Consider the following 57,671-nt stretch of genomic DNA (forward strand, 5'->3'; position numbering starts at 1 on the left):
CCCCCTTAAATATTTTAGTAATTTAAGGAAAGGATATGATTTTTAATTTTTGGTACCACACTTGTTTAAAAAACCATAGTACACCCTCTATTTTACACTATTTTTTTTTAAAAAAATAGCATAACCATATATTTTTTTTAATTTAGCATTTAATTTTAGCGAGTATATATGTTTTTTCCTAATCTTCTATTACTATTAGACAGGAAACACAACAAGACCTCCACTATATCGAGGAGGCCTTGAATCAGCTAGGTTATTTAGTAAAAGACTAGAAGATTTTCTTTTCCCAATCGTCTTCTGTACGGCGAGGGTAGAAAAATTCAGACTTGTCAGGAGCTTCCATCATCTCCATCAAAGGTAGCATATCATAGGCCAGATCCAAGTTTGGAATCTGGTCTTTTTGAATCCAAGAAACTTCTCCCTCTTCTGAAGAGCGAAGGGTACCAGAGAACTCAGTCGCCTTATAACAAACGACAATATAGCGCCCACCTGTATCTAGTGGCCAATTTTTAATACCGACAAGTTGAGGATTTTGGATAGTCAACCCTGTTTCTTCATAGATTTCACGAATGACAGACTCTGCGAAAGACTCGCCATTTTCTACATGGCCTCCTGGAAAGGCATAACCAGACCAGCGATTGGTTTCAGGGGCGCGATACTGCATCACCACGCGCTGGGTTTCGAGGTCTTCTATTAGACAAATGTTTGTTAAAATTGTTAATTGTGCTCGAGACATACATAGACTCACTTTCTAATTTATTACATTTTCAGACTTGTACCAGTGACATTATCTTCTACTTTTTAAAATTATTTAGAATAGAATACCATCCGTTTTTCCCTTATAGGCTTTCCAAGTTCAAGTATTTTTTCTTGACCATCAAAAGTGAAACCCATTTTTTGATAGAAAGCAATGGCTCACTTATTATCTTTCAATACCCATAAGAAAATTTCAGAAAAATGATTAAGAGCAGTCAAAGCTACTTTCACTAACTTTTGTGCGATTCCTTTTCCATAATAGTCTTTTAAAACATATAAAGCAATAATTTCACCAGCTTGAATAGTCTCATCACGAAAGTTACCATAACTGATAAAACCAACTATCTTCACACCATCCATCGCAATCCATGTATTTTCTGGATACTTTTGACTGAAGAATCGACACCTTTCTAATGTCATTGTCTCCTGAAATTCTGCAGGCAAAAGGTCATCATAAGCCTCTCTCCACGTTTGCCAGTGAACAAGGGATTTACCTTCTATCTCTTCAGGAGTTTCCATTGATTTGATAACAACCGTCATTTATTTTCTTCTCCTTAATCCAACGCCTTGACTTCCTTTGCTACTTTTTGTAGAAATTTTTGTCTTGTTGAACTTGTATTTACTTCACGGCCTAACTCTCCTAAGATTGAAACCCTCTTTGTTTTTATGCCACAATGATTCAATACAGCATTCTTTAATACTGATATTCCATAACTATCTGGAATGTTAATCGGACCTGAAAATACTTTGTACCACCAAGTTGGTGCCATGGAGGTTGCATAGATACTAGCTGTTTTTCCTTTTAGTAACTTTTTGAACTGTTTACCTCTCAAGTAATTCAAAATAAAGCTTCCTTGATTGTTGACAGAGTATGCAATGCCTGGCGTAAAAACACGATCAATCCAGCCCTTCAATAGACTAGGCATACTACTCCACCAAATAGGATAAACAAAAATGAAATGATCTGCCCACTGGATTAATTCTTGAGAGCGTAAAATAAACGGATCGTCCTCCATCCTTTGTCGATAACCATAACGTAAAACAGGATCAAACTCTTCCTCATTAAGATTAATCATTTCAAGTTCATGTCTCTTTGAGTCTATATTTTCTACAATCGTTTGAAAAATTGCTTGGCAGTAACTTTCTTTATCAGGATGTCCATTGATAACTAAAATATTCATAAAATTCCCCTAATCCAAGGCCTTGACTTCCAACATCATATCACGAATCTGAGCTGCTAGTTCAAAGTCAAGCACTTCGACGGCTTCTTGCATTTGTTTCTCTAGTTTCTTGACCAGCTCTTTGCGCTCTTGTTTGTTAAGGCTATTGATATCGACTTCCTTGTCCTCTTCCTTAGCAACTGCCTTGGTCACGGCAATCAGGTCACGGATTTCTTTCTTGATTGTCTGAGGCACAATACCATGTTCTTCATTATAGGCCATCTGGATCTTCCGACGGCGGGCAGTTTCATCAATGGCACGTTGCATAGACTGGGTAACCGTATCCGCATACATGATGACATGGCCTTCGCTATTACGGGCAGCGCGGCCAATGGTTTGGATAAGGCCACGTTCATTACGAAGGAAACCTTCCTTGTCAGCATCGAGAATCGCTACGAGGCTCACTTCAGGAACGTCAATCCCTTCACGGAGCAGGTTGATTCCGACCAAGACATCAAAGACACCCAAGCGCAGGTCACGAATTATCTCCGTCCGTTCCAAAGTCTTGATATCTGAGTGCATGTACTTGACCTTGATGCCCATTTCTTTGAAGTAGTCAGTCAAATCTTCGGCCATTTTCTTGGTCAAGGTTGTAATAAAGGTTCGTTCGTTCTTTTCAACACGAGCATTGATTTCACCTAGGAGGTCATCAATCTGTCCCATAGTCGGACGGACTTCCACCTCAGGATCCAAAAGACCTGTCGGACGAATGATTTGCTCAATCACTGTCTCGGTCTGTTCATTTTCATAGTCACCAGGTGTTGCTGAAACGTAAACAATCTGATGCACATGGCTTTCAAACTCTTCACGACGGAGAGGTCGATTGTCCAAAGCTGATGGCAAACGGAAACCATAATTAACCAGCATTTCCTTACGCGAACGGTCCCCATTGTACATGCCCTTGATCTGCCCCATAGTCATGTGACTCTCGTCAATCATAATCAAAAAATCATCTGGGAAGAAGTCGAGAAGCGTATAAGGAGGCTCTCCTTCGCTCCGTCCATCCATATGACGTGAATAGTTTTCAACCCCATTTGTATAGCCCATCTCACGCAGCATTTCGATATCGTACTCTGTCCGTTGTTTCAAGCGCTGGGCTTCAAGCAGTTTGCCTTCCTTTTCAAAGATAGCTAGTTGCTCTTCTAATTCTGCTTGAATCTTGGCAATGGCAACTTCCATATGGTCGTCATTGGTCACAAAGTGAGTGGCCGGGAAAATCGCCAAATGATCCACTTCTCCCAACACCTGACCTGTCAGAGCCTCCACTTCACGAATACGGTCAATTTCGTCTCCAAAAAATTCTACTCGAAAAGCGTGTTCATCACGGGAAGCTGGGAAAATCTCCACTACATCTCCACGAACGCGAAATCTTCCGCGTTGGAAATCAATATCATTACGTTCAAACTGGATATCAACCAGGTCATTCAAGAGTTTATCACGAGAAATCTCTAGACCAGGACGGAGACTAACGACACTATCAGCATATTCCTTGGGCGAACCCAAACCATAGATACAAGAGACTGAAGCCACGACAATAACATCATTGCGCTCCAAAAGGGCTGAAGTCGCTGAGTGGCGGAGCTTATCAATCTCGTCATTGACAGAACTGTCCTTTTCAATATAGGTGTCGCTAGAAGGGACATAAGCTTCTGGCTGGTAATAATCATAGTAAGACACAAAGTACTCAACGGCATTTTCAGGAAAAAACTCCTTAAACTCCCCATAGAGCTGGCCTGCTAGAGTTTTATTGTGGGCAATAACCAGAGTTGGTTTATTGACTTTGGAAATGACTTGACTCATGGTATAGGTCTTCCCTGTACCAGTCGCCCCCATCAGAATCTGAGCTTTTTCTCCCCCCTCGATATTATCAACCAACTGCTCAATAGCTTGAGGTTGGTCTCCTGAAGGTTGATATTTTGATACTAGTTTAAATTGATTGTCTGTAATGCGATTGATCATAAGAATCCTCTCTCGATGTGCTATTCCTATTTTAGCATATTTGTAGCATTTTCACGAAGAAAAGGACGGACCCAAGTCACATCCTTTCATTTTCTTTCTTTAATTGGTAAGCGAGATAGACAATCAGCAGTAGTAAAACCAGACTTGTCATGATAGAACCTTCAATCCCAAAAGATCCTCCTGATAACCAGCCTTGATCGCCTTGTGGTAAAAAGGTCATCAGAGACGTTCCTGATGGTTGACCACTAACTAATACTCCAAAGAGGTTGCCCTGTGCGAAATTCCAAGCTCCATGAATACCTGCAATACCCCAAACTGTATCTGTTTTGAGGAGGTAAAGTGACATGGCAACTCCGAATAAAAAGAGATTCACTAGAGATAAAGGTGTAAGACCAGAATTCCCAGCATGAAGCAAAGTAAAGAATAGGCTAGATATAAGAACAGCAAGTTTTAGATTGGTTCTTGAGGCCAATTGAGGAAGGAGCCAAGTACGGGCCACCACTTCTTCTGCTGTCCCCTGTAAAATCCAAAATGGAATGGTAAAAATGACAAAGGCAAGCGAATAAGGATCCAAGTTAATGGACTCAAAACGATATTGCCCTAAAGCTACTAAACCTAACAAGGTCAGAAGAAAAAGTGCCAGGCCTAGACCAAATCCCTTAAGGAGATTGCTTAGGAAATTCTCTCTATAAAATCCCAAGGTTCGAATAGGTCTTTTCTCAACTTTTCTAGTCCATCTGAACACAGTGTTGAGAATAAAACCAAAGGCCAGTAAATCTAAAATTAAATGAAAGTCACTTGTTTTATCCATCAAGCTCTGATGCAAGGTCTGTAAGTAGCTTGCAAGATTTTGACCAGCCTCTCCAAAATTTCTAAAAAGTCCGATGAGAGCTAACAAACTAATACCATACAGAGTAAAAGCCACAAACTCTCCTATGAAGACAAAAGCAAAGGCTAACAAGGGGCTTGTGTAAATGTTTAAACTCATTTTTGAAGCTTGGCAGTCTTTAAATATTCTTTTGTTCTTCATATCCCCGTCCTCTTTTCTTCCATTATATACTATTATTATAGCACTTTATAGTAGCAATTCAAGAAAGAAAAGAAAAAATCAATGTTATATTTTCTGACACAAAAAATATAAAAATTTGCCTTTTTTTACTTTTTCTGATATAATGGGAGAATATTCGGAAAAGGAGACTAAAAATGAAGAAAAAATTTCTAGCATTTTTGCTAATTTTATTCCCAATTTTCTCATTAGGTATTGCCAAAGCTGAAACGATTAAGATTGTTTCTGATACCGCCTATGCACCTTTTGAGTTTAAAGATTCAGATCAAACTTATAAAGGAATTGATGTTGATATTATTAACAAAGTCGCTGAGATTAAAGGATGGAACATTCAAATGTCCTATCCTGGATTTGACGCAGCGGTCAATGCGGTTCAAGCTGGTCAAGCTGACGCTATCATGGCAGGGATGACAAAGACTAAAGAACGTGAAAAAGTCTTCACCATGTCTGATACTTACTATGATACAAAAGTTGTCATTGCAACTACAAAGGCACACAAGATTAGTCAGTACGACCAATTGTCTGGTAAAACTGTTGGTGTTAAAAACGGAACAGCCGCTCAACGTTTCCTAGAAACGATTAAAGATAAATACGGCTTTACTATTAAAACATTTGACACTGGTGATTTGATGAACAACAGCTTAAGTGCTGGTTCAATTGATGCCATGATGGATGATAAACCTGTTATCGAGTATGCCATTAACCAAGGTCAAGACCTCCATATTGAAATGGATGGTGAAGCTGTAGGGAGTTTTGCTTTCGGTGTTAAAAAAGGAAGCAAATACGAGCACCTAGTTACTGAATTTAACCAAGCCTTGGCTGAAATGAAAAAAGATGGTAGTCTTGATAAAATCATCAAGAAATGGACTGCTCCATCATCTTCAGCAGTGCCAACTACAACTACTCTAGCAGGCTTAAAAGCCATTCCTGTTAAAGCTAAATACATCATTGCCAGCGATTCTTCTTTTGCACCTTTTGTTTTCCAAAATTCAAGCAACCAATACACTGGTATTGATATGGAATTGATTAAGGCAATCGCTAAAGACCAAGGTTTTGAAATTGAAATCATCAACCCTGGTTTCGATGCTGCTATTAACGCTGTCCAAGCTGGTCAAGCAGATGGTATCATTGCTGGTATGTCTGTCACAGATGCTCGTAAGGCTACTTTTGATTTCTCAGATTCATACTACACTGCAAACACAATCCTCGGCGTCAAAGAATCAAGTACCATTGCTTCTTATGAAGATTTGAAAGGGAAGACGGTCGGTGTTAAAAACGGAACTGCTTCTCAAACCTTCCTAACAGAAAATCAAAGCAAATACGGTTATCAAATTAAAACCTTCGCTGATGGTTCATCAATGTATGACAGTTTAAACACTGGTGCCATTGATGCTGTTATGGATGATGAACCTGTTCTCAAATATTCTATCAGCCAAGGTCAAAAATTGAAAACACCAATCCCTGGAAGTCCAATTGGAGAAACATCCTTTGCCGTTAAAAAAGGCACAAATCCAGAATTGATTGAAATGTTCAATAACGGACTTGCAAACCTTAAAGCAAACGGTGAATTCCAAAAGATTCTTGACAAATACCTAGCTAGCGAATCTTCAACTACTCCAACAAGCACTGTTGACGAAACAACTATCTGGGGCTTGCTTCAAAACAACTACAAACAACTCCTTAGTGGTCTTGGTATCACTCTTGCTCTAGCTCTTATCTCATTTGCTATTGCCATTGTCATCGGGATTATCTTCGGTATGTTTAGCGTTAGCCCATACAAATCTCTCCGTGTCATCTCTGAAATTTTCGTTGATGTCATTCGTGGTATCCCATTGATGATTCTTGCAGCCTTCATCTTCTGGGGAATTCCAAACTTCATCGAGTCCATCACAGGCCAACAAAGTCCAATTAACGACTTCGTAGCTGGTACTATTGCCCTATCGCTCAATGCAGCTGCTTATATCGCTGAGATTGTTCGTGGTGGTATTCAAGCCGTTCCAGTTGGACAAATGGAAGCCAGCCGCAGCTTGGGTATCTCTTATGGAAAAACCATGCGTAAGATTATCTTGCCACAAGCAACTAAATTGATGTTGCCAAACTTTGTCAACCAATTCGTTATCGCTCTTAAAGATACAACCATCGTTTCTGCTATCGGTTTGGTTGAACTCTTCCAAACTGGTAAGATTATCATTGCCCGTAACTACCAAAGTTTCAAGATGTATGCAATCCTTGCTATCTTCTATCTTGTAATTATCACGCTTTTGACTAAACTAGCGAAACGCTTAGAAAAGAGGATTCATTAATGGCAAAATTAAAAATTGATGTAACTGATTTACACAAAAGCTACGGAAAAAATGAAGTCCTAAAAGGAATTACGACTAAATTCTATGAAGGAGATGTTGTTTGTATCATCGGCCCTTCGGGTTCTGGTAAGTCAACCTTCCTCCGTAGCCTCAATCTTTTAGAAGAAGTCACTAGTGGTCACATCACTGTGAACGGTTATGACTTAACTGATAAAACAACCAACGTTGACCACGTCCGTGAAAATATCGGAATGGTGTTCCAACACTTCAACCTCTTCCCACATATGTCTGTTTTAGACAACATCACTTTTGCTCCTATTGAGCACAAGTTAATGATTAAGGAAGAAGCTGAGAAATTGGGAATGGAGTTGCTTGAAAAGGTTGGACTAGCAGATAAAGCTAATGCCAACCCAGATAGCCTATCAGGTGGTCAAAAACAACGTGTGGCCATCGCTCGTGGACTTGCAATGAATCCAGACATCATGCTCTTTGATGAACCAACTTCTGCCCTTGACCCTGAAATGGTCGGAGACGTACTAAACGTTATGAAAGACTTGGCTAAACAAGGCATGACCATGATTATCGTAACCCATGAGATGGGATTTGCCCGTCAGGTTGCCGACCGCGTTATCTTTACTGCAGATGGCGAGTTCCTAGAAGACGGAACACCTGACCAAATCTTTGATAACCCTCAGCACCCTCGTCTGAAAGATTTCTTGGACAAGGTCTTAAACGTTTAAACTTAAACTGTAAGGATTTCCTTGCAGTTTTTTTCTATCTCGTATTGGATTTTTTGATTTTTCGGAAAATTATGTTAGAATTAAGTTTATGAAATGAGATTTCCTCATACCTAGCATGACTAGGAATAAAAATAGAAATTAGGTAGCTAGATGTCATCTAAGGTTATTGTTACAATTTTCGGTGCGAGTGGAGACCTGGCTAAACGCAAGCTCTACCCTTCCCTTTTTAGACTATATAAATCCGGCAATCTTTCCGAGCACTTTGCCGTTATTGGAACTGCTCGTCGTCCTTGGAGCAAGGAATATTTTGAATCTGTTGTAGTCGAATCTATCCTTGATTTGGCAGATAGTACCGAACAGGCTCAAAAGTTCGCTAGTCACTTCTACTATCAAAGCCATGATGTCAATGATACAGAGCACTACATCGCTTTACGTCAATTGCAGGATGAACTAAATGACAAGTACCAAGCTGAACACAACAAGCTCTTCTTCTTGTCTATGGCTCCTCAATTCTTTGGAACCATTGCCAAGCACCTCAAGTCTGAAAACATTGTAGATGGTAAAGGTTTTGAACGCCTAATCGTTGAGAAACCATTTGGTACAGATTACGCAACTGCAAGCAAATTAAATGACGAACTCCTAGCGACATTTGATGAAGAACAAATTTTCCGTATCGACCATTATCTTGGTAAGGAAATGATCCAAAGCATCTTTGCAGTTCGCTTTGCAAACCTGATTTTTGAAAACGTTTGGAACAAAGACTTTATCGACAATGTTCAAATTACCTTTGCGGAGCGCTTGGGTGTAGAAGAACGTGGTGGCTACTATGATGAATCTGGTGCCCTCCGTGACATGGTACAGAACCATACACTACAACTGCTTTCTCTCCTTGCTATGGACAAGCCAGCAAGCTTCACAAAGGACGAGATTCGTGCTGAAAAGATTAAGGTCTTTAAAAATCTCTATCATCCAACCGATGAAGAACTTAAAGAACACTTTATCCGTGGCCAATACCGCTCTGGTAAGATTGATGGCATGAAATATATCTCTTATCGTAGCGAGCCAAATGTAAATCCAGAATCTACAACTGAAACCTTTGCATCTGGTGCTTTCTTTGTAGACAGCGATCGATTCCGTGGTGTTCCTTTCTTCTTCCGTACTGGTAAACGACTGACTGAAAAAGGAACTCATGTCAACATCGTCTTTAAACAAATGGACTCTATCTTTGGAGAACCACTTGCTCCAAACATTTTGACCATCTATATCCAACCAACAGAAGGCTTCTCTCTTAGTCTAAATGGGAAGCAAGTAGGAGAAGAATTTAACTTGGCTCCTAACTCACTTGATTACCGCACAGATGCGACCGCAACTGGTGCTTCTCCAGAACCATACGAGAAATTGATTTATGATGTCTTAAATAACAACTCAACTAACTTTAGCCACTGGGATGAAGTTGGTGCGTCATGGAAATTGATTGACCGTATCGAAGAGCTCTGGGCTGAAAATGGTGCCCCACTTCATGACTATAAAGCTGGAAGCATGGGACCTCAAGCCAGCTTTGACTTACTTGAAAAATTCGATGCCAAATGGACTTGGCAACCTGATATCGCCTATCGTCAAGATGGTCGTTTAGAATAAAAAAATTTCCTGCAAGATTGTAGCTTGCAGGATTTTTGCTTTTAATTAGATTAAGCCTTCCAAGAGACACTTCATAAAGTTTTCTGAGTTAAATTCTCCAATATCATCGATTTTTTCACCAAAACCAATCAATTTTACAGGAATATTGAGTTCTTCACGGATGGCTAAAACAACCCCACCTCGAGCAGTTCCATCAATCTTAGTCAAGACAATTCCTGTTAAAGGAGTAATTTTTGAAAATTCTTTGGCCTGTACTAGGGCATTTTGACCTGTTGATGCATCAAGAGCTAAGAAAGTTTCATGCGGTGCTTCAGGCATAACACGTTTGATGATACGACCAATCTTTTCCAGCTCAGCCATAAGGTTGTCCTTGTTTTGCAAACGACCAGCAGTATCAATCATGAGAATATCGATACCTTCAGCCACGGCACGTTCCATTCCATCAAAGACTACACTGGCTGGGTCAGCTTTTTCAGGTCCAGTCACAACTGGAACGTCCACACGACGGCCCCATTCAGCTAGCTGGGCTACTGCCCCTGCACGGAAGGTATCTGCCGCAACCAGCATGACCTTCTTACCAGCTTGTTTGTAGCGGTGAGCTAGTTTCCCGATAGAAGTTGTTTTCCCAACACCATTAACTCCGACAAAGAGCATGACTGTCAAGCCATCTTGGAAGTGGATGCTTTCATCGTAGTTGCCATCCTTTTCATAAAGCTCAACCAATTTCTCTATGATGACACGGCGAAGAACGTCCGTTTTCTTGGCGTTTTCAAGCTTGGCTTCGTAACGTAACTCCTCTGTTAAGTTTGAGGCCACTTGGACACCAACGTCACTCATAATCAGCAGTTCTTCCAGTTCCTCGAAAAATTCTTCGTCAACAGAGCGGAAATTAGCAAAGAAGGCATTCAAGCGAGCACCAAATCCTGTACGAGTTTTCTTGAGACTGCGGTCATATTTTTCCTGAACGGTTTCTTCTGCTTGAGGAGTTTCTGCTTCAAGAACTTCAGAATTATTTTCTTCTACAGTATCTAGAAACTCAGGATTCTCTTCCTCTGTGACTTCTTCTGAGTTTGGCAATTCTTCGACTTCTTCTTGTTGAACTTCTACAACTGGCTCTGAATCATAATTTTCTTCAACAGTTTTTTGGATTTCCTCTTCTTCAAGCACAGGTTCTTCAAAACTTTCAACCTCTGCTTCTTCTTGAGGAACTTCCTCAGCTTCTGTAAGGACAGGCTCAGTAGCTTCAGACAAATCAAGATTTTCCAGAGCTTCTTTTACAACTTCTTCGATTTTAGGTTCTTCTTTTTTTCCGAATAGACGGTCAAATAATCCCATATCTTAGTTCTCCTTTAGCACGTATTCTTCGATAGCCCAGGCGACAGCTTCCTCATCATTGGTCATTGGAGTTACCACATTTGCGACTGACTTAACTTCAGGAACAGCGTTTTGCATGGCAACACCGAGCCCTGCCCACTCAATCATAGAAAGGTCATTGGCCTCATCACCACAGGCCATGACTTGGCTTTGGTCAATTCCGAGATGGTTGATTAGTTTTGCCAAACCTGTTGCTTTATGAACATTCTTTGGTGACCACTCTAGCAACATTTCACGTGATTTAAAGATTTCATATTGGTCAAACAATTCTGGAGAAATCTTCTGAATGGCTGCATCCAAGGGTTCTTGAGCAAAGGCAGTCACGCATTTATTGTAGGTCATTTGACTAGACAGGTCTTCAAAGTCAACTGGTACAAAAGTCAAAGCTGGATTGAATTTGGCATAAAGACTTTCTTGGTCCGATTGGATTTGATAAACAGTTCCTTCTGAGATGGCATCAAGAGGAAGTGATAATTTCTCTGTTTCCTCATACAAGCGTGCTACATCATCATATGAAAAGACAGTCTTATCAAGGATTTCACCTGTATTTTTCTGAACCAAACCACCATTAAAGGTAATCGTATACTCATCTTCCTGGCCGTCAGTCCCTAGCTCATGGAGAAAGAAATCCATAGCTTTTAAGGGACGACCAGTTGTCAATACGACCTTGATACCACGATCACGCGCTACTTTCAAGGTTGCCTTGGTACGATCCGTCAACCTTTTATCAGTAGTCAGCAAGGTCCCGTCCAAGTCCAATGCAATCAATTTTATATCTGCCATTATAAACCCTCCATATAAGCTATAACCGACTGATCCTTATGGTGACCAATCACAGTCTCTGCTAATTCTAAAATTTCTGGTCGTGCATTTTCAGGAGCTACAGGATGTCCCACAACCTGCATCATATGCAAGTCATTTAGATTGTCTCCAAAAGCCATGACCTGATCCATTGTGATACCAAGTTTTTTAGCTAATTCAACAATGGCCACACCCTTATCGACATAGTCCAGAACAATATCAATGGACTCAAAGCCAGTTGTCATAGCCTTAACACCAGTAACGTTTTCGTTTACCCAAGCTTCTCCAGCTTCTAGCATTTCTTCTGTGAAGTTGGTTGTAAATTTGAAAATGTCATCTGTAATATCTTCCAGACTCGCTACTTTTTGGATATTTTCATTATAGTGCTGACTCACTTTTAAATAGGTCTCATCAACCGTATCTAGCACATAAGAGCCTTTTTTTCCCGTCAAGAGTAGTTTATTGATATCTACATAAGGTGACGTTTTCAGCTTTTCAAAAGTTGATAGATAGAACTCACGAGACATGGTCGCTTCATACAAGTCCTGACCTTGATATTCGACCAAACTGCCATTTTCCGCGATGAAAATAATATCATCACGAACATCAGCAAATAATTTTTCTAGAGACAGAAATCCGCGCCCCGAAGCCACCGCAAAGTAAATCCCTTTTTCCTTGTAGGAAACCAAGAGAGACTTGAGGCGGTCCATATCAAAGCGCCCATTCCCATCTAGGAAGGTTCCGTCCATATCCGTTGCTACTAGTTTAATTGTCATCCTTCAATACTTTCTAAATCTTTTAACTTAACTGAAACAATTTTTGAGACACCTGATTCTTGCATGGTCACTCCATAGATGGAATCGGCCGCTGCCATGGTTCCCTTACGGTGGGTTACGACGATAAACTGGCTGTCCTTGTCAAAGCGGTTGAGATAATCTCCAAAGCGTTTAACATTGGCTTCGTCCAGCGCAGCCTCTACCTCATCCAAGATAACAAATGGAATGGTCTTAACACGAATAATAGAGAAGAGCAAGGCAAGAGCTGATAAGGCTTTTTCACCACCACTCATGAGGTTAAGCGACTGGATTTTCTTGCCTGGAGGTTGAACAGAAATCTCAACCCCAGCTGTCAGCAGGTCTCCTTCAGTCAAAATCAGGTCCGCCTGACCTCCACCAAACATCTGCTTGAAGGTCACTTTAAAGGACTCACGAATAGCCTCAAAGGTTGATTTAAAGCGTTCCTTGACCTCATCATTCATCTCTGTAATGGTCTCAAGGAGCAGATTTTTCGCTGACAAAATATCATCTCGCTGGCTATTTAGGAAATCCAGACGGCTGTGAACTTCTTCGTACTGTTCAATAGCATCCAAGTTGACAGGACCCAGCGAGCGAATAGCCTTCTCTAAATCCTTAACTTCCTGCTCTGCCAGATTGAGGTTTTCCAATTCATGTGCCTTTTCTAGTGCTTCAGTATAGCTAATCTGATACTGGTCTGTTAATTGACTTTGTAGATGGCGCAAGTGCTCGCTGACCTTTTCTTTCTTGGCTTCAGCACGTGTTTGCTTGCGAATCCACTCTTCATTCTGCTGGCGAGCCTGGTCCAAATGACTAGCAACATCATCCAGTTGACCTTCAATATCATCCAACTCAAACTGCTTGCGAATCAAACCTTGTTGGAGGTTTGTTTTCTGAGTTTTGGCTTCTTCAGCCTGTTGACTGAGCAATTCTGTATCAACCTTCTCCAGATTATCAACCTTTTCTTGAAGAAGGCGCTGGATTTCCTCTTGTTCGATATTCAGATTATCCAATTCCTTGCCTAAACGTTCAATATCAACAACTTCATAACGTTTTTGCCCTTGTAGTTCTGTCTTAAGCAGGCGAGCTTGCGCTACCTGTTCTTGCAAGTTCTGATAACGTTCTTGGATGGCGTTTTTGTTAGACTTAATCTCTTCAATCTCAGCTTCCAGATTTTGCTTTTCACTGGCAATGGTAGCAAGACGCTCTTGGCATTTTTCCTTGTCTGCTTGCCAATCTCCTTCAGAAAGACGATCTAATTCCTCTTCTTGGAGTTTCCAAAGAGTTTCTAAATCTTCAACTTGCTGACTGGTCTGCTGATAAGCGAGGGACAAGCCTTGCTCCTGAATACGTGCCTGCTCTCCTTGAGATTTAATAGCTTCTAATAATTCGGTCAATCTAGCCATCTGGTCTTGCAAGGTCTTCAAACTCACTTCTTCAGAACGCAAGCTTACTTCTTCTTCAGCAATTTCTTTTTGCAATTGTTCCAGTTCTGGCTTGATGAAGATGCTGTTGTTCTGGCGATTGGTACCACCCGCATAGGAACCACCCGTGCGCAGCTCTGTCCCATCCAGTGTCACCATGCGAACCTGATAACGAACCTGACGAGCTGCTACACGCGCATGTTCTACGGTATCAAAGATAGCCGTCGTAGCTAGCAAGTTTTTAAAAATGGCTTCTAGTCTCTTATCAAACGACACCAACTCATCTGCCATGCCAAGGAAGCCTAGACTTGCAGCAATAGCATCTTGGTTCTGACTAGAAATCGTACGCGCCTTGATCGTTGTCAACGGAAGGAAGGTCGCGCGACCAGCTCTGTTCCGTTTGAGAAAATCAATAGCTTTGGTTGCCGACTCTTCATCTTCTACGATGATGTGCTGGCTGCTTGCACCAAGGGCAATTTCTAAGGCAGTTTGATAATGCACATCAAAGGTCAGGTGCTCACTAACAGCACCAATAATTCCACCAAGGCGGGCTTTTTCTTGGAGAACACTCTTAACACCTGCATAAAAGTTACTGTGATTTCTCAGGATATTTTCCAAACTTTGAGCTCTGGCCTGCTTGTTTTTAAGACTGTCCAGACGGTCAAATAGTTGACTTTGTTGAGCTTGATAGGAAGCTTTCTGCTCCTCTTGCTCCTTGGCACAGACTTGATAATCCGCCAATAATTTCCGAACCTGCTCCTTGGCAGTTTCAAGCTCATTCCTTTGCTGACTTGCCTTTTCTTTAGCTGTAGCCAGTTGTTCTTTGAGCTTTTCTAGTTGATCTGCTTGTTTTTGAGAAAGCTGACGACTATTTTCCAACTCGTTTTCGATACGGGTAAACTGGTTTGAGACATCGGCTTCTTCCTGTAAAAGTGCTACAAAACGTTCACGCAAGAGCTCAATCATCTGGTCAGGATTATCTGAAAAAGCAAGTAATTCAGCTTCTAAACGATTGAGTTTTTGATTATTTTGGATTAGATTTTCCTCTAAAAGTGCTAAAGAGCTTTCCTTATCAGTTTTTTCTTTGCTGAGAGAATTTCTCTTATCCTCCAAAGCAGCCAAACGGGCTTGTGCTTCCTGTTGATTCAGGGCTACTTGCTCAGATTCCAGTTTCGATAGGGCTAATTTTCTCTCTAAATCACTAATCAGACTGGTCAAATCCATCAAACTGCCTTGGTCTTTGGCCATTTCAGCCTGTAAATCTTGACGTTGCTTCTTGAGATTCTGATTTTCCTCTTCTAATTGTTCACGCTTTTGGTAATAGCTCGTCAAGAGTTCCTGAACCTGAGCCAACTCTTCTTCTGTCGACTCTAGTTCAGCCTTATTTTCCTTAATTTGAGCAACCAAAACATCCAAGTAAATAGCCTTACGTTGTCCTTCCAAGTCTAAAAACTTACGGGCATTTTCAGCTTGCTTCTCAAGAGGCTTGATTTGATTATCCAACTCGTAGATAATGTCCTCTAAGCGGTCTAGATTATCCTGAGTTTGTTGTAGTTTACTCTCAGTTTCTTTTCTGCGAGTCTTGTATTTTAAAACTCCAGCAGCTTCTTCAAAAATGGCACGACGTTCCTCAGGCTTGGAGTTGAAAATCTCCTCAACCTTCCCTTGGGAAATGATGGAGAAGGAATCTCGTCCCAAACCTGTATCCAAGAAAAGGTCATGAATATCACGCAGACGGACTTTCTTGCCGTCAATCTTGTATTCGCTATCTCCACTACGGTAGATATGACGTTCTACCCTGATTTCTTGACCAGCATCCTTGATAAATCCGTCATGATTATCCAAAGTCACAACTACAGAAGCATAATTGAGCGGTTTACGACTTTCAGTTCCAGCAAAGATGACATCCGGCATCTTGCCACCACGTAGACTCTTAACACTTGACTCTCCCAAGGCCCAACGCAGACTTTCTGTGATATTTGACTTTCCAGATCCATTGGGTCCAACGACTGCCGTCACACCTTGGTCAAAGACGACCTTAGTCTTGTCAGCAAAAGACTTGAATCCCTGAATTTCGATTTCCTTTAAATACATGAATCCAGCCCTTTCTCAACGGCATTTTTGGCAGCTTCCTGCTCTGCTAATTTCTTAGAACGACCTTGACCTTGACCAATGCTCTTACCTTCGACAAGAACTTCTACATCAAAGACCTTATCGTGGGCAGGACCCGTTTCAGAAATCACCTGATAACGAATAGCCACATCGCCATTGACCTGAAGTAACTCTTGGAGATGGGTTTTGTAGTCTGTAATCATCTCAAACTCGCCTGCTTCAACCTTGGGAATCATGACTTGATAGATAAATTCCTTGACTTTGGCAACATCCTTATCCAAAAGGAGGGCACCAAGAAAGGCTTCAAAGGCATCACCAAGAATGGTGTCACGATTACGACCACCAGATTTTTCTTCCCCCTTACCTAGCTTGATAAACTGGTCAAACTGGCAATCACGCGCAAAGCCAGCCAAACTCTCCTCACGGACAATCATGGCACGGAGTTTAGACAAGTCACCCTCAGGCTTTTTAGGATATTTTTTATACAGATATTCTGAAATCAATAACTGTAGAACAGCGTCTCCTAAAAATTCCAAGCGTTCATTGTGTGAAATTTTTAAGAGGCGATGCTCATTGGCATAACTCGTATGAGTAAAGGCAGTCTCCAGTAAATTTTTGTCTGCAAATTCGATTGCAAAATGGTTCTTTAGTACAGTTTGTAATTCTTTCATACCAACCTCTTTCTAACTGATAACAGTCCTTTTTATTATATCAAAAAAAGCCCCCTGAGTCACTTTAAAATGGGACTGGAAAGCATTTGGGCATTCTTTAGAAAGAGATTTTCAGTTTTATACTCAATGAAAATCAAAGAGCAAACTAGGAAGCTAGCCGCAGGTTGCTCAAAACAGTGTTTTGAGGTTGTGGATAGAACTGACGAAGTCAGTTACATATATCTACGGTAAGGCGACGCTGACGTGGTTTGAAGAGATTTTCGAAGAGTATTAAGGGCCAATTTAGGGCTGTGTAAAGAAAAAAGCCCTATTAAAGGCTTTTTAGGATGTTTACATCCACCCTGAGGGAATCGAACCCCCATCTCAAGAACCGGAATCTTACGTGATATCCATTACACTAAGGGTGGAAACTTGTTTCATTATAACAAAAATTTGCTTTAATAACAAGTTTTTTCCCGGAATGAAGGTCTTCCCTTAGTGGGAAGCATCACCATTCCAGATAGAGTTTTTCACGATAACATAATCAACGTGTTTAAGGTCCGCAACCTCACGTCCACCAGCGTAGGAAATAGCACTTTGCAGATCTTGTTCCATCTCAGTTAAAGTGTCTTGCAGATGACCTTTGGCAGGAAGCAAGATACGTTTGCCTTCCACATTTTTGTAAGCACCTTTTTGATATTGTGATGCTGAACCATAATATTCTTTGAACTGTTCACCATCAACTTCAATCGTTTTCCCTGGACTTTCAATATGTCCTGCAAAGAGAGAACCAATCATGACCATGCTGGCACCGAAGCGGATAGACTTGGCAATATCACCGTGAGTACGAATTCCTCCATCAGCGATAATCGGTTTACGGGCAGCCTTGGCACACCAGCGTAGAGCAGCCAATTGCCAGCCCCCTGTCCCAAAACCAGTTTTGACCTTGGTGATACAAACCTTACCAGGACCAATTCCGACCTTAGTAGCATCCGCACCAGCATTCTCCAATTCACGCACAGCTTCTGGTGTTCCCACATTTCCAGCAATAACAAAAGTATCTGGCAATTCTTTCTTGATGTGTCGAATCATAGAAATCACACTATCCGCATGACCATGGGCAATATCAATCGTGATGTACTCAGGAGCATCTGCCTTGAGCTGGCTAACGAAATCATACTCGTAGTCCTTAACACCAACAGAGATAGAAGCAATGAGCCCTTGATTGTGCATACGTTTGATAAAAGGAATGCGTCCTGCCTCATCAAAACGGTGCATAATGTAGAAGTAACCTCCTTTAGCCAGTTGCTCTGCTACATTTTCATCCAAAATCGTCTGCATATTCGCTGGCACAACAGGTAGTTTAAAGGTGTGATTTCCTAGAGTGACACTTGTATCCGCTTCTGCACGGCTTTTAATGACACATTTATTTGGAATCAATTGAATATCTTCGTAATCAAAAATTGGAAATTCATTTAACATATCGATGTCTCGTTTCTTTTGTAATGACCTACCTATGCTCTCGCATCACTACGTCTTTTCCGACGTTTCCTTAATTAATTATAAATCAAAGTACAGTTTTTGTCAAATATTTTTATAAATCAAAATTTATTGTTCGGGTTTTACTTGTGTAAATAATAAAAGAAAGAGGAGAGATTAATTTCTCCCCAATCCTTCTCTATCCTAATAATACTCTCCCTGGCGGTAGTCCCATGAGTTAAAGGTATCTGAGAGATGCATCATAATCTTATCAATGTCAAGCCCTTTGCGGATTACAACTGGAGCTGGTGAAGTTGAACGTGCTCCTCCTTGTTCTGGGATGAGTTTGCCGTCCTTATCAACCATAGACACCATCACACCTTGCTCGTAGCGTGTTTCAATGGTTTTGTCAGGTTGGATAGAGGCTACATAGTCGTCTGCTTCGATAACAAGGTCCACTGCTCCTTCGATGCGTTCTCCGATTCCTTCTACCTTACCACGGTTTCCTTTTCCAGATGGGTTAGCTGATGAGGCATAAATCATCTTGCCTTCTTCCCAAAGTTTAGCAGCTAATTGTTCACCAGCTTTCCCAAACTTGATAACGAAACAGCTCGTTCCACGCACATCAGTCATGAGTTCTTCACGGCCATCACCGTATGCTTTGAGTTTTTCAAAGGCTTCTGGTTTCCAAGGAAGGATACAACCAAGAAGAATATCTTCATCCCAATGTTTTTGGTAAAAGGCTTCAATTTCTGGGTTGAGTTGTGCTAAAGCGCGAAGCTCATCCATGCTACCACAGAGAACAACACCTGGTTTATTACGGTTACGCTCTTTGGCTGCGAACTTGCGTTCAAGACCTGCCTTGTCGCTAGTCATGATGATGTAACCAACTTTTGTAGGGCAAACGATACATCCGCCCTCACCTTTTAAAATATCATAGCCTTCTTGTGAAAGTGTTCCACTCCATTGAATGTGTTTTGTCATAGTTCTATTTCCTTTTCTATTTTTCTTCTAATCCTGCCAGTAGGCTGGTCGTTGTTTTTCATAAGCAGCAATCAAATCTTCATACTGCAAGGTAATACCGATATCATCCAAACCATTTAAGAGTTTGTGTTTCCATTCGCTATCGATCTCAAAAGTGAATTCTCCAATTGGTGAGATGATTTTTTGTTTTTCCAAGTCCACAGTTACCTGGTCACTTGGTTGTAGCTGGGCTAGTTTCTCTCTAACCTCTCTGGGCTGAACGATTGGCAACATGCCATTATTGAGTTCATTATTGTAATGAATATCCCCAAAAGACCCTGCAATCACGACTTTAAAACCGTAGTCTGCTAGAGCCCAAGCTGCGTGTTCCCTCGAAGACCCTGCGCCGAAGTTATCCCCTGAAATGAGAATACTGGCTTTGCGATATTCAGGCCGGTTAAAGACAAAGTCAGGATCCTCAGTATAGAGATCATCCAGATAACGCCAAGCATACATGAGGTACTTACCAAAGCCTTTCTTATCGATTAACTTGAGAAACTGCTTGGGTAGGATTTGGTCAGTGTCGATGTTATCATTCATGAGAGGAACGGTCGTTCCCGTATAAACTGTAAATTTCTCCATATCCTCTCCTTACTGGGCTTCTGGCATTTGCCGAACATCTACGAAGCGCCCTGCGATAGCTGCCGCAGCTGCCATGGCTGGACTGCAGAGATGGGTCTTAGCACCAAAGCCTTGTCTGTCTTCAAAGTTACGGTTACTGGTTGAAGCGCAGTGGACACCATCAGGAACCTTGTCAGGATTCATCCCTAGGCACATAGAGCAACCTGGATCTCTCCACTCAAAGCCAGCATCTAAGAAAATTTTATCCAAGCCCAACTTCTCCGCAGCTCGTTTGACAGGACGAGATCCTGGAACTACGATAGCCGTTAAATTGGGAGCAATTTTCTTCCCTTTGACAAATCGAGCAGCTAGTTGCAAGTCACTGAGACGAGCATTGGTACAAGAACCAATAAAGATATAGCCTAGTTCAATATCAGCTGGCTTTTGACCAGGCTCCAAGTCCATGTAATTGTAGGCTCGCTCATCATTCATATCCTTAATTTCTGGGAAGCTACTGTCAAAGTCAACACCCATAGCAGGATTGGTGCCCCAAGTCACCATGGGAGCCAAGTCTGAGACATCCATACGGATAACCTTATCGTAAACGGCATCCTCATCACTGACAATTGTTTTCCAATCCGCCACAGCCTCTTCGAAATTCTCTGGAACACACTCGCGTCCCTTGAGATAGTCATAAGTCGTCTGATCTGGGTTCATAATTCCCATCTTAGAGCCAAACTCAATAGACATATTACAGATGGTCATTCGCTCTTCCATGCTCAGTGCATCAATCGCTTGTCCACGATATTCCACCACATAGCCAACACCACAAGCAACGCCGTACTTGGCAATCAAGGCTAAAATAAAGTCCTTGGAATAAACTCCCTTTTGAGGAACACCAGTGAATTCCACCAGCATTTTCTTGGGTTTGACCTGCCAGAGTGTCTGAGTAGCGAAAACATGCTCGACTTCACTAGTCCCAATTCCAAAAGCGATTGCTCCGAAAGCTCCATGAGTTGCCGTATGGCTGTCTCCACAGACGATGAATTTTCCTGGTTGGGTCCGTCCTGTTTCTGGTCCAACCATGTGAACAATTCCCTGCTTTTCAGAACCGTGAGCCGCATGTTCAATACCAAACTCCTCAACATTTTCAGCTAGCTTATCAATTTGTGCCTTAGAAATCACATCTCGAATATCGTAGATATTGACCGTCGGGACATTGTGGTCAAAGGTTCCAAATGTTAAGTCTGGTCGTCTCAATCTACGACCTGCGTCTCGTAATCCTTGAAAAGCCTGAGGACTGGTCACCTCGTGGATATAGTGCTGGTCCACATACATGAGTTGGGGCTGCCCCTTTTCTCCTGTGATAACATGGCGATCCCATAATTTATCAAAAATCGATTTTCCTGCCATCTATTACCTCCAAATAAAATATAAAGCTACTAGTGTGGACACTATCCCGAGAAACCAAACTGTTTTAAAATACCATTTTCTAGTCTTATGGTGAAAGCTGATTCCTGCTAACCAGGCCCCAAAACCACCACAAGTAAGGGCTAAAATGAGTAAGATTTTCTCTGGGATGCGCCAAACTCTTCTCCTTGCCTTGGATTTGTCAATACCATAAATCAAGAAAACCATGACATTCCAAATCAAAAGGACTAGAGTAATTTTTTCGTCTAACTTCATAACCTTGCAATAATAGCTTCCGTCATTTCCTTAGTCGAAGCCTGTCCACCTATATCTCTTGTTAAAATGCCAGCCGCTAAACTTGCCTCAACAGCACACTCGATACGCTCTGCATCCTCATAACGTCCAAAACTGTCTCTCAACATCATGGCCACTGATAAAATCATGGAAATAGGATTGGCAATTCCTTGACCTGCAATATCAGGAGCTGAACCGTGAATGGGCTCATAGAGACTTGGTCCATTTTCAGAATGACTGGCTGATGGCATAACTCCAAGTGTGCCAGATAGAACGCTTGATTCATCCGAGAGAATATCTCCGAAAAGATTTTCTGTCACGATGACATCAAACTTAGCAGGATTGGTAATCATGAGCATGGCAGCTGAGTCCACTAGCTGGTGTTCCAAGGTCACATCTGGGAAATCCTGTGAGACCTTCTCAGCTACTTTCCGCCAGAGTTTTGATGTTGCCAACACATTTTGCTTATCGATACTAGTAACGATTTTTCTCCGATTTCTTGCAATCTCAAAGGCCTTGCGAATAATCCGCTCCACTTCCTCATAGCTGTAGTCGTTGATATCACGTGCTTTGCGCTCTTCAAGGATATGATCTCCAAAGTAAATCCCGCCTGTCAACTCACGCACCACGACAAAGTCTACACCAACAATTCGTTCCGATTTGAGTGGTGACAAATGCTTGAGACTGTCAAAGATTTTTACAGGGCGAATATTAGCGTAAAGATTGAGTTCCTTACGGAGAGCCAGCAAGCCTTGTTCAGGCCGAACCGCTGCTCCATCATACTGGGGACTACCGATAGCCGCTAGAAGAATGGCAGCTGCTTCTCTACTTGCCTTGAGGGTTTCATCAGGTAAGGGATGCCCTGCTGCATCAATACCTGCACCTCCAAAAGGTCGTCTGTCTATTTCATAGACAAAGCCTGTTTTTTTAGCTAGAGCCTCCAGAACTTCTAAACCAGCCTCCATGATTTCTGGGCCAATTCCGTCCCCTGCTAGAGCTACTATTTTCTTTGTCATAGCCTTCTCCTTTACACACTAGGCATATCGCGGTAAGAAACGCTGCGTCCCATCTCACCAGCATTCTCTTTTTGAACAAAGGTATTAGCATTGATGTAGGCAATAGCCGAAGCCTTCAGCACATCGAAATCAAGACCTGCTGCGTTAAAGATGGTTTCTGTATCTCTGTTTTCAACAGTGACCAAGACCCGAGCCTGGGCATCAATTCCATCTGTCACCGCATCAATGGTATAGGACACCAAACGGACGGATTGGTTAAAGAACTTATCGATAGCGTTAAATATTGCTTCAACAGAACCTTGCCCTGTCGCATTAAATTCGACTTGCTCACCATCCATATTAGCCAGGCTAACAAGTGCTTCAATGTCATTGTCTGCGTGAGTTTGCAGTTGTAAATCATCAAAGTGGAATCCTTCTGGATTTTCAACCATGGTTCCAGCTACCAGAGCTCGAATATCTGCATCTGTGATTTCTTGTTTCTTATCTGCCAGTGCCTTGAACTTAGCAAAGAGTGGTTTGATATCCTCTTCTGTAAAGTCTAGGGCCAATTCTCTTAGTTTCTCAACAAAGGCATGGCGACCAGACAATTTACCAAGCGGAAGGCTATTACTCTTGACACCAACCAATTCAGGGGTGATGATCTCATAAGTAAGAGGATTTTTAAGGACTCCGTCTTGGTGAATACCAGATTCGTGAGAGAAGGCATTGCCACCAACGACGGCCTTGTTTTTAGGAACTGGAATACCTGAGAAGCGCGAAACCATTTCTGACGTATTGATAGTCTCATTTAGGACAATACTTGTTTCTGCTTGGTAGTAATCTTGTCGAATATTGAGAGCCACTGCAAGTTCTTCCAAAGCAGCATTTCCAGCTCGCTCCCCAATACCGTTGATAGTTCCTTCAACACGTCCTGCACCATTCTTGACAGCAGCAAGGCTATTAGCCACTGCCATTCCAAGATCATCATGACAGTGAGGCGAATAGATAATCTGACGGTCCGTCTTGACATTCTCAATCAGGTATTTGAAGATGGCACCATATTCCTCTGGTGTAGTAAATCCTACCGTATCAGGGATATTGATATAAGTCGCACCTGCATCGACCGCTGTTTGAACGACTTGTAAGAGGAAATCCAACTCTGTTCTAGTCGCATCCTCAGGAGAGAATTCGACTATCTCAAACTTAGAACGGGCATAAGAAACATGTTCCTTAATAGCTTCTAAAATCTCTTCCTTGCTCTTATTGAGTTTATACTTACGATGAATTGGACTGGTAGCGATAAAGACATGAACCTGTGGATACTTGGCATCCTTGAGGGCCTCATAACATGCATCAATATCAGACTTGACCGAACGTGCCAAACCAGTCACCGCCGTTTTCTTCAAGACTTTAGCAATCTCCTGCACTGCCGTAAATGAGTCTGGGCTAGCCGCTGGAAAACCGGCTTCAATGGCTGAAATACCCCATTTCTCCAGCTGTCTTGCTATGGCAATTTTTTCTTTGATTGAAAAGTTAACACCCGGTGTCTGTTCTCCATCCCGAAGGCTGGTATCTAGAAATTCAACTGTTCGCATAAGATTTCCCCTTTTCCAAATGTGGTTTTAAAAAAACATCTCGCTTAGAAATCCAAGCGAGATGTTGATTCACTCCCGCTTGGTAAGCCAAACAGGACTAATGCTTTTTGCACTAGCCCGAGTACCTCAACAACAAAGCAAATTGATTAAACTTAGCTGTTTTCATGTTTGACTTTCTCCTTCGTTTGATATCTTGTTTAGTATTTTAGCATAGTCAGAAGCACTTGTCAAGAAAAAATCAAATATTTTCTGAAAATTTCTTCAGTATAGAATATTTAGCTAATTGAAAGTTATTGAAAATCCTTGAAATGTTTCATTTTTTAGAAGTTAAATTCCAACTTTTTTCTATCAATTCCAGTACCATTTCATCTGACAAAGTATCATCAAAAGCAACACTAATCCAGTAGCGTTTGTTCATATGAAAGGCTGGATAAATGCCCTTTTGTGAAATCAGGTCCACTACTTGATCATGTTTGAGGTTGACTGCTTCGACTAGACCTTCTCTACCCTTTTCCAGCTTATCCCAAGAGATTCTCATCAAAACAGCATACCATTTTTTATTGCCTTCATGTCTTAACACTGCCGTATCAGGTGATTTTTCCCACAGATACTCCAACTGATTACCATACTTTTCCTGAATCTGAGCCATGATACGCTTAGTCTGAGGACAGATAAAATCTTGCACATCAAAACAAGCCTTCCGAATCTGGTAAAGAATCACCAAACAAGCCTCACGAACACTTGCAACAAAACTCCCTGTCATACTTTCCATATGAACTTGGGGATAGAGGTCGCCCGTTTCCTGGTCAAAGACCTGAAAACTCACATTTTCAGCAGTGATGGACACAGTCATGACAAAGTCGCCCTGCAAAATCTGGCAACTATAAGTCCAGACTCCACTATTTTCTAAAAAACCATAGGCATGAGCTTTTTCTTGATTAAACTGATAGGATTTAAAAATTTCAAACATAAGTGAAAACTGCTACCCAAAGCTAGCAGTTCCTTTCTATTTTTTAAAAAACAACCTTAGTACCATGCAATTGTGTTACCCCCAAATGGTCGATAAAGGTTTGACGGTTGTCCAAGTCAATCCCCCCACCTGGTAGAATTTCAATCTTACCTTTAGCATGTTCCAAAATTCTGTGATAGTGAGCAAAACGTTTGTCTAGTGAATCGCCAGACACACCGGCACGAGTTAAGATGCGAGTGACTCCAGATTGACTAAGCCAGTCAATAGCTTCCAGTTGATCATCATCACTCAATTCATCAAAGGCCATGTGGAAGACAATTTCCATTCCATTTGATGCAGCAATTAACTTTTCAAGATTAGGCTTATCCAACTTTTTGTCAGCAGTTAAAGCCCCAAATACAACCCCTTGACTTCCAGCCTGAGCAGTCAAGCGAATGTCTTCTAGCATAATAGCAATTTCCATATCATTATAGACAAAGTCGCCACCACGTGGACGAATCATGGTCATAATGGTTGTATCGTAGTTAGCTGCCAATTCAACCGCTGTCTTGGTTACTCCATAGCTTGGTGTTGTTCCTCCCACTGCTAGATTATCACAGAGTTCGATTCGACGAGCTCCAGCCTGCATCGCTTTTTCAAGCAAGGTCACATTTTCAGCACAAAATTCGTAAATCATTTGATTCTCCTTGAAGATTACTTTGAATTTATTATATCATATTGTTGTGAATATGCTTTCATTTTTATCAAGGGAAATAGTTACAAATTTTACTTATTCTTTGTCTGGAATGACCTTGAAGAGATAATAGGTAATAAAGATAGTCAAGGCTCCTAGACCGATTTTGACCGGTAAAAGAGGGGCAAAATAAATGGAAATCCCCATCAAGATGTAGATAGATACGATGATTTTTTTCTTACGTTCACGCGCAATGGACTTTGTCTCACGAAAATCAGCTACATATGCTTGATAGAGCTTGGTATGATAAAGCCAATCTTCGAATCGCTTGGAACTTCTGGAGAAACAAGCAATAGACAACAAAAGAAAAGGTGTTGTCGGCAACAAGGGCAAGACAACCCCAACAATAGCCAAGGCCAGTGATAAAAAACCAATTATCAGATAGATAAGACGCATAACTACTCCTAATTAAAATAATCTTCTTCTAGTTTCGCATAAAATGATGAATTTTGTCAAGTTCCAACCAAAAGAGCCTGAAATTCACTTTCAGGACTCTCCTCTTATTTAATCTTTTCTTCTTCGTAATCACCATTGCTGCAAACAACCTGCTTGCCACCACCACGGACTTTTTTCTCCATGAGGAAGTTGCCACATTTTGGACAGTCACGACCAACAGGCTTGTCCCAAGAGGTAAATTCACATTCTGGATAGCGATTGCAACCATAGAAGAGGCGATTGCGTTTGGTCTTTCGCTCAATGATTTGTCCCTGATGACAACTTGGACACTCTACGCCGATTTCTTTCACGATTGCTTGGGTATGGCGACAATCTGGGAAATTGCTACAAGCGTAGAACTTACCAAAACGACCAAGTTTAATGACCATTGGACTGCCACACACTTCACAATCAAATCCAGCTGGTTCATCCTTGATCTGGATTTTTTCCATTTCTTCTTCAGCCTTGGCAACTTCTTTAGAGAATGGTTTGTAAAAGGCGTCTATAACACGTTGCCACTGCTCTTTTCCGACTTCGACATCATCCAGCTTGCCTTCCATTTCAGCTGTAAAGGTCACGTTTACGATATCTGGGAAATATTCAACGATGAGCTTGTTAACAATTTCTCCCAACTCTGTCGGTTCAAAACGTTTGGCTGCAAGGCGAACATAATAACGTTTCTGAATAGTTTCAATGGTTGGTGCGTAGGTTGACGGACGTCCAACCCCATTTTCCTCCAAGGTCTTGATCAGTGTCGCTTCAGAATAGCGAGCAGGCGGTTGAGTGAAATGTTGCTCTGGTTTGCTATTGACCTGCTTAACCACATCTCCAACAGCCATATCTGGTAGCATCTTATTCTTGTCAGAATCATTATAAATGGCAAGATAACCATCAAACTTAACCTGACTACCATTAGCAGCAAATTGAACACCATTTTGCGACAATTTAACAGCCATGGTATCAAAGACAGCAGCTGTCATCTGACTCGCTACAAAACGATTCCAAATAAGAGTATAAAGCTTGAGCTGATCCTTATCCAGATACTTAGCAATACTTTCCGGTGTGTTAAAGACACTTGACGGACGAATAGCCTCATGGGCATCCTGAGCACCTGATGCATTTTTTACCTTGCTACCATGCTTAGAATACTTGCTACCAAAACGGTCCGTAATGAAACTTGCTGCTTCATTTTGCGCTACTGGACTGATACGAGTCGAATCAGTACGCATATAGGTAATCAAACCTTGCACACCAGAACCGATATTGATCCCCTCATAGAGCTGTTGGGCAACCATCATGGTCTTTCGAGTACGGAAATTGATTTTATTGGCCGCATCCATCTGCATAGATGAAGTGGTATAGGGTAAAGGAGCATTGCGTTTGCGCTCTTTCTTATCCACCTGATCCACTGAAAAGTCTTTACTAGTCAGACGAGACAAGACTTCCTTGACCTCATCATTGCTAGTCAGTTTCAGCTTTTTGCCATCTACTCCATAGAAGGATGCCTGAAATTGCTTGGTTCCCTTTTTAAAGACAGCATCAACTGTCCAGTATTCTTCTGGCTGGAAGGCATTGATTTCATTTTCACGGTCAATAATGAGTTTAAGGGCAATGGACTGTACGCGCCCTGCTGACAAGCCCTTCTTGACCTTCTTCCACAAAATGGGCGAAATCGAATAGCCTACCAAGCGGTCCAAAACACGACGAGCCTGTTGGGCATCGACCAAGTCCATATCAATCTTGCGTGGTTCTTTAAAAGCATTTTTGACCGCATCCTTGGTGATTTCATTGAAGACCACACGGTTGGCATCATTTTCATCCAAGTTGAGAATATGAGCCAAATGCCAAGAAATCGCTTCTCCTTCACGGTCCGGGTCACTCGCCAGAAAGACTTTATTAGCTTTTTTGGCTTCTTTTTTCAACTCATTGATAAGAGGGCCTTTTCCTCGGATATTGATATATTGCGGTTCATAATTATTTTCAATATCGACGGACATACTGGATTTCTTCAAATCACGGATATGCCCGACACTGGCTAGAACCTTGTAGTTTCTGCCTAGATACTTTTCAATCGTCTTGGCCTTAGCAGGCGACTCCACGATGACTAGATTTTTTTTAACTGTTGATTTTTTCTTTTTTGTTGCCGTAGCCACAGTATCACACCTTTTCAAAGTAATAAACTTTATAAAGTGTAAACCATTTTTTGAACCCTGTCAAGACTTAGCTACTATAATAGAAGAAAAGTTTGTCTAGTAAGCGGACTTTCTTCTTATACTCAATGAAAATCAAAGAGCAAACTAGGAAGCTAGCCGCAGGCTGCTCAAAACACTGTTTTGAGGTTGCAGATGGATGCTGACGTGGTTTGAAGAGATTTTCGAAGAGTATTAAAATTCAAATTCCGCAAGCACATCCTGCCCACTTGTGACCAATTTTGCTCCTTCTTGAATCAAATGATGGCAACCGGCTGATAGTCCATCTAAAATGCTACCAGGTATAGCAAAGACATCGCGGCCTTCTTCCATTGCTCGCTCACAGGTAATGAGACTACCTGAGCGCATCTTGGCCTCTGCTACAATCACACCACGACAAAGTCCAGCAATAATGCGATTACGGGCAGGAAAATGAAATTTCAGAGGTTGTTCGCCAGGTCCATATTCACTAAGAACCAGATGGTCATTTCCGATGTAGTCTTGCAAGCGTTTATTGGCTTTAGGATAAAACACATCCAGCCCTGTTCCAATCACTGCAATGGTTTTTCCGCCATTCTGAAGAGCTGCCATATGAGCTGCTGTGTCAATGCCCTTGGCTAATCCACTGACGATAACCAGTTCATTTTCCAAGCCTTGAATGACTTTTTCAACTGACTTAGCTCCCTGTTTGCTACAAACACGACTGCCCACAACCGCTACCTTAGGGAATTTCAAGAGGTCAAGATTTCCCTTGTAAAATAAAAGCACAGGTGCATCGTATATTTCACTTAGATCCCAAGGGTAACAGTCATCTAAAATAGAGAAAGATGGAAATTTTTGAAACTCCTTCTCCAAATGCGCATCGTCTATCTGAAAATAACGTTCCATAAAAACGGCTGGATTTCGGCAACCTGATATATCTGCAATATCGCCTAACAACAGTTCTTGGTCAACATTTTCACCGTATTCTAGGACTTTCAAAAGCTGTTGATTGGTCAAACCTGATTTTTTTAACTTATAGATTTCATAGTTTGTGATTTTCATAAATATCTCCATTTCTTTTTCTACTCATCTATTTATTCGTAAAAAATCAAAAAACATCCGACTATTTTAGCCAGATGTTGGAATCTTTAATTTTCGTTTTTAAGAATTTCTTCTAATTTATGATAGTCTTGGACACTATCAATCTCATAGATGCTATTACCTTCTAATTCTTCAACATAGACATCTAGCTCTTTGATGTTATCCTTAACCATATTGTCCCAATAGAGATCAACAAATTCACCACTTGCATAAGCCTTATCGATAAAGCTGACAATCTTTTCTGCAGTTGGAGCATCCCAGAAGGATACACCACTAAGGATACGACCTGCCTTGCTATCAACAATAATGTCTTGAACCTTGTAGTCATCTCCATAGACCAAGAACCATTCGTTGGTACAATCTTCACGATAAACACTAAAATAAGTAGAACGTGTCAAATCATTGCGGAACATATTTTTAAAGAGATAATTATCGGCATCGATAACATAACTATTGGCCAATTCTTCTTTTACAAGATAGAGAGAGTAAAAGTTATTGTAGTCAGCGTATTTATCATTGAAAACGAGGCGAACGCCATATTTTTCTTTTAAGTAATCGAATTGTTCTTTAAGATAACCAACGATGATGATGATGTCATTGATTCCTTTTTCTTTGAGAAACTCAATTTGGTATTCAATCAAAGGTTTTTGATTAACCTGAACCAAAGCTTTAGGGGTATTTTCAGTCATAGGACGCAAGCGAGTTCCCAATCCCGCTGCTAAGATAATGGCTTTCACACGAATCTCCTTTATTCTTTAATAATAATATAAACTCCAGCAATGACGACAAGTGACGTAATAATTGTCAGCATATCTAGCGGTGCACCCAAGAAAACAACTGCAAACAAGACAGTCCAAACTACATAACTCACGTTCAAGCCTGTAGCCTTGGCTGGTTGCAAGCGATTGATAGCGATATAATAAGCCAAATAGGAAATCATATCAAAGGCTGCAAAGACAATCATAAGACCTAACAATTGTCCATTGGCCACTTCTGCAAATGACTGATGAGAGAAGAGCACAATCACAAGATAGGACAAGAATGAAGTCACTTGACGGATTAAGAGGGCTTCGATTTCACTCAATTCACTTTCCATGGCAAAGGAGCTAAGGACACTTTCACTCCCCCATGCAATGGCACAAACCAAAGCACAGAGAATCCCAATGTAGAAGGAATTGACCTGTTCCACCTTATAGGTCTGAGCAATAATCCCTCCAATAATCAAGACAATCCCAAACACAGTATTTTTTGAAATCTTGTGCTTCAAAAAGAAGAAAGCCAATAAAACTGAAACTGCAGGGTAGATAGCAGATACCGATGAAGCTAAGGAACTTCCAATATACTTAACCGCATAAAGGTTGGCCTGCATACCGATTGGGCCTGCTAGCAAGGCTCCGATGATAACACTCACATTGCGAATATTTAAGAAAATCGAGAGACGAACTTTTCCTTCTTTTACTAAAAGAAAAGCTAGTAAGATAAAGATACTCAAGAAATCATGAGCAGCGGCTACCACAAAGGGCGACAAATCTGTAAAAATCGAAAAGATATAAGCACTAATCGTTAGACCTAAACCCCAGAAAACACCTGAGAGTAGACCAAAGGAAACTCCATTTTTATTTTTCATCTGAACCTCCATAATATGACAAACCTTTAACAGCTCTTTGGTAACGACTCACACCATAGTCACCAAAATCTGCACCTTGCTCTTCTTTGTAGACTGTCCATAGACTCCAAATAGCATCTTGTAAAATTTTATAAATAGCAATCTTTTCACGAGAGACAGGTGTTTGCTCACTCTCATAGTGAGACAAGAAGTCTTCTTCCTCTTGACGAGTGAATTCAGACTCTAAAAAGAGGGCAGCCAAATCCCACATTGGATCATTCATTGATGAATATTCCCAGTCAATCAAATAAAGTCGGCCTTGAGGTGATTCGATAAAGTTTTCAGGCACCAAATCGATATGACAAGATTTTCTGTCAACACCTAAATCGGTCAGTCTTTTCTCTAAAGAGAAGACTTCTTCTCGAACAGCTTCATAGTTGGCATAAGGGATTTTCTCTTCAATCAAGGATTCGTATTTTTTGATTTCTTCAAAAGGAGCAAATTCTCCCCTTAATTCCTTACCAGAAGCATGAATAGTCTGTAATATTGGAGCAATTTTATCAAATTTTGTCTTGATTGACCTTGAATCAAGCGTAATCGCAGATTCGATATACTCATTTACTTTGATACCAGCTTCAATATCAAAAAGATAATTTTTTACATCTAAGTCTAAATCCTTTAGTAGTTCAAGATTGTACTTTTCATCTTGACGATTGATCAGCTTTTCTGTCCCTTTACCAAAGAATTTAACAATGTATTGCTTATTTGTTGTTTTGACCAAATAGTTTTGATTGGTCATCCCCCCCAGTTGTTCAACACTGAGGACTTCCTCTTCTTCACTAAGTAAGGAAGAAATTTTTTCTTTAATGATTTTCTCCACAATTAACCTCCAGCACTTATACTTCCCACTTAAACACAGTTTTAAAGGCTGTATTTAAATCGGTAGCAAAGACACGGTGAATATCTTTAATTTCTCTTACAGGTTCTTCTAGATAAAGGATATTTTTAAGACGATTGGCAAATTTCTTGACTTCCATCATTTGGATGGCATTTTCAAAATCGATGCGACCAGAACGAGAGGAACCAACCAAGAGCAAGCCTTTTTCTAAGGCATCGCGTGTATTGAGATTCACTTTATACTCGCTAACTCCCATCATGAGAATTGTTCCCTGAGGACGAATGTAGCGAATCAAATCATTAATAGCTGGTCCAGTACCATCACCACCACAACACTCAAAAGCATGGTCAAAGGCCAAATCTTCAGGAATATTATCCGTAATATAGCATTCTTTGGCAAATGAGAAAAGTTCCAATTTTTCCCAATGACGACCAATGACCACAATCTCTGCTTCTGGCAAAGTATAGTTGATAATATTAGCAACCACAAAAGCTAAACTTCCATCTCCGATAACGGCGATTCGGTCCCGCTTGCTATGAGCAAGAGTCAATAGACGATTCATAGCGTGCATACCGACACTAACAAACTCTGTAATGGCTGCAACCGTGTCTTCAATAGCATCATAAGCCACCACACGGTCTTTAGGGAGAGAAACAAACTCTCTCATAAAGCCATCAAAACCACTAGACAAGAAATGGGTCCCTGTCATGTAGTTCTCATAGAATTCTTCATCACTCTGCATAGGAGGCTGATTCGGAATCATGACAACTTTTTGACCAACCTCATAAGTTCCTGTCGGATCAGAAATAACGGTTCCACATGACTCGTGAATCATTGCCATTGGAAGCTTTTTATTCAAAATCTTGGGATCACGTTTGCCCTGGTAGTAACGCTGATCCGCATGACAGACAGCCATGTAGTTGGGACGGATGAGGATATGATTCTCTTGGTCAATAGCCTCTTCCTGGTATTTGACGTTGATAAACTTGGGCTTAGTCAGTTGATAAATTTGATTAATCATATCACTAGTCTTTCTCAATCATACTTTTTGCAATCTTCAAATCTGTCACTGTTGTGATTTTAAGGTTTGAGTATTCCCCCTTAGCCAAGGCCACATCTTTTCCTTTGATTACAAAGATTTTACATGCATCTGTTAAGATTTCCTTCTCTTCATCAGAAAGAGATCCATAAAGGTCCATGAAGTCCTTGCAACGGAATGTTTGAGGTGTTTGTCCTTGATAAAGGTGAGCACGATTTGGAATATCTGTAATAAATTGACCATTGGTACTTTCAACGATAGTATCAACCGCTTCTACCACCGTATCCACTGCGTCATGATTTTGGGCAAGTTGGATATTGTCCTGAATCATGCGAAGTGTAATAAATGGACGAACAGAATCGTGGGTAACAACGATATCCTCTGGAGTAAGCGGACGATAAGCATCAATGGCTTCAATGATTTTCTCAATACTCGTATTACGGTCAGCACCACCTTTTGTAATGATGATACGTTCCTTATGAAGAGGAAGATATTTATCTACAAGATCTTCTGCATGAGAAACCCAGTCTCCATGAACCCCAACCACAATTTTTTCAATGCTTGGTTCCAAGACAAATTTTTCAATTGTATGAATCAAGATAGGTCGATCACCTAGCTCTAAAAATTGTTTTGGCAAGTTACTGATTCCCATGCGTGTGCCAGTTCCACCAGCAAGAATTCCTGCATAAATCATCTATTTTCTCCTTTGTCTTACTAAAAAAACTTATTCTCTCTATTATACCACAATCTAGTCCTATCATGAAAGAAATACCGGCCCTCCCGTTCTAGAATAGAAGGATTAAGGAGTTCTATTATTCAAAGAAACTAGTCCATTTCTAGTAATGACTAGGAATTCTATAGTCATTACTAATAAATAGCTGTGAAATTTTAGAGTTCTTCAGAATAATATACTTTTCTTAAAGAAAGCTTAAAATTAAACTTTGAAACTTCAAAGCGATTACTTGACTTATACTCAATGAAAATCAAAAAGCAAACTAGGAAGCTAGCCGTAAGCTGTACTTGAGTACGGTAAGGCGACGCTGACGTGGTTTGAATTTGATTTTCGAAGAGTATTACTGCCCTTCATTTCTTATTAGCTGACTTTATGATATAATGAAAAACGAGGTAAATTGAATGAAAAGTATAAAATTAAATGCTCTATCTTACATGGGAATTCGTGTCTTAAATATTATTTTTCCCATCTTAACTGGAACCTATGTCGCGCGTGTCTTGGACCGAACTGACTATGGTTACTTCAACTCTGTCGACACAATTTTGTCATTTTTCTTACCCTTTGCAACTTATGGAGTCTATAACTACGGTTTACGGGCCATCAGTAATGTCAAGGATAACAAAAAAGATCTGAATAGAACCTTCTCTAGTCTTTTTTATTTGTGCATAGCTTGTACGATTTTGACCACCGCTGTCTATATCCTTGCCTATCCTCTCTTCTTTACAGATAATCCAATCATCAAAAAGGTCTACCTTGTCATGGGGATTCAACTCATTGCCCAGATTTTTTCAATTGAATGGGTCAATGAAGCTCTGGAAAATTACAGTTTTCTCTTTTACAAGACTGCCTTCATCCGTATCCTGATGCTGGTCTCTATTTTCCTGTTTGTCAAAAATGAACACGATATTGTTGTCTATACGCTTGTGATGAGTTTATCGACACTGATTAACTATCTGATTAGTTATTTTTGGATTAAAAGAGACATTAAGCTTGTTAAGATTCACATAAGTGATTTTAAACCGCTCTTTCTTCCTCTGACAGCCATGTTGGTCTTTGCCAATGCCAATATGCTCTTCACTTTTTTGGATCGTCTCTTCCTCGTTAAAACAGGGATTGATGTCAACGTTAGTTACTATACTATGGCTCAACGAATTGTGACCGTTATAGCTGGTGTTGTAACAGGAGCTATCGGAGTGAGTGTGCCTCGTCTCAGTTACTATCTAGGAAAAGGCGACAAGGAAGCCTATGTCGCCCTTGTTAACCGAGGCAGTCGAATCTTTAATTTCTTTATCATTCCACTCAGTTTCGGACTCATGGTTTTAGGACCAAATGCCATCCTACTTTACGGTAGTGAAAAATATATCGGAGGTGGTATCTTAACCTCTCTCTTCGCTTTTCGTACGATTATCCTGGCCTTAGATACCATTCTTGGTTCCCAAATTCTCTTTACAAATGGCTATGAAAAACGTATCACAGTCTATACAGTCTTTGCAGGATTACTCAATTTGGGCTTAAATAGTCTCCTCTTTTTCAACCACATCGTGGCTCCTGAATACTACTTACTGACAACTATGCTATCAGAGGCCTCTCTACTTGTTTTCTATATCATTTTCATCCATAGAAAACAGCTCATCCACTTAGGACATATCTTTAGCTATACTGTTCGATACTCGCTCTTTTCACTTTCCTTTGTAGGAATTTATTTCCTGATTAATTTCGTGTATCCTGTGGATATGGTCATTAATTTGCCATTTTTGATTAATACTGGTTTGATTGTCTTGCTATCAGCCATCTCTTATATTGGTCTACTTGTCTTCACCAAAGATAGCATTTTCTATGAATTTTTAAACCATGTCCTAGCCTTAAAAAATAACTTCAAAAGATCATAGGAGTTTAAAATGAAACAACTAACCATTGAAGATGCCAAACAAATTGAATTAGAAATTTTGGATTACATTGATACTCTCTGTAAAAAGCACAATATCAACTATATTATTAACTACGGGACTCTGATTGGGGCAGTTCGACATGAGGGCTTTATCCCTTGGGACGACGATATCGATCTTTCCATGCCTCGCGAAGACTACCAACGATTTATTAACATTTTTCAAAAGGAAAAAAGCAAGTATAGGCTCCTATCCTTAGAAACTGATAAGAACTACTTTAACAACTTTATCAAGATAACCGACAGTACCACTAAAATTATTGATACTCGAAATACAAAAACCTATGAGTCAGGTGTCTTTATCGATATTTTCCCCATGGATCGCTTTGATGATCCTAAGGTCATTGATACTTGTTATAAACTGGAAAGCTTCAAACTGCTGTCTTTCAGTAAACATAAAAATATTGTCTATAAAGATAGCCTTTTAAAAGATTGGATACGAACAGCATTTTGGTTGCTCCTTCGACCGGTTTCTCCTCGTTATTTCGCACATAAAATCGAGAAAGAAATTCAAAAATATAGTCGTGAGAATGGGCAGTATATGGCTTTTATCCCTTCTAAATTTAAGGAAAAAGAAGTATTCCCAAGTGGTACTTTTGATAAAACAATCGATTTGCCCTTTGAGAATTTGATCCTTCCTGCTCCTGAAAAATTTGATACTATTTTGACACAATTTTATGGAGATTATATGACCTTGCCACCTGAAGAAAAACGCTTCTACAGTCATGAATTTCACGCTTACAAATTGGAGGATTAGGATGCAATATTTAGAAAAAGAAGAAATTAAAGAAATTCAACTAGCCCTGCTAGACTATATTGATGAGACTTGTAAGAAACATGATATTCCTTATTTTCTTAGTTATGGAACCATGCTTGGAGCCATCCGCCACAAAGGTATGATTCCTTGGGACGATGATATTGATATTTCCCTTTATCGTGAAGATTATGAGCGTTTACTGAAGATTATTGAGGAAGAAAATCATCCACGTTATAAGGTTCTCTCCTACGATACATCTTCTTGGTACTTCCATAATTTCGCATCAATTTTGGACACTTCTACTGTTATCGAAGACCATGTTAAGTACAAGCGTCATGACACCAGTCTCTTTATCGATGTCTTCCCAATTGATCGCTTTACAGACTTGAGCATTGTCGACAAGAGTTATAAGTATGTAGCCCTTCGTCAACTAGCTTATATCAAAAAATCACGCGCAGTTCACGGTGATAGTAAATTAAAAGATTTTCTAAGATTATGTAGCTGGTACGCCCTCCGGGTGGTCAATCCCCGTTACTTTTACAAGAAAATTGATCAGCTAGTCAAAAATGCTGAAACCAACACTCCTCAATATGAAGGAGGAGTTGGGATCGGTAAGGAAGGAATGAAAGAAATCTTCCCAGTTGATACCTTTAAAGAACTGATTTTGACTGAGTTTGAAGGTCGTATGTTGCCTGTGCCAAAAAAATATGACCAATTTTTAACCCAGATGTATGGGGATTATATGACACCACCATCAAAAGAAATGCAAGAATGGTATAGTCATAGCATTAAAGCTTATCGTAAAAACTGATTGAGGACAATTATACAAAGTATTGAGTGAGACTTGGAAAAACTCATTTGCAGGAAAAAATGAAGTAAATATTCCTACAACAAAACGCATAATATCAAGGCTTTTCGGCACCTGATATTATGCGTTTTCCTTATCTTAAAAACTTTTTATCCAGTCTATTATAGGAAACTGAATCTGGAATAGTCCAACACGACTTCTAAAATATTGTTATAAATTGATTAAAATTCCAAAATCAATTTGTTCAGTTCTTATTTCACGCTACTATAGTTATGCTTTTTATGAATTAACCACTATTACTATCTCTTTATCAATCTTCACGCTGAAGCGGTGATTGATTTAAAACAAGTTTAAAAAATATCGAAAAGAAGCTTAATATTGAGAATAGTCAGTATGATCGCAACTACATATCCTAAGATAGTATTCCATTTCGCATTGGCAAATTCGCCCATCAATGATTTCTTAGATGTGAGATAAATCAATGGAAAGATAGAAAATGGTAGGGCAATGGAAAGAAAAACTTGTGAATAAACTAATAATTGATCCAAGGTTGTTTCTTGGTGGCCAAACAAAACAGCAACAATCATGACGGGTAGTAAGGCAAATAACCGGGTTCCAAGTCGGATAATCCATTGTGGTAATTTCATATGTAGGAAACCTTCCATGACGATTTGTCCTGTCAAGGTGCCTGTAATCGTTGAATTTTGTCCACTGGCTAATAGAGCCAAGGCAAATAAGGTAGATAGAGTCGAACTAGCTATAGCCCCCGCAATTGTAGAATCTTTTAAGGCATTATACATTTGTGAAAAGGCAGAAATATCAGATGCATGGCCGAAAAAGAGAGCTGCACCTAAGATCAAAAGAAGGGAATTGACAACAAAGGCTAGAGATAACTGAAGATTTGAATCCCATGTCATAAAGCGAACACCTTTACGAATATCATTCTTATCCTTGTGATTGACTTTTCGAGTTTGTGACAAAGATGAATGCAAATACAAATTATGAGGCATAACCGTCGCTCCAACAATCCCTAGCGCTAAGGTCAACTGACTTTCATGTCCAGGAGCAGGACTTTCAAACAAGGTGGATGTTGGTAAATAACCTCCAAAAATTCCTTGAATACTTGGATGTGATAAAGTCACAAGGTAGGTGAAAATCACCAAGATTGTCAAAATCAAGGTCGTAACGATAGCTTCAATCTTTTTAAATCCAAACTTCATCATCAAAAGTAAAAGAAATACATCTAGAATGGTTAACAGAATCGCTACCATGATTGGAATCTTAAATAGAAGATTGAGAGCAATCGCAGAACCTAGAACTTCTGCCAGGTCTGTTGCCATCAAGGCTAGTTCCAAAATAACCCACAGACTATAACGAAGCCACTTTGGTGAATGATAAGCCGTCGCTTGTGCTAAATCCATCTTAGTCACAATCCCAAGTTTTCCTGCCATTTGTTGCAATTGCATAGCAATAAGGGAAGAAATCAAGATGACAAACAAGAGGCTGTATTTGTAGGATGCACCTCCAACAACACTGGTAATCCAGTTTCCCGGATCCATATAGCCTACAGCTACTAGAGCGCCCGGGCCTAAAAAAGCCCTTAGATTTTGCCAAAAGCGGTTATTATTTGGAGTATCAATAGATTGATTAATCTCAGAAAGTGAGACCTTTTCATAAGAAGACATACATATTTACCTCTTTCTAATCTTCTCTTTTGATATGATGTTGAAAAATAGATTTTAAAATGGTTCCTAACTTTTCCAACTCGCTCTTATTATATCATAAAAATGCTACAAAGTCTTTAAAAAATTAGGTGAGCTTAAAACAATTATTAATATTGGTTAATTTTTTTGATACTCCATAAATCAAACTTCTAACTTTACTTTCTAAACCCTATTTTAATGAAAAAACCAACACCTTTCGGTGCTGGTTTTGAATAAATTGAATTTTTTCTGATCCTAAATAGCTTCTGTCACAAAACTACGGCTTTCCAGCACTTTGAGCATGGCATTAGCTGTATCTAGGGCTGTAAAGAGTGGCACACCGTGTTCAATGGCTGAGCGCCGGATTTGTTCTCCATCTTCGTCAGCAGTTCGTTTTGTTCCAACTGTGTTAATGATAGCTTGGATTCTTCCTTTTCGAACAAAGGATGGAATATCATGTTCATCATATCCGATTTTACCGACTAACTGTGGTTGAAGACCATTTGCAACAAAGAATTCTGCAGTTCCCTCTGTAGCAAGGATTCCATAGCCGATGTTTTGGAAACGACGAGCCAAATCCAAGGCTTCTTCTTTTGCATCATCAGCAATGGTAAAGACTACATTTCCAAAAGTTGGCAAGTGAAGGTAAGAAGCTTCAAAGGCCTTATAGAGAGCTTTTTCCAAAGTAGCATCAGAACCCATAACTTCTCCTGTTGACTTCATTTCAGGGCCGAGCAAGCTGTCTACCTTAGCTAGTTTTGTGAAGGAGAAGACAGGTGCCTTGATATGAACGCGGGTGCTTTCAGGGTAAAGTCCATCTTGGTAGCCAAGTTCTTCAAGTTTTTGACCAAGAATGAGCTTGGTTGCTACTTGAGCCATAGGGATATTGGTCACTTTAGAAAGAAATGGAACCGTACGGCTGGCACGTGGATTGACCTCAATAACGTAGACTTTTTCATCCTTGATAACAAACTGGATGTTCATCATTCCAAGGCAGTTAAGACCAATTGCTAGGCGTTTAGTATAGTCTGCGATTGTTTCTTGCACCTTTTGCGACAAGGTTTGTGGTGGGTAAACGGCCATTGAGTCACCTGAGTGAACACCAGCTCGTTCGATATGCTCCATAATACCAGGGATGAGGACATTTTCTCCGTCTGAAATAGCATCAACTTCGCACTCTTGCCCAACGATGTAAGAGTCAACAAGAACTGGGTGGTCTGGACTAGCCTTAACAGCAGTTCGCATGTAAGAACGAAGGTCTTCTTCGTTTTCAACGATTTCCATAGCACGACCACCCAAGACATAAGATGGGCGAACGAGGACTGGGAAGCCAATCTTGCGAGCTGCAAGCACTGCTTCTTCTTCATTGGTAGCCGTTTGTCCTGGTGGCTGTGGAATATCCAGATCTTTGAGAGCTTGCTCAAAGAGGTCACGGTCTTCGGCACGGTCTAGGTCAGCAACTTGAGTACCAAGAATAGTCACACCTGCTTTTGCCAATGGCTCTGCAAGGTTGATGGCTGTTTGACCACCGAACTGAACGATAACCCCTTTTGGTTGCTCTAAATCAATAACATTCATGACATCTTCGAATGTCAATGGTTCAAAGTAGAGCTTATCAGATACAGAGAAGTCTGTAGAAACGGTCTCTGGGTTTGAGTTCATGATGATGGCTTCGTAGCCAGCAGCCTGGATAGCCTTAACCGAGTGAACAGTTGCGTAGTCAAACTCAACGCCCTGACCGATACGGATTGGACCTGAACCTAGTACAAGTACAGATTCCTTATCAGACTTGATAGACTCATTTTCCCATCCATAGGTTGAATAGAAATATGGTGTTTCAGAGTCAAACTCTGCCGCACAAGTATCGACCATCTTGTAGACTGGGACAATCTTGTTTTCCAAACGAAGCTGACGAACTTGGTCTGCAGTCGTTTCCCAAAGTTCAGCAATCTTACGGTCTGAAAATCCATTCAATTTTGCAGTTTTCAAAACTTCTAAATCTTGTGGATGTGAGCCTAATTCTTGCTCAATTTCAAAGATATGCAAGAGTTTATCCAGATAGAAGATATCAATCTTGGTCAATTCAGCTATCTCTTCAGGTGTATAACCACGACGAATAGCTTCTGATACGTAGAAGAGACGGTCATCTTGGGCTTTGACTACTTTTTCAATCAAGGCATCATCAGAAACTGCTGCAAGTTCAGGCATTTCATTGTGATGAACGCCAATTTCAAGTGAACGACAAGCTTTAAGGAGAGATTCTTCGATGTTTCGACCGATTGCCATGACTTCTCCAGTGGCCTTCATCTGTGTCCCAAGACGTCGCTCCCCTTTTTCAAACTTGTCAAATGGGAAACGTGGAATCTTGGCAACCACGTAGTCAAGGGCTGGTTCAAACATGGCATAGGTTGAACCTGTAACTGGGTTAATAACCTCATCCAAGGTCAAACCGACGGCAATCTTGGCAGCCAATTTAGCAATCGGATATCCTGTCGCCTTAGATGCAAGGGCTGACGAACGCGATACACGAGGGTTTACTTCGATGACATAGTACTTAAAACTGTGTGGATCAAGGGCCAGCTGAACATTACATCCACCTTCAATCTTGAGGGCACGAATAATGCTCAAGCTCGCGTCACGTAGCATTTGGTTTTCATAGTCTGACATGGTTTGCGCAGGAGCAAATACAATGGAATCCCCTGTGTGAATCCCAACTGGGTCAAAGTTTTCCATGTTACAAACAACCAAAGCATTGTCAGCTGAGTCGCGCATGACTTCGTATTCGATTTCCTTGAAACCTGCGATTGAACGCTCAATCAAACATTGGGTAACAGGTGACAATTTCAAACCATTTTCAGCGATTTCACGCAATTCTTCCTCGTTGGCACACATACCACCACCAGTACCACCAAGTGTAAAGGCTGGACGAACGATAACTGGGTAACCAATTGTTGCTGCAAAGGCAACTGCTTCTTCTACTGTGTTGACAATTTCAGATTCTGGGATTGGTTGGTTGAGCTCTTCCATCAATTGTTTAAAGAGGTCACGGTCCTCCGCTTGGTCAATGGCAGATAATTTAGTTCCCAGAAGCTCAACACCAAGCTCTTCAAGGATACCATTTTTAGACAATTCCATGGCCATATTGAGCCCTGTCTGACCACCAAGCGTTGGCAGCAAGGCATCTGGACGCTCCTTACGAAGAATACGTGTCACAAACTCAAGTGTAATCGGTTCAATATAAACCTTATCAGCAATTTCCTTGTCCGTCATGATGGTGGCAGGGTTTGAGTTAACCAAAACAACCTCATAACCTTCCTCTTTCAACGACAAGCAAGCCTGGGTTCCAGCATAGTCAAACTCAGCAGCCTGACCAATAATAATCGGACCAGAACCAATCACCATAATTTTTTGAATATCAGTACGTTTAGGCATAGTTTATGATACAAAGCCCGTAAAGAACACAGTGAAAATAGAAAACTCGGTGCAGACACCTTTAGCGTCAAGACGATGTTTATCTTTTTCACACAGTTCTTAGGGCGTGTTCACTTCCGCGAACAATGTATCTTCTCCTTTCTATTCGTCGCCTCACAGAGCGACATTAAATAAATTCTCCGACGATTTTTTAGAGAAACGATATTTTTCGATAAAAAATCTAGTGCAGGGAGTTTTTAGTTCGCCTGATAGCGACTAAAAGAAACGACCTGTCTTTCTATTCGGCAACTCTCGGGTTGCCATTAAATAAGATACAAAGGACGAATAGAAAGCGATTGAATTTTAGGAAACCAAGGAAGGATTGACAATCCAAATTGGTTTCTCTAAATTCCGAGCTTTCCGTCCGTGTTCAGTTACATAAATTCTCCGACGAGCTATCACTCGTTCTTAGTTTGATTGTTTAAAAGCTTCCATCATCTCGATAAACTCGTCAAATAGGTAGCTTGCGTCGTGTGGACCAGGAGCTGCATCTGGGTGATATTGAACAGAGAAAGCAGGTTGGTATCTGTGACGCACACCTTCAACTGACTTGTCATTGATTTCTTCATGGGTGATAATCAAATGCTCTGGCAAATCCTCACGGCTAACTGCATAACCATGGTTCTGACTGGTGAAGTCTACTCGTCCTGTTGCAATTTCACGTACCGCATGGTTGAATCCACGGTGACCAAATTTCATCTTGTAGGTCTTAGCACCATTTGCCATGGCGAAGAGTTGGTGCCCCATACAAATACCAAAGATTGGAATTTTTCCTTGCACACCACGAATCATGTCGAGTGCTTGGGGAACATCTTCTGGGTTACCCGGACCATTTGACAACATAACTCCGTCAGGATTGAGATGGAGAATTTCTTCCGCCGTTGTTGAATAAGGAACAACGGTCACATTACAGTTGCGTTTAGAAAGTTCACGTAGAATTGAGTGCTTGAGACCAAAGTCCACTAGCACTACACTCAAACCAACTCCTGGAGCTGGATATGATGTTTTAGTAGAAACTTGTTTGATATTGTCTGTCGGCAAGACTGTCGCTTGGAGCTGGTCCGTCACATGGTCCATGCTATCCCCAACATGGGTCAAGGTTGCACGCATGGTACCATGCTTACGGATAATCTTGGTAAGGGCACGCGTATCAATTCCTGAAATACCCGGAATTTTCTTGGCTTTCAAAAATTCATCCAAGGTCATTTGGTTGCGCCAGTTACTAGCTCTACGTGCCTCTTCGAAAACAACGACTCCCTTACAAGTTGGAATAATGGATTCGTAATCATCACGGTTAATTCCATAATTTCCTACCAAAGGATAAGTAAAGGTCAAGATTTGTCCATTATAAGACTGGTCTGTAATGGATTCTTGGTAGCCGGTCATGCCTGTATTAAAGACGATTTCGCCTGTTACATCAATATCTGCTCCGAAGGCCTTGCCTTCAAAAACTGTTCCATCTTCTAATACTAGAAGTCTTTTTGTCATATTTTCACCTCTCGTGGACGCTCACTGGCGTCTTTTAACGTCTTGTGTTTTAGTTGGCGTTTCTACTCGCCAATACGGATTCTAAGATTGCCATTCGAACAAAGACACCATTGGTCATTTGTTGGACAATCCGTGATTTTGGTGCTTCAACCAAGTGATCTGCGATTTCTACATCACGATTGACTGGAGCTGGATGCATAAGGATTGCTGTTTCTTTCAAACGGTCATAACGTTCTTGAGTCAAGCCATGTTGGGCATGGTAGTCTTCTTTTGAAAAGACAGCTCCACTTTCATGGCGTTCATGTTGCACACGGAGAAACATCATAACATCCACCTGATCAATGATTTCATCAATAGTTACAAACTGTCCATAGTCTGCAAACTCTTGACTTCTCCATTCATCAGGTCCAGCAAAGTAAAGTTCTGCACCTAAGCGTTTCAAAATCTGCATATTGGATTTGGCAACGCGTGAATGGTCCAAGTCACCTGCAATAGCAACCTTAAGACCCTCAAAGTGACCAAATTCCTCATAAATGGTCATCAAATCAAGCAAGCTCTGGCTAGGGTGTTGACCTGAACCATCTCCACCATTGATAATGGAAGTCGTAATCGTGGGACTAGCAATCAACTCTCTATAGTAGTCAACCTCTGGGTGGCGAATCACACAGACATCCACTCCTAGAGCAGATAAAGTCAAAATGGTATCATAAAGTGTCTCACCCTTATTGACTGAACTAGTCTTCACATCAAAGTCAATTCGCTCCAATCCCAGTTTAATCTCTGCCACTTCAAAGGACTTATGCGTCCGTGTAGAATCCTCAAAGAAAAGATTGGAAACAATCGGATGGTCTTCATAAGGAAGCTGAGCTCCGTTTTTGAACTCAATTCCTCGCTTGATTAATTTCATCACTTGATCGGCAGTGAGATCTTCCATGGACACCAAATGGTTCAATGCTTGTTGATTTTCTGACATGGCTACTCCTTTAGCTTTCTAAGCTTCTTCAGTAATCAGAACTCTGTCTTGGCCATCAAGTTCTGCCATCTCCACGATAATTTCTTCAGAACGACTGGTTGGGATATTTTTTCCAACGTAATCTGGACGGATTGGCAATTCTCTATGTCCACGATCGACGAGAACTGCTAAACTCACGCGCGCAGGACGACCATGACCTACAATATTATCAATAGCAGCACGGATGGTACGGCCTGTATAAAGCACATCGTCCACCAAGATAACTTCACGGTCTGTCACATCAACAGAAACCAAAGAAGTATCTTCTCCACTTTTAACATCATCACGGAAGGGTTTAGTATCCAATTCCACAACAGGAACTGAAAGATTTTCTAGCTGTTCCAAACGTTCTTGGATTCGGTGGGCGATAAAGACACCGCGAGTTTTAATACCAGCCAAGACGATTTTATTCAAATCTTTGTTGCGTTCGATAATCTCATAAGTAATACGCGTAATCGCTCGTTTGACGGTCAATTCGTCTACAACTTCTTTTGTCTTCATGACAAACCTCCAAAAAGAAAAGTCTCCTTAAACAAGGAGACTTGAAATGTACAGCCAAGCGAGCCCTACTGCAAACAGTATAGACTTCACCCTTCTACTTTATCACGCTCCTTGCCTGCCTCACGGGACAGGTTTAAAGGAATATTTAGTTATCAATTACTATAGCACAAAGCATGCTTAAAATCAAGCAAAAACTTTTGAAACCCCATTTTATAAATTGCTAAAATCATATAACTGTGGGTACTGGTCACACTCTGGATTTTTAGGATGACAAATGGCTCTTCCAAAATAAATCATGGCTTGATGGGCTGCTAACCATTTTTCAGGTGGTAAGATATCCATGACCCGCTTTTCCACCTCAAGTGGTGTCGCTGACTTTTTGACGATATCGTGGTGTTTGCAAATACGCTCCACATGAGTATCTACTGCAAAGGCTGGAATCCCAAAGCCCACACTCATGACAACATTGGCTGTCTTGCGACCAACTCCTGCTAGACTTTCTAATTCCTCTCGAGTCTGAGGCACTTGACCGTCAAAATCGTCTAGTAACTGTTGGGCACATTTTTTAAGGAATTTAGCCTTATTCCGATACAATCCCAAACGAGAAATGTGTGAGGCAATCTCACTCTCTGTCGCTACAGACATGGCTTGTGGAGTTGGAAAGGCAGCAAAGAGACCTGGCGTGACCTTATTTACCGCTGCATCCGTTGTCTGAGCTGACAACATGACCGCAACCAAGAGTTCAAAATGATTGGTGAAATCAAGACTAGGCTTGGCATCTGGAAAAAGAGCAATGATTTCTTCTAGCACTTTTCGTGCTCGTTTTTTTGACAAGACCATTATTCGTCTCCATCAAATAGTCCTTGTAAGCCAGCAAAAGGACTATTTTCTTCTTTCTTAACTGCCTGTTGGGCTTGGTATTCTTCCTCAGTCATGATTTGCCAGTCATTTCCTGACACAAATCCTTGACCAGCTTCTTCTTCAGCCGTCAAGACCTTGATAGGAATATTTAGTAGGATATTGTCTGACACGCTCTCAGCAAGGTCAAGTTCTCCATTTTCGATAGGCAAGACCAAATCATCGTCTAAAACTTCCTGATCTAGTTGGTTAGTTGCGCCTTCCATGAAAACTTCCGTGACTGGATACGATTCAACTAACTCAACTGGCTCCATACTGCGACTTGAAGCAAGAACAATGGTATAAGATAGTTGATAATCTAAGAAATACATACGGTCTTCGTACTGTACTTTCCCAACTGCAAGGATATCTTTTACATCTAAAATTTCTTGATTACGTGCACGCAGGTCTGCGGCTAGGTCTAACGTTTGTTCAAAATGCAAGCCTTCAGACTGCTTACGAATTTCTTGAATATTTAATTTCATACTTCCTCCATAAAGATTTACTCTCTTGATTATACCATGAAAAGGCTACAAATCAGCCCACCAAACTTTGTAATTAACATTCGATTTTTTAACATTTTTACTATGACATTTTTGTTTTTTATTGCTATACTACATCAGAGCAAGGAGGATGCCCACATGGAAGACAAAGAACTCATTACTAATGCTTATCCCTCGTATTTTAGAGCTTGGAATTTCCAGTTTTCTGTTGACAAAATATCCTGAAAGGTATAGGATAGAGGTACTAATACTCGGAGGTAAGGGAGACATGAACAACTAAGTCTATCAAATAAAGAACCTTTATTTAGTAGATCTTGTTTTTGTCTCTTTTTGTGTGCTCTTTTCATACTAGATTTTCTAGTATCTTGTCCCCATTGAAAATCAAAAAACTAGAAAGCTATGCTCCTCTTGGATTGGGTTAGGCAACTCCAAGCTAGTTTGACAAGTTTTTCAACGAGGATAATAGAGTTTTGACAGTGACTTTGGGCTCTACTAGATAAAGTAGAGCTTTTTGTTATGCACTATCGACATTCTAGAAAGGGCAATCATATGATAAAAATCAATCACCTGACCATCACACAAAACAAAGATTTACGAGACCTTGTAGTCGACTTAAGCATTACTATCCAAGACGGAGAAAAGGTAGCTATTATTGGCGAAGAAGGAAATGGCAAATCAACCTTACTTAAAATTGTAATGGGAGAATATTTGTCTGATTTCACTATCAAGGGAGATATCCAGTCTGACTATCAGTCACTGGCCTATATTCCTCAAAAACTTCCCGAGAAGCTGAAAAAGAAAACTCTACACGACTACTTCTTTTTAGATACTATTGATTTAGATTACAGTGTCCTCTATCGTTTAGCTGAGGAATTGCATTTTGATAGCAATCGTTTCGCAAGCGACCAAGAGATTGGCAGTCTATCAGGGGGCGAAGCTTTGAAAATTCAGCTCATCCATGAGTTATCCAAACCCTTTGAGATTCTATTTTTAGATGAACCTTCAAATGACCTAGACCTTGAGACGGTTGATTGGCTAAAAAGTCAGATTCAAAAGATTCGGCAAACTGCTATTTTCATCTCCCATGATGAGGACTTTCTTTCTGAAACGGCAGACACTATTGTCCACTTGCGACTGGTCAAGCACCGTAAAGAAGCGGAAACACTAGTAGAGCATTTAGACTATGATCGCTATAGTGAGCAGAGAAAGGCTAATTTAGCCAGACAAAGCCAGCAAGCTGCTAACGACCAAAGAGCCTATGATAAAACCATGGAAAAACATCAACGAGTTAAGCAAAATGTAGAAACTGCGCTTCGAGCTACTAAAGATAGTACTGCCGGTCGCCTATTGGCTAAAAAGATGAAAACTGTCCTCTCACAAGAAAAACGCTACGAAAGGGCAGCTCAGTCCATGACCCAAAAGCCACTTGAAGAGGAAGAAATCAGACTTTTCTTCTCAGACATCCAACCATTACCGGCTTCTAAAGTCTTAATCCAACTGGAAAAAGAAAATTTGTCCATTGGCGACCGAGTTTTGTCTCAGGAACTACAATTAACTATCCGTGGACAAGAAAAAATCGGTATTATCGGCTCAAATGGTATTGGGAAATCAACTCTATTAGCCAAGTTACAGCAACAACTAATTGCGAAAAAAGAAATTTCGCTTGCTTTTATGCCACAAGATTACCACAAAAAACTACAATTGGAGCTATCTCCAGTAGACTATCTAAGTAAAACTGGGGAAAAAGAGGAACTTCAGAAAATCCAATCTCACCTAGCTAGTCTCAATTTCAGTTATCCGGAAATGCAGCATCAAATTCGCTCCTTATCTGGCGGGCAACAGGGTAAACTCCTGCTTTTGGATTTAGTCTTGCGCAAACCAAACTTTCTCCTGCTGGATGAACCCACACGAAACTTTTCTCCCACTTCTCAACCCGAAATTAGAAAACTCTTTGTCACTTATCCTGGTGGTCTCATCACTGTTTCGCATGACCGTCGTTTCTTAAAAGAGGTCTGTTCGACTATCTATCGCTTGACAGAACACGGTTTGGAGGTCGTTAATTTAGAAGATGTATAAATTTGCAACATAGCAGATAGGTGGGGCAAAAACACAATTTTAGGAGAAGAGAAAGTAAATCTTCCCATAATAAAACGCATAATATCAAGTTTTTTTGCACACCGGATATTATGCGTTTTTCAGATTTTAAAGGCTTTTTCCCCAGCCTTCATTTTACATATGTTTTAAACGTTCAATCCGTTCTGAGATAGGTGGGTGGGTATAAAATAGTTTTTGGAACCCTCCCCCTTTCTTGGGATCATTGATATAAAGTGCACTGCTGGCATCATCGACAGGACGACTCATGGGTTTACTATTATCCAACTTACGTAGAGCATTAATCATTCCTTGAGGATTGCGCGTCAACTCGACACTAGAAGCATCAGCTAGGAATTCCCTCTGACGAGAAATAGCTAGTTGCACCAAGGTTGCAGCGAGAGGTGCCAGCACAATAGCTAGTAGTGAAACCACGAGCATAATGATTTCTAAGCCATTTCCATCTCGATCATCGTCACTTCGTCTGCGACCTGCACCACCCCACCACATCATACGACCTGCCATACTAGAAAGCATAGTGATAGCACTGGCCAGGGCAACAGCAATAGTCGAAATACGGATATCGTAATTACGAATATGACTGACTTCATGGCCCATAACAGCTTCTAGTTCTTCACGATTCATGATAGCTAGGAGACCTGACGTCGCAGCAACCGCTGCGTTTTGAGGGTTAGAACCTGTCGCAAAGGCATTTAAGGCTGGATCATCAATGATGAAAACACGGGGCATGGGAATCTGAGCCACCATAGCCATATCTTCTACTACATGGTAGAGGTCTGGTGCCGTTTGTTCATCAACCTCACGCGCCCCGTTCATGGACATGACAATCTCTGTCGATTGAAAAATCATGGACAAGGCATAGATAAAGCCGATAATCAGTGCGATAACCAAACCACCAAGCCCAGACCGCATAAAGAGGTAACCAACCGCATAGCCAACAAGAGCTAAGAGTAGGAAAAATACCAGCAACAAAATCCACGTTTTTCGTTTATTGCTTGCAATTTGATCAAACAACATCTTAGTCACCTAAACCGCTAAAATCAACTTTAGGAACTGCCTTTTCCTCTTCTGGTGTTTGAAGGAAATCTGCTGCTTTAAATCCAAACATTCCAGCGATAATATTGCTTGGGAAAGTTTCTAATTTTACATTGTAGTTGCTGACAACACTGTTATAGAGTTGACGAGAGTAAGAAATTTTATTTTCTGTATTGGTCAACTCCTCTTGCAATTTAACAAAGTTTGCACTAGCTTTCAAATCTGGATAGCTTTCTGCAACTGCAAAAATACCTGAAACCTGACGAGTAAGGGCATCACTAGCTTTCATAGCTTCTGCTGGTGAAGTCGCTGCTGCCACTTGGTTACGCAGTTCTGCCACCTTTTCAAGGGTAGAACCTTCATACTTAGCATAACCTTTTACAGTTTCAATCAAGTTTGGCAAGAGATCATTTCGACGTTTCAATTGAACATCAATTTGACTCCAAGCCTCCTTTGTTTGCATACGATTCTTAACCAAACCGTTATAGCTAACAATCACGAAAATAACAATAAGAGCGAAAACTCCAAGAATAATCCAAGTCATGATATAAGTCCTTTCTACTTTTAGATTAGTACCAGTATATCAAATTTTTAATGATTGTGGTAAAATAAGATGATACTAAAGAAGGAAATAACTATGAAACCAGAAACATTTTACAACTTGCTTGCCGAGCAAAATCATTCACTTTCGGACCAGCAAAAAAAACAATTTGAACGTTATTTTGAACTCTTGGTCGAGTGGAATGAAAAGATTAATTTGACGGCTATTACAGACAAGGATGAAGTTTATCTCAAACATTTTTACGATTCGATTGCACCTATTCTGCAAGGCTTGATTCCCAATAAAAATATCAAACTGCTTGATATCGGAGCTGGGGCAGGATTCCCTAGTCTGCCGATGAAAATCCTCTATCCTCAGTTAGATGTGACCATCATTGATTCGCTCAATAAGCGCATCAACTTCCTCCAACTTTTGGCTCAAGAACTGAATTTGGAAGGTGTTCACTTCTACCATGGACGTGCCGAAGATTTTGCCCAAGACAAAAACTTCCGTGCTCAATATGATTTTGTAACAGCTCGTGCTGTAGCCCGTATGCAGGTCTTGTCTGAATTGACAATTCCTTACCTTAAAGTTGGCGGAAAACTATTGGCACTCAAGGCTAGCAATGCTCCTGAGGAATTATTAGAAGCTAAGAATGCCCTCAACCTCCTTTTTAGTAAGGTCGAAGACAATCTCAGCTACGCTCTACCTAATGGAGATCCGCGCTACATCACAGTGGTGGAAAAGAAAAAAGAAACCCCAAATAAATATCCAAGAAAGGCTGGCATGCCCAACAAACGCCCGCTTTAAATTTTTAAGTAAAAAAATATTTACAAAAGTCAACCTCGCTCTTTTATTTTCAGGCTCGGGAAAAAATGATTTACAAAATCAGCCTCGCTCTTTTATTTTCAGGCTCGGGAAAAAATGATTTACAAAATCATTTTTTTCTGCTATACTATCACAAGCAAAGGTTTTTAATGTCATCCCGTGAGGTGACGAAGACGTAGAAATATTTGAAACTCTTTAAAGTCTAGATTTTAAAGAAGTCTTACTCTGAGGGCCTATTGCTGTAAAATAATGGGCTCTTTTTGATGCCCAAAAGTGAGGTTTATATGAAACAAGAATCAACTGTTGATTTGTTACTAGACGTTGACCAACGTCCTTCAGCTGGAAAAGGAATTCTCCTTAGCTTCCAACACGTTTTCGCCATGTTTGGTGCGACCATCTTGGTACCCTTGATTTTGGGAATGCCTGTATCTGTTGCCCTTTTTGCTTCGGGTGTTGGAACACTCATCTACATGATCGCAACTGGTTTTAGAGTTCCAGTTTATCTAGGATCATCATTCGCCTTTATCACAGCTATGTCGCTAGCTATGAAGGAACTAGGAGGGGATGTATCAGCTGCACAAACAGGGGTTATCCTTACAGGTTTTATCTATGTCCTTGTCGCTGCTGGTGTTCGTTTTGCAGGTACAAAATGGATTGATAAACTCTTGCCACCAATCATCATCGGACCTATGATCATCGTTATCGGTCTTGGACTTGCAGGTTCAGCTGTTACTAACGCTGGTCTTGTAGCGGACGGAAATTGGAAAAATGCTCTTGTAGCCGTTGTTACTTTCTTGATTGCTGCCTTTATCAATACTAAAGGAAAAGGATTCCTACGAATCATTCCATTCCTCTTTGCCATTATCGGTGGTTACCTCTTCGCTCTAACCCTTGGCTTGGTTGACTTTACACCAGTTCTTAAAGCTAACTGGTTTGAAATTCCTGGTTTCTACTTGCCATTTAGTACTGGTGGTGCCTTTAAAGAGTACAGTCTTTACTTCGGTCCAGAAACCATCGCTATTTTGCCAATCGCTATCGTAACAATTTCTGAACATATCGGGGACCACACAGTATTAAGCCAAATCTGTGGTCGTCAATTCTTGAAAGAACCGGGTCTTCACCGTACTCTTCTTGGTGACGGTATCGCAACTTCTGTTTCTGCCTTCCTTGGTGGACCAGCCAATACAACTTACGGAGAAAATACAGGGGTTATCGGTATGACTCGTATCGCTTCTGTCTCAGTTATCCGTAACGCTGCCTTCATCGCGATTGCCCTTAGCTTCCTTGGTAAATTTACTGCCTTGATTTCAACTATTCCAAACGCTGTACTTGGTGGTATGTCAATTCTTCTCTATGGTGTTATCGCAAGCAACGGTTTGAAAGTCTTGATCAAAGAACGTGTAGACTTCAGTCAAATGCGTAACCTCATCATCGCAAGTGCTATGTTGGTCCTTGGACTTGGAGGAGCTATCCTTAAACTCGGTCCAGTTACCCTTTCAGGTACTGCCCTATCAGCCATGACAGGAATCATCTTGAACTTGATCTTGCCATACGAAAATAAAGACTAAGAGTCTAAACATATCAAAAACCGAGCATTTCCAATTACGGAAGTGCTCATTTTTCTTCTTTCTAAAAAAGGAAAGCCCTGCGGCCTTCCTTGTCTTACTTGCGTTTTTTCTTCGCTTTCTTCATTTTGTTAGCCATGCGTTTCATGGACTGTTTCATGGCAAATTCACCGATTTTACCTTTGAGTCCGCCACCAAACATCTGGCTCATATCTGGCATTCCTGCTCCTCCGAGAGCGGATAAGTCAGGCATACCACCTTGTCCCATCATGCCTTCAAGGGCAGACACATCCATTCCTCCCATATTTGGCATATTTTTAGGAAGGTTGTTTGGATTGATCCCCATTTGCTTCATCATTTTGTTCATATCCCCAGACATAACTCCTTGCATGAGTTGTTTAGCCTGGTTAAAGTCCTTAATGAATTTATTAACTTCGACAAATGTATTTCCAGAACCTGCGGCAATACGACGGCGACGGCTTGGATTTAACAAATCTGGATTTTCACGCTCTTCAGGTGTCATGGAAGACACAATGGCACGTTTGCGAGCAATCTGACGCTCATCTACCTTCATGTTTTGAAGGGCTGGATTGTTGGCCATACCTGGAATCATCTTGAGCAAGTCTTCCATTGGCCCCATGTTTTGCACCTGATCCAACTGATCAATGAAATCATTGAAATCGAAGGTGTTTTCACGCATCTTCTCAGCCATTTCAAGTGCTTTTTGCTCATCGTATTCCTGAGAAGCTTTCTCAATCAGAGTGAGCATATCCCCCATGCCAAGGATACGGCTAGACATACGGTCTGGGTGGAAGGTCTCAATATCTGTAATCTTTTCACCTGTACCAGTGAACTTGATTGGTTTTCCAGTAATATGACGAACAGATAGAGCAGCACCACCACGAGTATCGCCATCAATCTTGGTAAGGATAACCCCAGTCACTTCCAACTGATCATTAAACTCACGCGCAACATTGGCCGCTTCTTGACCAATCATGGCATCAACGACGAGCAGAATTTCGTTTGGTTGAGCCAATGCTTTCACGTCACGAAGCTCATTCATCAGAAGCTCATCAATCTGCAAACGACCTGCCGTATCAATCAAGACATAGTCATTATGATTAGCTTGGGCTTGTTCCAAACCTTGACGAACAATCTCCACAGCTGGAACCTCTGTACCAAGAGCGAAAACCGGCACATCAATCTGTTGTCCCAGAGTTTTCAACTGGTCAATAGCCGCAGGACGGTAAATATCCGCCGCAATCATCAAAGGACGAGCATTTTCTTCCTTCTTGAGTTTATTGGCCAATTTACCAGCAAAAGTTGTTTTACCAGCCCCCTGCAAACCAACCATCATGATGATTGTAGGAATCTTAGGTGACTTGATAATTTCTGCCGTATCAGAACCTAAAACGTCTGTCAGTTCCTCATCAACGATTTTGATAATCTGTTGCGCAGGATTAAGGGTATCAATGACCTCATGCCCGACTGCACGCTCACGAACTTTCTTGATAAAGTCCTTTACAACAGGCAAGGCAACGTCGGCTTCAAGCAAGGCCAAGCGAATCTCTTTGGTTGCCTCTTGAACATCAGATTCAGAGATTTTTCCTTTTTTACGTAGATTTTTAAAGACGTTCTGCAAACGTTCTGTTAAACTTTCAAATGCCATTTTTCTTCCTCTTATTCTCTATTATCAATACTTGTTAAAATTTCTATCTGCTCCTGCAGAAAGTCATCCTTGGGATAGCGCTCCAAAATCTGGTCAAAAATCTGACTGCGGACAATGTAGTCCGAGTACATGTGCAATTTCATCTCATAATCTTCCAGAATCTTTTCTGTCCGCTTGATATTGTCGTAGACAGCCTGACGACTGACACCAAACTCCTCGGCAATCTCAGCAAGGCTGTAATCATCAGCGTAGTAGAGCTCGATATAATTCATTTGCTTATCTGTCAAAAGCGCCGCATAAAATTCAAAGAGCGCATTCATACGATTGGTTTTTTCGATTTCCATAACTTTTATTATACCAAAAATTAGCCTAATCTACCACATTAGGAAGCCAATCCGAGAAGATAGCCAGGTAAATTTGAAAAAGACCTAAGCCTAGCCCCAAGTAATTTCCAATTGATAGCTGGCAAAGGGATGTCCCTCTTGATTTTGTAGTTGATAATCTAGTTCAATCTTTTGCCCATCAACTTCATAGCGACTGGTTTGGATAACAAATTCCTGCATGCCCATTGGTGTAGGAATGTAGGCTAAACTATCACTATCCTTTAGAAAGCGCATAATGGTCTTGGGATTTGAAAAACGGCTCATCACCAGTTCTTGACCATGAAATTTAATCACTACTTTTTCCTTTTCCTCATTATAGAAAAGCAGATAGCTATAATCTCCCTTCTCATGCACTTCAACATCATATAGCTGGTCAATCACTTCCAACTGTTCATCAAACTGAATCGTATTTCGCATCCGAATCTTCACATCAGGTCCTCTTTCTTCTCTCTTGTCCTACTATTTTACCAAAAACTCTAGCTTTTTGCTATAATGGTCATATGAACGAAAAAGTATTCCGTGACCCAGTTCACAACTACATCCATGTCAATAATCAAATCATCTATGACTTGATTAATACAAAAGAATTTCAACGTTTGCGTCGCATCAAACAACTGGGAACTTCCAGTTATACCTTCCACGGTGGGGAGCACAGCCGCTTCTCCCACTGTCTAGGCGTCTATGAGATTGCTCGACGTATCACAGAGATTTTTGAAGAAAAATATCCTGAGGAATGGAATCCTGCCGAGTCCCTCTTAACCATGACCGCTGCTCTCCTCCATGACCTTGGACATGGTGCCTACTCCCATACTTTTGAACATCTCTTTGATACCGATCATGAGGCCATTACCCAGGAGATTATCCAAAGTCCTGAAACGGAGATTCACCAAGTCCTGCTACAAGTGGCGCCAGATTTTCCAGAAAAGGTTGCCAGTGTCATCGACCATACCTATCCTAACAAGCAGGTCGTGCAACTCATTTCTAGCCAGATTGATGCGGACCGCATGGACTATCTCTTGCGCGACTCCTATTTTACAGGAGCATCCTATGGAGAATTTGACCTGACTCGCATCCTCCGAGTCATTCGTCCTATCGAAAATGGTATCGCCTTTCAGCACAACGGCATGCATGCCATCGAAGACTACGTCCTCAGTCGCTACCAGATGTATATGCAGGTTTATTTCCACCCAGCAACTCGGGCTATGGAAGTTCTCCTACAGAATCTTCTCAAGCGCGCCAAGGAACTCTATCCTGAAGACAAGGACTTCTTTGCCCGAACTTCTCCACACCTCCTGCCATTCTTTGAAAAAAATGTGACCTTGTCTGACTATCTAGCTCTGGATGATGGTGTGATGAATACCTACTTCCAACTCTGGATGACCAGTCCTGACAAGATTCTCGCAGATTTGTCGCAACGCTTTGTCAACCGTAAGGTCTTTAAATCCATTACCTTTTCACAAGAAGACCAAGACCAACTCGCTAGCATGAGAAAATTGGTTGAGGACATCGGCTTTGATCCCGACTACTATACTGCTATTCATAAGAACTTTGACCTCCCTTATGATATCTATCGTCCCGAATCTGAAAATCCGCGGACACAGATTGAGATTTTACAAAAGAATGGAGAACTGGCCGAACTCTCTAGCCTGTCTCCTATCGTCCAATCCCTTGCTGGCAGTCGACACGGAGATAATCGTTTCTATTTTCCAAAGGAAATGTTGGACCAAAACAGTATCTTTGCTAGCATTACCCAGCAATTTTTACACTTGATTGAGAACGATCATTTTACCCCAAATAAAAACTAAAAGAGGAAATTTATGAGTATTAAACTAATCGCCGTCGATATCGACGGAACCCTAGTCAACAGCCAAAAGGAGATCACTCCTGAAGTCTTTTCTGCCATCCAAGATGCCAAACAAGCTGGTGTCAAAGTCGTCATTGCAACTGGCCGCCCTATCGCAGGTGTTGCCAAACTTCTGGACGACCTGCAGTTGAGAGACGAGGGTGACTATGTGGTGACCTTCAACGGTGCCCTTGTCCAAGAAACTGCTACAGGCCATGAGATTATCAGCGAATCCTTGACCTATGAGGATTACCTAGATATGGAATTTCTCAGTCGCAAGCTCGGTGTCCACATGCACGCTATTACCAAGGACGGTATCTATACTGCCAATCGCAATATCGGAAAATATACAGTTCACGAATCAACCCTCGTCAGCATGCCTATCTTCTACCGCACCCCTGAAGAAATGGCTGGCAAGGAAATTGTCAAATGTATGTTCATCGATGAACCAGAAATTCTCGATGCTGCGATTGAAAAAATCCCAGCAGAATTTTACGAACGTTACTCCATCAACAAATCTGCTCCTTTCTACCTTGAACTCCTTAAAAAGAATGTAGATAAGGGTTCAGCTATTACTCACTTAGCTGAAAAACTCGGATTGACCAAAGATGAAACAATGGCTATCGGTGACGAAGAAAATGACCGTGCCATGCTGGAAGTCGTTGGAAACCCCGTTGTCATGGAAAATGGAAATCCAGAAATCAAAAAAAATCGCCAAATACATCACTAA

At 40.9% G+C, this 57,671-nt stretch carries 48 protein-coding genes, 1 tRNA gene and 3 pseudogenes (1 of these 52 cut by a window edge); 12 read left to right on the top strand and 40 right to left on the bottom strand.

What is annotated here, in order from left to right:
- Window positions 1-194 precede the first annotated feature (194 nt).
- Window positions 195-272 (top strand): annotated as a pseudogene (locus tag SMIDD28_RS11495) (DNA-binding transcriptional regulator); the annotation flags it as partial.
- On the opposite strand, the gene SMIDD28_RS00010 reads toward SMIDD28_RS11495, so the two are convergent.
- The 5 genes and pseudogenes from SMIDD28_RS00010 to SMIDD28_RS00030 all read right to left on the bottom strand — a co-directional run bounded on the left by SMIDD28_RS00010 (window position 269) and on the right by SMIDD28_RS00030 (window position 4,965).
- Window positions 269-736 (bottom strand): 8-oxo-dGTP diphosphatase, encoded by a 468-nt coding sequence (locus tag SMIDD28_RS00010; protein ID WP_061423782.1) that lies wholly within the window; start codon window positions 734-736, stop codon window positions 269-271. The pseudogene SMIDD28_RS11495 and the gene SMIDD28_RS00010 sit on opposite strands and share 4 nt — an antisense overlap.
- A gap of 71 nt (window positions 737-807) precedes the next feature.
- Window positions 808-1,296: pseudogene (locus tag SMIDD28_RS00015) on the bottom strand (GNAT family N-acetyltransferase).
- 14 nt (window positions 1,297-1,310) lie between these two features.
- On the bottom strand, window positions 1,311-1,937 hold the full coding sequence (locus SMIDD28_RS00020) for an NAD(P)H-dependent oxidoreductase (RefSeq protein ID WP_061423784.1): 627 nt from the start codon (window positions 1,935-1,937) through the stop codon (window positions 1,311-1,313).
- Between the two features lie 9 nt (window positions 1,938-1,946).
- A complete protein-coding gene (uvrB, locus tag SMIDD28_RS00025; protein WP_023933623.1) occupies window positions 1,947-3,935 on the bottom strand; it encodes an excinuclease ABC subunit UvrB in 1,989 nt (662 codons plus the stop codon).
- A 76-nt stretch (window positions 3,936-4,011) separates the two neighbouring features.
- A complete protein-coding gene (locus tag SMIDD28_RS00030; RefSeq protein WP_061423786.1) occupies window positions 4,012-4,965 on the bottom strand; it encodes a CPBP family intramembrane glutamic endopeptidase in 954 nt (317 codons plus the stop codon).
- Window positions 4,966-5,138: 173 nt separating this feature from the next.
- On the opposite strand from SMIDD28_RS00030, the gene SMIDD28_RS00035 reads away from it, so the two are divergent.
- The 3 genes from SMIDD28_RS00035 (at window position 5,139) to zwf (ending at window position 9,682) form a co-directional block, all read left to right on the top strand.
- Window positions 5,139-7,304: an ABC transporter substrate-binding protein/permease gene (locus tag SMIDD28_RS00035; protein ID WP_061423788.1), complete on the top strand. Its 2,166-nt coding sequence runs from the start codon at window positions 5,139-5,141 to the stop codon at window positions 7,302-7,304.
- Entirely contained in the window at window positions 7,304-8,044 is a 741-nt protein-coding gene (locus SMIDD28_RS00040) for an amino acid ABC transporter ATP-binding protein (protein WP_061423792.1), read from the top strand. Before SMIDD28_RS00035 ends, SMIDD28_RS00040 begins: the two co-directional genes overlap by 1 nt.
- A gap of 150 nt (window positions 8,045-8,194) precedes the next feature.
- The gene (gene zwf, locus SMIDD28_RS00045; protein WP_061423795.1) at window positions 8,195-9,682 is read left to right on the top strand and encodes a glucose-6-phosphate dehydrogenase; all 1,488 of its coding nucleotides are present in this window, start codon (window positions 8,195-8,197) and stop codon (window positions 9,680-9,682) included.
- Window positions 9,683-9,727: 45 nt separating this feature from the next.
- Here zwf and ftsY read toward each other — a convergent pair whose 3' ends face one another.
- From ftsY to SMIDD28_RS00160, 23 genes are all read right to left on the bottom strand, one after another.
- Window positions 9,728-11,017, bottom strand: a complete 1,290-nt coding sequence (gene ftsY / locus SMIDD28_RS00050; RefSeq protein ID WP_061423799.1) for a signal recognition particle-docking protein FtsY — start codon at window positions 11,015-11,017, stop codon at window positions 9,728-9,730.
- Window positions 11,018-11,020: 3 nt separating this feature from the next.
- Window positions 11,021-11,839, bottom strand: coding sequence for a Cof-type HAD-IIB family hydrolase (locus SMIDD28_RS00055; RefSeq protein WP_061423801.1), 819 nt, complete (start codon window positions 11,837-11,839; stop codon window positions 11,021-11,023).
- Window positions 11,839-12,633: a Cof-type HAD-IIB family hydrolase gene (locus tag SMIDD28_RS00060; RefSeq protein WP_061423803.1), complete on the bottom strand. Its 795-nt coding sequence runs from the start codon at window positions 12,631-12,633 to the stop codon at window positions 11,839-11,841. The genes SMIDD28_RS00055 and SMIDD28_RS00060 overlap by 1 nt, the downstream gene beginning before the upstream one ends.
- Window positions 12,630-16,169: a chromosome segregation protein SMC gene (gene smc, locus SMIDD28_RS00065; protein ID WP_061423805.1), complete on the bottom strand. Its 3,540-nt coding sequence runs from the start codon at window positions 16,167-16,169 to the stop codon at window positions 12,630-12,632. The genes SMIDD28_RS00060 and smc overlap by 4 nt, the downstream gene beginning before the upstream one ends.
- Window positions 16,160-16,858: a ribonuclease III gene (gene rnc, locus SMIDD28_RS00070; RefSeq protein WP_000661487.1), complete on the bottom strand. Its 699-nt coding sequence runs from the start codon at window positions 16,856-16,858 to the stop codon at window positions 16,160-16,162. Before rnc ends, smc begins: the two co-directional genes overlap by 10 nt.
- A 335-nt stretch (window positions 16,859-17,193) precedes the next feature.
- Window positions 17,194-17,265 (bottom strand) — tRNA-Arg (locus SMIDD28_RS00075).
- Window positions 17,266-17,332: 67 nt separating this feature from the next.
- Window positions 17,333-18,319, bottom strand: coding sequence for a GMP reductase (locus tag SMIDD28_RS00080; RefSeq protein ID WP_061423806.1), 987 nt, complete (start codon window positions 18,317-18,319; stop codon window positions 17,333-17,335).
- 201 nt (window positions 18,320-18,520) lie between these two features.
- Window positions 18,521-19,300 carry an L-threonylcarbamoyladenylate synthase gene (locus SMIDD28_RS00085; RefSeq protein WP_061423809.1) on the bottom strand — a complete coding sequence of 260 codons (780 nt, stop codon included), beginning with the start codon at window positions 19,298-19,300 and terminating at the stop codon, window positions 18,521-18,523.
- A gap of 27 nt (window positions 19,301-19,327) precedes the next feature.
- Window positions 19,328-19,921 (bottom strand): 3-isopropylmalate dehydratase small subunit, encoded by a 594-nt coding sequence (leuD, locus tag SMIDD28_RS00090; protein ID WP_061423811.1) that lies wholly within the window; start codon window positions 19,919-19,921, stop codon window positions 19,328-19,330.
- A 9-nt stretch (window positions 19,922-19,930) separates the two neighbouring features.
- Window positions 19,931-21,313 carry a 3-isopropylmalate dehydratase large subunit gene (gene leuC, locus SMIDD28_RS00095; protein WP_061423813.1) on the bottom strand — a complete coding sequence of 461 codons (1,383 nt, stop codon included), beginning with the start codon at window positions 21,311-21,313 and terminating at the stop codon, window positions 19,931-19,933.
- Window positions 21,314-21,316: 3 nt separating this feature from the next.
- Entirely contained in the window at window positions 21,317-21,586 is a 270-nt protein-coding gene (locus tag SMIDD28_RS00100) for a DUF1294 domain-containing protein (protein WP_061423815.1), read from the bottom strand.
- On the bottom strand, window positions 21,583-22,620 hold the full coding sequence (leuB, locus tag SMIDD28_RS00105; protein WP_061423817.1) for a 3-isopropylmalate dehydrogenase: 1,038 nt from the start codon (window positions 22,618-22,620) through the stop codon (window positions 21,583-21,585). Before leuB ends, SMIDD28_RS00100 begins: the two co-directional genes overlap by 4 nt.
- A gap of 11 nt (window positions 22,621-22,631) precedes the next feature.
- On the bottom strand, window positions 22,632-24,194 hold the full coding sequence (locus SMIDD28_RS00110; RefSeq protein ID WP_061423819.1) for a 2-isopropylmalate synthase: 1,563 nt from the start codon (window positions 24,192-24,194) through the stop codon (window positions 22,632-22,634).
- Between the two features lie 313 nt (window positions 24,195-24,507).
- Window positions 24,508-25,164: an MmcQ/YjbR family DNA-binding protein gene (locus SMIDD28_RS00115; RefSeq protein WP_061423824.1), complete on the bottom strand. Its 657-nt coding sequence runs from the start codon at window positions 25,162-25,164 to the stop codon at window positions 24,508-24,510.
- Between the two features lie 43 nt (window positions 25,165-25,207).
- Window positions 25,208-25,840 carry a copper homeostasis protein CutC gene (locus SMIDD28_RS00120; protein ID WP_061423826.1) on the bottom strand — a complete coding sequence of 211 codons (633 nt, stop codon included), beginning with the start codon at window positions 25,838-25,840 and terminating at the stop codon, window positions 25,208-25,210.
- A gap of 93 nt (window positions 25,841-25,933) precedes the next feature.
- The gene (locus tag SMIDD28_RS00125; protein ID WP_001237214.1) at window positions 25,934-26,293 is read right to left on the bottom strand and encodes a YbaN family protein; all 360 of its coding nucleotides are present in this window, start codon (window positions 26,291-26,293) and stop codon (window positions 25,934-25,936) included.
- A gap of 104 nt (window positions 26,294-26,397) precedes the next feature.
- Window positions 26,398-28,485 carry a type I DNA topoisomerase gene (gene topA / locus SMIDD28_RS00130; protein ID WP_061423828.1) on the bottom strand — a complete coding sequence of 696 codons (2,088 nt, stop codon included), beginning with the start codon at window positions 28,483-28,485 and terminating at the stop codon, window positions 26,398-26,400.
- A 231-nt stretch (window positions 28,486-28,716) separates the two neighbouring features.
- On the bottom strand, window positions 28,717-29,565 hold the full coding sequence (gene dprA, locus SMIDD28_RS00135; protein ID WP_061423830.1) for a DNA-processing protein DprA: 849 nt from the start codon (window positions 29,563-29,565) through the stop codon (window positions 28,717-28,719).
- 86 nt (window positions 29,566-29,651) lie between these two features.
- Window positions 29,652-30,341 (bottom strand): sugar phosphate nucleotidyltransferase, encoded by a 690-nt coding sequence (locus tag SMIDD28_RS00140; protein WP_000643965.1) that lies wholly within the window; start codon window positions 30,339-30,341, stop codon window positions 29,652-29,654.
- Between the two features lie 11 nt (window positions 30,342-30,352).
- Window positions 30,353-31,231 carry a DMT family transporter gene (locus tag SMIDD28_RS00145; RefSeq protein ID WP_049512185.1) on the bottom strand — a complete coding sequence of 293 codons (879 nt, stop codon included), beginning with the start codon at window positions 31,229-31,231 and terminating at the stop codon, window positions 30,353-30,355.
- Window positions 31,221-32,090: a phosphotransferase family protein gene (locus SMIDD28_RS00150; protein WP_061423832.1), complete on the bottom strand. Its 870-nt coding sequence runs from the start codon at window positions 32,088-32,090 to the stop codon at window positions 31,221-31,223. Before SMIDD28_RS00150 ends, SMIDD28_RS00145 begins: the two co-directional genes overlap by 11 nt.
- A gap of 16 nt (window positions 32,091-32,106) precedes the next feature.
- Window positions 32,107-33,129 (bottom strand): ribitol-5-phosphate dehydrogenase, encoded by a 1,023-nt coding sequence (locus tag SMIDD28_RS00155; RefSeq protein ID WP_000609877.1) that lies wholly within the window; start codon window positions 33,127-33,129, stop codon window positions 32,107-32,109.
- A gap of 4 nt (window positions 33,130-33,133) precedes the next feature.
- The gene (locus tag SMIDD28_RS00160) at window positions 33,134-33,841 is read right to left on the bottom strand and encodes an IspD/TarI family cytidylyltransferase (protein WP_000638496.1); all 708 of its coding nucleotides are present in this window, start codon (window positions 33,839-33,841) and stop codon (window positions 33,134-33,136) included.
- Window positions 33,842-34,281: 440 nt separating this feature from the next.
- Between SMIDD28_RS00160 and tacF the strand changes: the two genes are divergently transcribed.
- The 3 genes from tacF to SMIDD28_RS00175 are packed head-to-tail and all read left to right on the top strand — an operon-like array spanning window position 34,282 to window position 37,393.
- Window positions 34,282-35,769 (top strand): type IV teichoic acid flippase TacF, encoded by a 1,488-nt coding sequence (gene tacF / locus SMIDD28_RS00165; RefSeq protein ID WP_061423834.1) that lies wholly within the window; start codon window positions 34,282-34,284, stop codon window positions 35,767-35,769.
- Window positions 35,770-35,778: 9 nt separating this feature from the next.
- Entirely contained in the window at window positions 35,779-36,582 is an 804-nt protein-coding gene (locus SMIDD28_RS00170; protein ID WP_061423836.1) for a LicD family protein, read from the top strand.
- Between the two features lies 1 nt (window position 36,583).
- Window positions 36,584-37,393, top strand: a complete 810-nt coding sequence (locus SMIDD28_RS00175) for a LicD family protein (RefSeq protein ID WP_061423839.1) — start codon at window positions 36,584-36,586, stop codon at window positions 37,391-37,393.
- 347 nt (window positions 37,394-37,740) lie between these two features.
- Here SMIDD28_RS00175 and SMIDD28_RS00180 read toward each other — a convergent pair whose 3' ends face one another.
- From SMIDD28_RS00180 to SMIDD28_RS00210, 7 genes are all read right to left on the bottom strand, one after another.
- The gene (locus SMIDD28_RS00180; RefSeq protein ID WP_061423841.1) at window positions 37,741-39,075 is read right to left on the bottom strand and encodes an Nramp family divalent metal transporter; all 1,335 of its coding nucleotides are present in this window, start codon (window positions 39,073-39,075) and stop codon (window positions 37,741-37,743) included.
- Between the two features lie 273 nt (window positions 39,076-39,348).
- A complete protein-coding gene (carB, locus tag SMIDD28_RS00185) occupies window positions 39,349-42,525 on the bottom strand; it encodes a carbamoyl-phosphate synthase large subunit (protein ID WP_061423843.1) in 3,177 nt (1,058 codons plus the stop codon).
- 447 nt (window positions 42,526-42,972) lie between these two features.
- Complete coding sequence (locus SMIDD28_RS00190) at window positions 42,973-44,052, bottom strand: carbamoyl phosphate synthase small subunit (RefSeq protein WP_000166853.1); 1,080 nt, start codon at window positions 44,050-44,052, stop codon at window positions 42,973-42,975.
- Between the two features lie 49 nt (window positions 44,053-44,101).
- Window positions 44,102-45,025, bottom strand: coding sequence for an aspartate carbamoyltransferase catalytic subunit (locus SMIDD28_RS00195; protein WP_061423844.1), 924 nt, complete (start codon window positions 45,023-45,025; stop codon window positions 44,102-44,104).
- An 18-nt stretch (window positions 45,026-45,043) separates the two neighbouring features.
- On the bottom strand, window positions 45,044-45,565 hold the full coding sequence (pyrR, locus tag SMIDD28_RS00200) for a bifunctional pyr operon transcriptional regulator/uracil phosphoribosyltransferase PyrR (protein WP_000850023.1): 522 nt from the start codon (window positions 45,563-45,565) through the stop codon (window positions 45,044-45,046).
- Between the two features lie 210 nt (window positions 45,566-45,775).
- A complete protein-coding gene (gene nth, locus SMIDD28_RS00205) occupies window positions 45,776-46,405 on the bottom strand; it encodes an endonuclease III (protein ID WP_000244454.1) in 630 nt (209 codons plus the stop codon).
- The gene (locus tag SMIDD28_RS00210; protein ID WP_000773212.1) at window positions 46,405-46,947 is read right to left on the bottom strand and encodes a YceD family protein; all 543 of its coding nucleotides are present in this window, start codon (window positions 46,945-46,947) and stop codon (window positions 46,405-46,407) included. Before SMIDD28_RS00210 ends, nth begins: the two co-directional genes overlap by 1 nt.
- 534 nt (window positions 46,948-47,481) lie before the next feature.
- On the opposite strand from SMIDD28_RS00210, the gene SMIDD28_RS00215 reads away from it, so the two are divergent.
- On the top strand, window positions 47,482-49,041 hold the full coding sequence (locus SMIDD28_RS00215) for an ATP-binding cassette domain-containing protein (RefSeq protein ID WP_061423845.1): 1,560 nt from the start codon (window positions 47,482-47,484) through the stop codon (window positions 49,039-49,041).
- A gap of 153 nt (window positions 49,042-49,194) precedes the next feature.
- On the opposite strand, the gene htpX is transcribed toward SMIDD28_RS00215, so the two are convergent.
- Window positions 49,195-50,094, bottom strand: coding sequence for a zinc metalloprotease HtpX (gene htpX / locus SMIDD28_RS00220; protein ID WP_033687100.1), 900 nt, complete (start codon window positions 50,092-50,094; stop codon window positions 49,195-49,197).
- 1 nt (window position 50,095) lies between these two features.
- Window positions 50,096-50,656 (bottom strand): LemA family protein, encoded by a 561-nt coding sequence (locus SMIDD28_RS00225; RefSeq protein ID WP_061423847.1) that lies wholly within the window; start codon window positions 50,654-50,656, stop codon window positions 50,096-50,098.
- A 93-nt stretch (window positions 50,657-50,749) separates the two neighbouring features.
- Here SMIDD28_RS00225 and rsmG point away from each other — a divergent pair, with 93 nt between their 5' ends.
- Both rsmG and SMIDD28_RS00235 read left to right on the top strand, forming a co-directional pair.
- Window positions 50,750-51,463 carry a 16S rRNA (guanine(527)-N(7))-methyltransferase RsmG gene (rsmG, locus tag SMIDD28_RS00230; protein WP_061423849.1) on the top strand — a complete coding sequence of 238 codons (714 nt, stop codon included), beginning with the start codon at window positions 50,750-50,752 and terminating at the stop codon, window positions 51,461-51,463.
- A gap of 302 nt (window positions 51,464-51,765) precedes the next feature.
- Window positions 51,766-53,049 (top strand): uracil-xanthine permease family protein, encoded by a 1,284-nt coding sequence (locus SMIDD28_RS00235; protein ID WP_061423851.1) that lies wholly within the window; start codon window positions 51,766-51,768, stop codon window positions 53,047-53,049.
- Between the two features lie 94 nt (window positions 53,050-53,143).
- Here the strand turns inward: SMIDD28_RS00235 and ffh are convergent, their stop codons facing one another.
- The 3 genes from ffh to SMIDD28_RS00250 all read right to left on the bottom strand — a co-directional run bounded on the left by ffh (window position 53,144) and on the right by SMIDD28_RS00250 (window position 55,527).
- On the bottom strand, window positions 53,144-54,715 hold the full coding sequence (gene ffh / locus SMIDD28_RS00240; protein ID WP_061423853.1) for a signal recognition particle protein: 1,572 nt from the start codon (window positions 54,713-54,715) through the stop codon (window positions 53,144-53,146).
- Window positions 54,716-54,726: 11 nt separating this feature from the next.
- Window positions 54,727-55,059, bottom strand: a complete 333-nt coding sequence (locus tag SMIDD28_RS00245) for a putative DNA-binding protein (RefSeq protein WP_000402066.1) — start codon at window positions 55,057-55,059, stop codon at window positions 54,727-54,729.
- Between the two features lie 90 nt (window positions 55,060-55,149).
- A complete protein-coding gene (locus SMIDD28_RS00250) occupies window positions 55,150-55,527 on the bottom strand; it encodes a YwiB family protein (protein WP_078156127.1) in 378 nt (125 codons plus the stop codon).
- 71 nt (window positions 55,528-55,598) lie between these two features.
- Here SMIDD28_RS00250 and SMIDD28_RS00255 point away from each other — a divergent pair, with 71 nt between their 5' ends.
- Together SMIDD28_RS00255 and yidA are read left to right on the top strand one after the other, a co-directional pair.
- On the top strand, window positions 55,599-56,903 hold the full coding sequence (locus SMIDD28_RS00255; protein WP_061423854.1) for an HD domain-containing protein: 1,305 nt from the start codon (window positions 55,599-55,601) through the stop codon (window positions 56,901-56,903).
- Between the two features lie 12 nt (window positions 56,904-56,915).
- Window positions 56,916-57,671 (top strand): annotated as a pseudogene (yidA, locus tag SMIDD28_RS00260) (sugar-phosphatase); it runs 52 nt beyond the window's last position.

Source organism: Streptococcus mitis, from assembly GCF_001579045.1.
Lineage (GTDB): Bacteria > Bacillota > Bacilli > Lactobacillales > Streptococcaceae > Streptococcus > Streptococcus mitis_D.

Excerpts from the sequence above, each read along its gene's own strand:
- SMIDD28_RS00010 (WP_061423782.1), bottom strand. The coding sequence starts at position 736 with ATGTCTCGAGCACAATTAACAATTTTAACAAACATTTGTCTAATAGAA.
- SMIDD28_RS00020 (WP_061423784.1), bottom strand. The coding sequence starts at position 1,937 with ATGAATATTTTAGTTATCAATGGACATCCTGATAAAGAAAGTTACTGC.
- uvrB (WP_023933623.1), bottom strand. The coding sequence starts at position 3,935 with ATGATCAATCGCATTACAGACAATCAATTTAAACTAGTATCAAAATAT.
- SMIDD28_RS00030 (WP_061423786.1), bottom strand. The coding sequence starts at position 4,965 with ATGAAGAACAAAAGAATATTTAAAGACTGCCAAGCTTCAAAAATGAGT.
- SMIDD28_RS00035 (WP_061423788.1), top strand. The coding sequence starts at position 5,139 with ATGAAGAAAAAATTTCTAGCATTTTTGCTAATTTTATTCCCAATTTTC.
- SMIDD28_RS00040 (WP_061423792.1), top strand. The coding sequence starts at position 7,304 with ATGGCAAAATTAAAAATTGATGTAACTGATTTACACAAAAGCTACGGA.
- zwf (WP_061423795.1), top strand. The coding sequence starts at position 8,195 with ATGTCATCTAAGGTTATTGTTACAATTTTCGGTGCGAGTGGAGACCTG.
- ftsY (WP_061423799.1), bottom strand. The coding sequence starts at position 11,017 with ATGGGATTATTTGACCGTCTATTCGGAAAAAAAGAAGAACCTAAAATC.
- SMIDD28_RS00055 (WP_061423801.1), bottom strand. The coding sequence starts at position 11,839 with ATGGCAGATATAAAATTGATTGCATTGGACTTGGACGGGACCTTGCTG.
- SMIDD28_RS00060 (WP_061423803.1), bottom strand. The coding sequence starts at position 12,633 with ATGACAATTAAACTAGTAGCAACGGATATGGACGGAACCTTCCTAGAT.
- smc (WP_061423805.1), bottom strand. The coding sequence starts at position 16,169 with ATGTATTTAAAGGAAATCGAAATTCAGGGATTCAAGTCTTTTGCTGAC.
- rnc (WP_000661487.1), bottom strand. The coding sequence starts at position 16,858 with ATGAAAGAATTACAAACTGTACTAAAGAACCATTTTGCAATCGAATTT.
- SMIDD28_RS00080 (WP_061423806.1), bottom strand. The coding sequence starts at position 18,319 with ATGTTAAATGAATTTCCAATTTTTGATTACGAAGATATTCAATTGATT.
- SMIDD28_RS00085 (WP_061423809.1), bottom strand. The coding sequence starts at position 19,300 with ATGACAAAACACATTCAATGGAGTGGAACACTTTCACAAGAAGGCTAT.
- leuD (WP_061423811.1), bottom strand. The coding sequence starts at position 19,921 with ATGGAGAAATTTACAGTTTATACGGGAACGACCGTTCCTCTCATGAAT.
- leuC (WP_061423813.1), bottom strand. The coding sequence starts at position 21,313 with ATGGCAGGAAAATCGATTTTTGATAAATTATGGGATCGCCATGTTATC.
- SMIDD28_RS00100 (WP_061423815.1), bottom strand. The coding sequence starts at position 21,586 with ATGAAGTTAGACGAAAAAATTACTCTAGTCCTTTTGATTTGGAATGTC.
- leuB (WP_061423817.1), bottom strand. The coding sequence starts at position 22,620 with ATGACAAAGAAAATAGTAGCTCTAGCAGGGGACGGAATTGGCCCAGAA.
- SMIDD28_RS00110 (WP_061423819.1), bottom strand. The coding sequence starts at position 24,194 with ATGCGAACAGTTGAATTTCTAGATACCAGCCTTCGGGATGGAGAACAG.
- SMIDD28_RS00115 (WP_061423824.1), bottom strand. The coding sequence starts at position 25,164 with ATGTTTGAAATTTTTAAATCCTATCAGTTTAATCAAGAAAAAGCTCAT.
- SMIDD28_RS00120 (WP_061423826.1), bottom strand. The coding sequence starts at position 25,840 with ATGATTTACGAATTTTGTGCTGAAAATGTGACCTTGCTTGAAAAAGCG.
- SMIDD28_RS00125 (WP_001237214.1), bottom strand. The coding sequence starts at position 26,293 with ATGCGTCTTATCTATCTGATAATTGGTTTTTTATCACTGGCCTTGGCT.
- dprA (WP_061423830.1), bottom strand. The coding sequence starts at position 29,565 with ATGAAAATCACAAACTATGAAATCTATAAGTTAAAAAAATCAGGTTTG.
- SMIDD28_RS00145 (WP_049512185.1), bottom strand. The coding sequence starts at position 31,231 with ATGAAAAATAAAAATGGAGTTTCCTTTGGTCTACTCTCAGGTGTTTTC.
- SMIDD28_RS00155 (WP_000609877.1), bottom strand. The coding sequence starts at position 33,129 with ATGATTAATCAAATTTATCAACTGACTAAGCCCAAGTTTATCAACGTC.
- SMIDD28_RS00160 (WP_000638496.1), bottom strand. The coding sequence starts at position 33,841 with ATGATTTATGCAGGAATTCTTGCTGGTGGAACTGGCACACGCATGGGA.
- tacF (WP_061423834.1), top strand. The coding sequence starts at position 34,282 with ATGAAAAGTATAAAATTAAATGCTCTATCTTACATGGGAATTCGTGTC.
- SMIDD28_RS00170 (WP_061423836.1), top strand. The coding sequence starts at position 35,779 with ATGAAACAACTAACCATTGAAGATGCCAAACAAATTGAATTAGAAATT.
- SMIDD28_RS00175 (WP_061423839.1), top strand. The coding sequence starts at position 36,584 with ATGCAATATTTAGAAAAAGAAGAAATTAAAGAAATTCAACTAGCCCTG.
- SMIDD28_RS00180 (WP_061423841.1), bottom strand. The coding sequence starts at position 39,075 with ATGTCTTCTTATGAAAAGGTCTCACTTTCTGAGATTAATCAATCTATT.
- carB (WP_061423843.1), bottom strand. The coding sequence starts at position 42,525 with ATGCCTAAACGTACTGATATTCAAAAAATTATGGTGATTGGTTCTGGT.
- SMIDD28_RS00190 (WP_000166853.1), bottom strand. The coding sequence starts at position 44,052 with ATGACAAAAAGACTTCTAGTATTAGAAGATGGAACAGTTTTTGAAGGC.
- SMIDD28_RS00195 (WP_061423844.1), bottom strand. The coding sequence starts at position 45,025 with ATGTCAGAAAATCAACAAGCATTGAACCATTTGGTGTCCATGGAAGAT.
- pyrR (WP_000850023.1), bottom strand. The coding sequence starts at position 45,565 with ATGAAGACAAAAGAAGTTGTAGACGAATTGACCGTCAAACGAGCGATT.
- nth (WP_000244454.1), bottom strand. The coding sequence starts at position 46,405 with ATGGTCTTGTCAAAAAAACGAGCACGAAAAGTGCTAGAAGAAATCATT.
- SMIDD28_RS00210 (WP_000773212.1), bottom strand. The coding sequence starts at position 46,947 with ATGAAATTAAATATTCAAGAAATTCGTAAGCAGTCTGAAGGCTTGCAT.
- SMIDD28_RS00215 (WP_061423845.1), top strand. The coding sequence starts at position 47,482 with ATGCACTATCGACATTCTAGAAAGGGCAATCATATGATAAAAATCAAT.
- htpX (WP_033687100.1), bottom strand. The coding sequence starts at position 50,094 with ATGTTGTTTGATCAAATTGCAAGCAATAAACGAAAAACGTGGATTTTG.
- SMIDD28_RS00225 (WP_061423847.1), bottom strand. The coding sequence starts at position 50,656 with ATGACTTGGATTATTCTTGGAGTTTTCGCTCTTATTGTTATTTTCGTG.
- rsmG (WP_061423849.1), top strand. The coding sequence starts at position 50,750 with ATGAAACCAGAAACATTTTACAACTTGCTTGCCGAGCAAAATCATTCA.
- SMIDD28_RS00235 (WP_061423851.1), top strand. The coding sequence starts at position 51,766 with ATGAAACAAGAATCAACTGTTGATTTGTTACTAGACGTTGACCAACGT.
- ffh (WP_061423853.1), bottom strand. The coding sequence starts at position 54,715 with ATGGCATTTGAAAGTTTAACAGAACGTTTGCAGAACGTCTTTAAAAAT.
- SMIDD28_RS00245 (WP_000402066.1), bottom strand. The coding sequence starts at position 55,059 with ATGGAAATCGAAAAAACCAATCGTATGAATGCGCTCTTTGAATTTTAT.
- SMIDD28_RS00255 (WP_061423854.1), top strand. The coding sequence starts at position 55,599 with ATGAACGAAAAAGTATTCCGTGACCCAGTTCACAACTACATCCATGTC.